At 71.0% G+C, this 49,126-nt stretch carries 40 protein-coding genes (1 of these 40 running past the window's edge); 6 read left to right on the forward strand and 34 right to left on the reverse strand.

The features are described 5' to 3' along the window. The 21 genes from dnaE to DEI98_RS13260 all read right to left on the reverse strand — a co-directional run. Positions 1-2,416 carry the 5' portion of a DNA polymerase III subunit alpha gene (gene dnaE / locus DEI98_RS13160; RefSeq protein ID WP_375334817.1) on the reverse strand. Its footprint begins 1,064 nt before the window's first position, so only the first 2,416 of its 3,480 coding nucleotides appear in the window; it begins with the start codon at positions 2,414-2,416; the stop codon falls past the left edge of the window. A gap of 769 nt (positions 2,417-3,185) precedes the next feature. Further along, positions 3,186-4,115: an RluA family pseudouridine synthase gene (locus DEI98_RS13165; RefSeq protein ID WP_111100986.1), complete on the reverse strand. Its 930-nt coding sequence runs from the start codon at positions 4,113-4,115 to the stop codon at positions 3,186-3,188. Continuing rightward, on the reverse strand, positions 4,112-4,798 hold the full coding sequence (lspA, locus tag DEI98_RS13170) for a signal peptidase II (protein WP_228513405.1): 687 nt from the start codon (positions 4,796-4,798) through the stop codon (positions 4,112-4,114). The genes DEI98_RS13165 and lspA overlap by 4 nt, the downstream gene beginning before the upstream one ends. A gap of 2 nt (positions 4,799-4,800) precedes the next feature. Beyond that, a complete protein-coding gene (locus tag DEI98_RS13175) occupies positions 4,801-5,481 on the reverse strand; it encodes a DivIVA domain-containing protein (protein ID WP_071405424.1) in 681 nt (226 codons plus the stop codon). Between the two features lie 185 nt (positions 5,482-5,666). Beyond that, positions 5,667-5,963, reverse strand: coding sequence for a YggT family protein (locus DEI98_RS13180; protein WP_084741074.1), 297 nt, complete (start codon positions 5,961-5,963; stop codon positions 5,667-5,669). A gap of 68 nt (positions 5,964-6,031) precedes the next feature. Then, a complete protein-coding gene (locus DEI98_RS13185; RefSeq protein ID WP_111100987.1) occupies positions 6,032-6,616 on the reverse strand; it encodes a cell division protein SepF in 585 nt (194 codons plus the stop codon). Positions 6,617-6,657: 41 nt separating this feature from the next. After that, on the reverse strand, positions 6,658-7,380 hold the full coding sequence (locus DEI98_RS13190; RefSeq protein WP_111100988.1) for a YggS family pyridoxal phosphate-dependent enzyme: 723 nt from the start codon (positions 7,378-7,380) through the stop codon (positions 6,658-6,660). Between the two features lie 7 nt (positions 7,381-7,387). Continuing rightward, entirely contained in the window at positions 7,388-8,548 is a 1,161-nt protein-coding gene (ftsZ, locus tag DEI98_RS13195) for a cell division protein FtsZ (protein ID WP_027465251.1), read from the reverse strand. A 146-nt stretch (positions 8,549-8,694) separates the two neighbouring features. Next, on the reverse strand, positions 8,695-10,083 hold the full coding sequence (locus DEI98_RS13200; RefSeq protein ID WP_111100989.1) for an FtsQ-type POTRA domain-containing protein: 1,389 nt from the start codon (positions 10,081-10,083) through the stop codon (positions 8,695-8,697). Next, the gene (gene murC, locus DEI98_RS13205; protein WP_111100990.1) at positions 10,080-11,501 is read right to left on the reverse strand and encodes a UDP-N-acetylmuramate--L-alanine ligase; all 1,422 of its coding nucleotides are present in this window, start codon (positions 11,499-11,501) and stop codon (positions 10,080-10,082) included. Before murC ends, DEI98_RS13200 begins: the two co-directional genes overlap by 4 nt. Beyond that, a complete protein-coding gene (murG, locus tag DEI98_RS13210) occupies positions 11,498-12,595 on the reverse strand; it encodes an undecaprenyldiphospho-muramoylpentapeptide beta-N-acetylglucosaminyltransferase (protein ID WP_111100991.1) in 1,098 nt (365 codons plus the stop codon). Before murG ends, murC begins: the two co-directional genes overlap by 4 nt. Then, entirely contained in the window at positions 12,592-13,857 is a 1,266-nt protein-coding gene (gene ftsW, locus DEI98_RS13215) for a putative lipid II flippase FtsW (RefSeq protein ID WP_071405418.1), read from the reverse strand. The genes murG and ftsW overlap by 4 nt, the downstream gene beginning before the upstream one ends. Continuing rightward, positions 13,820-15,355: a UDP-N-acetylmuramoyl-L-alanine--D-glutamate ligase gene (gene murD / locus DEI98_RS13220; protein WP_111100992.1), complete on the reverse strand. Its 1,536-nt coding sequence runs from the start codon at positions 15,353-15,355 to the stop codon at positions 13,820-13,822. The genes ftsW and murD overlap by 38 nt, the downstream gene beginning before the upstream one ends. A 4-nt stretch (positions 15,356-15,359) precedes the next feature. Further along, a complete protein-coding gene (gene mraY, locus DEI98_RS13225; protein ID WP_071405416.1) occupies positions 15,360-16,463 on the reverse strand; it encodes a phospho-N-acetylmuramoyl-pentapeptide-transferase in 1,104 nt (367 codons plus the stop codon). Then, complete coding sequence (gene murF / locus DEI98_RS13230; RefSeq protein WP_111100993.1) at positions 16,460-17,968, reverse strand: UDP-N-acetylmuramoyl-tripeptide--D-alanyl-D-alanine ligase; 1,509 nt, start codon at positions 17,966-17,968, stop codon at positions 16,460-16,462. Before murF ends, mraY begins: the two co-directional genes overlap by 4 nt. Beyond that, on the reverse strand, positions 17,965-19,611 hold the full coding sequence (locus tag DEI98_RS13235; protein WP_071405414.1) for a Mur ligase family protein: 1,647 nt from the start codon (positions 19,609-19,611) through the stop codon (positions 17,965-17,967). Before DEI98_RS13235 ends, murF begins: the two co-directional genes overlap by 4 nt. A 14-nt stretch (positions 19,612-19,625) precedes the next feature. Further along, a complete protein-coding gene (locus DEI98_RS13240) occupies positions 19,626-21,395 on the reverse strand; it encodes a penicillin-binding protein 2 (protein ID WP_111100994.1) in 1,770 nt (589 codons plus the stop codon). Between the two features lie 49 nt (positions 21,396-21,444). Beyond that, the gene (locus tag DEI98_RS13245; protein ID WP_071405413.1) at positions 21,445-22,158 is read right to left on the reverse strand and encodes a hypothetical protein; all 714 of its coding nucleotides are present in this window, start codon (positions 22,156-22,158) and stop codon (positions 21,445-21,447) included. A gap of 1 nt (position 22,159) precedes the next feature. Continuing rightward, positions 22,160-23,125 (reverse strand): 16S rRNA (cytosine(1402)-N(4))-methyltransferase RsmH, encoded by a 966-nt coding sequence (rsmH, locus tag DEI98_RS13250; RefSeq protein WP_071405412.1) that lies wholly within the window; start codon positions 23,123-23,125, stop codon positions 22,160-22,162. A 106-nt stretch (positions 23,126-23,231) separates the two neighbouring features. Further along, positions 23,232-23,663 (reverse strand): division/cell wall cluster transcriptional repressor MraZ, encoded by a 432-nt coding sequence (mraZ, locus tag DEI98_RS13255; protein ID WP_111100995.1) that lies wholly within the window; start codon positions 23,661-23,663, stop codon positions 23,232-23,234. Positions 23,664-24,604: 941 nt separating this feature from the next. Further along, positions 24,605-25,000, reverse strand: coding sequence for a DUF3040 domain-containing protein (locus tag DEI98_RS13260; RefSeq protein WP_110864614.1), 396 nt, complete (start codon positions 24,998-25,000; stop codon positions 24,605-24,607). Positions 25,001-25,096: 96 nt separating this feature from the next. On the opposite strand from DEI98_RS13260, the gene DEI98_RS13265 reads away from it, so the two are divergent. After that, positions 25,097-26,215 carry a polyprenyl synthetase family protein gene (locus tag DEI98_RS13265; RefSeq protein WP_071405410.1) on the forward strand — a complete coding sequence of 373 codons (1,119 nt, stop codon included), beginning with the start codon at positions 25,097-25,099 and terminating at the stop codon, positions 26,213-26,215. A gap of 71 nt (positions 26,216-26,286) precedes the next feature. On the opposite strand, the gene DEI98_RS13270 is transcribed toward DEI98_RS13265, so the two are convergent. Then, complete coding sequence (locus DEI98_RS13270; protein ID WP_181438042.1) at positions 26,287-26,643, reverse strand: Rv2175c family DNA-binding protein; 357 nt, start codon at positions 26,641-26,643, stop codon at positions 26,287-26,289. Positions 26,644-26,815: 172 nt separating this feature from the next. On the opposite strand from DEI98_RS13270, the gene DEI98_RS13275 reads away from it, so the two are divergent. Continuing rightward, complete coding sequence (locus tag DEI98_RS13275) at positions 26,816-28,087, forward strand: LysM peptidoglycan-binding domain-containing protein (protein ID WP_258370863.1); 1,272 nt, start codon at positions 26,816-26,818, stop codon at positions 28,085-28,087. 82 nt (positions 28,088-28,169) lie between these two features. After that, complete coding sequence (gene pknB, locus DEI98_RS13280) at positions 28,170-30,245, forward strand: Stk1 family PASTA domain-containing Ser/Thr kinase (protein WP_111101004.1); 2,076 nt, start codon at positions 28,170-28,172, stop codon at positions 30,243-30,245. Between the two features lie 155 nt (positions 30,246-30,400). On the opposite strand, the gene DEI98_RS13285 is transcribed toward pknB, so the two are convergent. The 3 genes from DEI98_RS13285 to DEI98_RS13295 all read right to left on the reverse strand — a co-directional run bounded on the left by DEI98_RS13285 (position 30,401) and on the right by DEI98_RS13295 (position 33,669). Further along, positions 30,401-31,786: a class II 3-deoxy-7-phosphoheptulonate synthase gene (locus DEI98_RS13285; RefSeq protein ID WP_110864693.1), complete on the reverse strand. Its 1,386-nt coding sequence runs from the start codon at positions 31,784-31,786 to the stop codon at positions 30,401-30,403. A 104-nt stretch (positions 31,787-31,890) separates the two neighbouring features. After that, positions 31,891-32,616, reverse strand: coding sequence for a 1-acyl-sn-glycerol-3-phosphate acyltransferase (locus DEI98_RS13290; protein WP_071405408.1), 726 nt, complete (start codon positions 32,614-32,616; stop codon positions 31,891-31,893). Positions 32,617-32,715: 99 nt separating this feature from the next. Next, positions 32,716-33,669: an ROK family glucokinase gene (locus DEI98_RS13295; RefSeq protein ID WP_017886608.1), complete on the reverse strand. Its 954-nt coding sequence runs from the start codon at positions 33,667-33,669 to the stop codon at positions 32,716-32,718. Between the two features lie 121 nt (positions 33,670-33,790). Here DEI98_RS13295 and DEI98_RS13300 point away from each other — a divergent pair, with 121 nt between their 5' ends. Then, positions 33,791-35,728 carry a long-chain fatty acid--CoA ligase gene (locus tag DEI98_RS13300; protein ID WP_111100996.1) on the forward strand — a complete coding sequence of 646 codons (1,938 nt, stop codon included), beginning with the start codon at positions 33,791-33,793 and terminating at the stop codon, positions 35,726-35,728. A 780-nt stretch (positions 35,729-36,508) separates the two neighbouring features. On the opposite strand, the gene DEI98_RS18925 is transcribed toward DEI98_RS13300, so the two are convergent. The 3 genes from DEI98_RS18925 to DEI98_RS13310 form a co-directional block, all read right to left on the reverse strand. Beyond that, positions 36,509-36,640: a hypothetical protein gene (locus DEI98_RS18925; protein ID WP_258366694.1), complete on the reverse strand. Its 132-nt coding sequence runs from the start codon at positions 36,638-36,640 to the stop codon at positions 36,509-36,511. 141 nt (positions 36,641-36,781) lie between these two features. Continuing rightward, positions 36,782-37,285: a peptide deformylase gene (locus DEI98_RS13305; RefSeq protein ID WP_071405406.1), complete on the reverse strand. Its 504-nt coding sequence runs from the start codon at positions 37,283-37,285 to the stop codon at positions 36,782-36,784. A 1-nt stretch (position 37,286) separates the two neighbouring features. Continuing rightward, entirely contained in the window at positions 37,287-40,697 is a 3,411-nt protein-coding gene (locus DEI98_RS13310; RefSeq protein WP_111100997.1) for a pyruvate carboxylase, read from the reverse strand. A 60-nt stretch (positions 40,698-40,757) separates the two neighbouring features. On the opposite strand from DEI98_RS13310, the gene DEI98_RS13315 reads away from it, so the two are divergent. Next, positions 40,758-41,570, forward strand: a complete 813-nt coding sequence (locus DEI98_RS13315) for a ParA family protein (RefSeq protein ID WP_027465232.1) — start codon at positions 40,758-40,760, stop codon at positions 41,568-41,570. Positions 41,571-42,110: 540 nt separating this feature from the next. Here the strand turns inward: DEI98_RS13315 and DEI98_RS13320 are convergent. The 5 genes from DEI98_RS13320 to DEI98_RS13340 all read right to left on the reverse strand — a co-directional run bounded on the left by DEI98_RS13320 (position 42,111) and on the right by DEI98_RS13340 (position 46,260). Continuing rightward, complete coding sequence (locus tag DEI98_RS13320; RefSeq protein ID WP_027465231.1) at positions 42,111-42,671, reverse strand: MerR family transcriptional regulator; 561 nt, start codon at positions 42,669-42,671, stop codon at positions 42,111-42,113. A 184-nt stretch (positions 42,672-42,855) separates the two neighbouring features. After that, positions 42,856-43,560: a MerR family transcriptional regulator gene (locus DEI98_RS13325; RefSeq protein WP_111095397.1), complete on the reverse strand. Its 705-nt coding sequence runs from the start codon at positions 43,558-43,560 to the stop codon at positions 42,856-42,858. Further along, a complete protein-coding gene (locus tag DEI98_RS13330) occupies positions 43,560-44,039 on the reverse strand; it encodes an FHA domain-containing protein (RefSeq protein ID WP_051596676.1) in 480 nt (159 codons plus the stop codon). Before DEI98_RS13330 ends, DEI98_RS13325 begins: the two co-directional genes overlap by 1 nt. A 158-nt stretch (positions 44,040-44,197) precedes the next feature. Continuing rightward, positions 44,198-45,229, reverse strand: a complete 1,032-nt coding sequence (locus DEI98_RS13335; protein WP_258370865.1) for an iron ABC transporter permease — start codon at positions 45,227-45,229, stop codon at positions 44,198-44,200. Continuing rightward, on the reverse strand, positions 45,226-46,260 hold the full coding sequence (locus tag DEI98_RS13340) for an iron ABC transporter permease (RefSeq protein ID WP_110864611.1): 1,035 nt from the start codon (positions 46,258-46,260) through the stop codon (positions 45,226-45,228). The genes DEI98_RS13335 and DEI98_RS13340 overlap by 4 nt, the downstream gene beginning before the upstream one ends. A 159-nt stretch (positions 46,261-46,419) precedes the next feature. On the opposite strand from DEI98_RS13340, the gene DEI98_RS13345 reads away from it, so the two are divergent. Continuing rightward, positions 46,420-47,916: a S1C family serine protease gene (locus DEI98_RS13345; protein ID WP_258370866.1), complete on the forward strand. Its 1,497-nt coding sequence runs from the start codon at positions 46,420-46,422 to the stop codon at positions 47,914-47,916. A gap of 18 nt (positions 47,917-47,934) precedes the next feature. Here DEI98_RS13345 and DEI98_RS13350 read toward each other — a convergent pair whose 3' ends face one another. Beyond that, positions 47,935-49,092, reverse strand: coding sequence for a hypothetical protein (locus DEI98_RS13350; RefSeq protein ID WP_111100998.1), 1,158 nt, complete (start codon positions 49,090-49,092; stop codon positions 47,935-47,937). Positions 49,093-49,126 lie beyond the last annotated feature (34 nt).

Here is a 49,126-nt window from a genome sequence, read left to right on the forward strand (position 1 = left end):
GGCGGCACTCGTTCAGGTAGAGCGCGAGCTTGTCGCGGGCGTCGCCGACGCTCGTCAGCAGCGCCGCCATGTACTCAGCCGGGTAGTGCGCCTTGAGGTACGCGGTCCAGAAGGACACCACACCGTAGGCCGCCGAGTGCGCCTTGTTGAACGCGTAGTCGGAGAAGGGCAGCAGGATGTCCCACAGCGTCTTGATCGCCGCGTCGGAGTACCCGTTGTCCTTCATGCCCTGCTGGAAGCCCGCGTACTGCTTGTCGAGCTCGGACTTCTTCTTCTTGCCCATCGCGCGGCGGAGGATGTCCGCTTGGCCGAGGGAGAACCCGGCGACCTTCTGCGCGATGGCCATGACCTGCTCCTGGTAGATGATCAGGCCGTAGGTCGTGCCGATGATGTCCTTGAGGGGCTCTTCGAGCTCCGGGTGGATCGGCGTGATCGGCTGCTCGCCGTTCTTGCGGAGCGCGTAGTTCGTGTGCGAGTTCGCACCCATGGGCCCCGGGCGGTACAGGGCGATGAGCGCGGAGATGTCCTCGAAGTTGTCGGGCTTCATCAGCCGCAGCAGGCCGCGCATCGGCCCACCGTCGAGCTGGAACACGCCGAGCGTGTCCCCGCGCTGCAGGAGCGCGTACGCCTCGGGGTCCTCGAGGCCCATGTTCTCGAGGTCGAGCTCGGTCCCACGGTTCGTCTTGATGTTGTCGAGGGCGTCACTGATGATCGTGAGGTTGCGGAGCCCCAGGAAGTCCATCTTGATCAGGCCGAGCGACTCCGCTGCCGGGTAGTCGAACTGCGTGACGATCTGGCCGTCCTGCTCCCGCTTCATGATCGGGATGATGTCGATGAGCGGATCGCTCGACATGATGACGCCGGCAGCGTGCACGCCCCACTGGCGCTTCAGCCCCTCGAGCCCGAGGGCGGTGTCGAAGACCGTCTTCGCCTCGGGGTCGGTCTCGACCACGGTACGGACGTCGACGGCTTCCTTGTAGCGCGGGTGGTCCTTGTCGAAGATCCCGGTGAGCGGGATGTCCTTGCCCATCACGGGCGGCGGCATGGCCTTGGTGAGCTTCTCGCCCATGCCGAACGGGAACCCGAGGACGCGCGAGGAGTCCTTGAGCGCCTGCTTCGCCTTGATCGTGCCGTACGTGACGATCTGCGCGACGCGCTCCGACCCGTACTTCTCGGTGACGTACTTGATCGCCTCACCGCGGCGCCGGTCGTCGAAGTCGACGTCGAAGTCGGGCATCGAGACGCGGTCCGGGTTGAGGAAGCGCTCGAAGATCAGGCCGTGCCGGATCGGGTCGAGGTCGGTGATGCGCATCGCGTACGCCACCATCGAGCCGGCGCCGGAGCCACGACCCGGACCGACGCGGATGCCGTTGTTCTTGGACCAGTTGATGAAGTCCGCGACCACCAGGAAGTAGCCCGGGAACCCCATCTGGTTGATGATGCCGACCTCGTAGTCGGCTCGGTCCTGCACCTCTTTCGAGATGCCGTCCGGGTACCGGTAGTCCAGCCCCTTCGCCACCTCTTTCTCGAACCAGGAGTGCTCGGTCTCGCCCTCGGGCACCGGGAACTTCGGCATGTAGTTGGCCGAGGTGTCGAACTCGACGTTGCAGCGTTCCGCGATGAGCAGCGTGTTGTCGCAGGCCTCGAGGTTGTCGCGGAAGACGTGCCGCATCTGCGCCGGGGTCTTCAGGTAGAACTCGTCGGCGTCGAACTTGAAGCGGTTCGGGTCGTTCAGCGTCGAACCGGACTGCACGCAGAGCAGTGCCGCGTGGGACTTGGCGTCGTGGGCGTGCGTGTAGTGCAGGTCGTTGGTGCCGACCAGCGGGATGTCGAGGTCCTTCGCCAGGCGGATCAGGTCGCTCATGATCCGGCGTTCGATCTCGAGGCCGTGGTCCATGACCTCGGCGAAGTAGTTCTCCTTGCCGAAGATGTCGCGGTAGTCGGCGGCGGCCTGCACCGCTTCGTCGTACTGGCCGAGACGCAGACGCGTCTGGATCTCCCCCGAGGGGCAGCCCGTCGTGGCGATGATGCCCTCGTGGTACTCCTGCAGGAGCTCGATGTCCATGCGGGGCTTGAAGTAGTAGCCCTCGAGCGACGCCTTGGACGACAACCGGAACAGGTTGTGCATGCCCGTGGTGTTCTCGGCGAACATCGTCATGTGCGTGTACGAGCCGGCGCCGGACACGTCGTCGCCCCCGCCGTCACCCCAGCGCACACGGGTCTTGTCCGAGCGGTGCGTGCGGGGCGTGATGTACGCCTCGGTCCCGATGATCGGTTTGACGCCACCGGCCTTGGCGGCCTTCCAGAACTCGAAGGCGCCGAACATGTTGCCGTGGTCGGTCACCGCCACGGCGGGCATCCCCTGCGCGGCGGTCTCCGCCACGAGGTCGGAGAGCCTGGCGGCACCGTCGAGCATCGAGTACTCGCTGTGCACGTGCAGGTGGACGAAGGAGTCGGAATCCGACACGGAACCTCCGGTTCGTACGGTGTGCTGCGGGGTGGGAACAGCCTAACCGCGGCCGCCCACATTCCCGCGCGCGTCGGGGCGGACTGGAGGCACGGGGCGGGGCCGCACCGCGCCTCCAGTCCAACAGCGGGTCGCGACACGCTCGGGGCGCGCCGCCGAGCGGGCCGGACACGCCGCAGGCGCGCCGCCGCGGGGAGAGAAAGCGTCACCTGAAGGCTCCGCAGCCGACAGTTCGTGCCCCCTCGGCGCAAGCGGCCGGGCGCGCCGGGACACGCGCGGGGCGCGCCGCCGAGCGGGCAGGACACGCCGCACGCCAGCCGCCGCGGGTGCGGAACGCGTCGCCTGGCGGCGCCCCAGCCGACAGTTCGTGACCCCTCGGCGCAACGGCCCGGGCACGGCGGACGGGAGGCGCGTGGCGGGGCCACACCGCGCCTCCAGACCGGCACCGGGTCGCGACACGCGCGGGGCGCCCCGCCGAGGGAGCAGGACACGCCGCAGGCAGGCCGCCGCGGGCGCAGAAAGCGTCGCCTGGCGGCGCCGCAGTCGACAGTTCGTGACCACTCAGCGCAAGCGCCCGGGCGCGGCGGTCTGGACCCGCGGGCCGCCCCGCCGAGACGGCAGGACACGCCGCACACGGGCCGCCGCGGGCGCAGAAAGCGTCGCCTGGCGGCGCCGCAGCCGACAGTTCGCGACCCCTCGGCGCAAGCGCCCGTGCGCGTCAGAGCGACGCGCTCCGGATCTGCTCCAGCGCTGCCTGCAGGTCGTGCGGGTACTGCGCCTCGAACGACACCCACTCGCCCGTGCGGGGGTGGTCGAAGCCCAGCCGGACGGCATCGAGCCACTGGCGCGTCAGCCCGAGCTCGGCCGCCAGCACCGGGTCGGCGCCGTACATCGTGTCCCCGACGAGCGGGTGGCGCGTGGCAGCCATGTGCACCCGGATCTGGTGGGTGCGCCCGGTCTCCAGGTGCACCTCGAGCAGAGTTGCAGCGCGGAAGGCCTCGAGCGTCTCGTAGTGGGTGACGCTGGGCTTGCCCTCCGACGTGACCGCGAACTTCCAGTCGCTCGACGGGTGCCGGCCGATGGGGGCGTCGATCGTGCCCGAGGTCGGGTCGGGGTGGCCCTGCGCGAGTGCGTGGTAGACCTTCTCGACCGTGCGCTCCTTGAAGGCCCGCTTCAGGTGCGTGTACGCCAGCTCGGTCTTCGCGACGACCATCAGGCCCGAGGTCCCGACGTCGAGGCGGTGCACGATCCCGGCACGTTCGGCGGCGCCGGAGGTCGCGATGGTGAACCCGGCGGCGGCGAGGCCCCCGGGCACGGTCGGACCGTCCCACCCCGGCGAGGGGTGCGCGGCGACGCCGACCGGCTTGTCCACGACGACGATGTCCTCGTCGTCGTGCACGATCGTCATGCCCGGCACGGCCGCCGGCACGATGCGCGGCGGCTCCTTCGGGGTCCACTCGACCTCGAGCCACGAGTCGGCGTGCAGCCGGTCCGACTTGTCGACGGGGACGCCGTCAACGCGGACGCCACCGGCTGCGACGACGTCGGCCGCGAACGACCGGCTGAAGCCGAGGAGCTTCGCGATGGCGGCGTCGACGCGCTCACCGGCGAGCCCGTCGGGCACGGGAAGAGAACGCGATTCGCTCACGTGGCGTCGTGGCCCAGCGTGTCGCGACGGTCGCGGTCGTCCGGCCTGGAGGCACGGGTCGGCTCGTCGAGAGCGGCGTCGGTCGACGAGAACGCGGCCCCACCGTCGAGCGGCTCCGCCGCGTCGACCGGCTGCGCCGCGTCGAGCTGCGCCTGGCGCTTGGCCGAGAGCGTGCGGGTGCCGTCGAGGTTCACGCCGAGGATCACCAGCAGCACGAAGACCACCATGCTGATGCAGATGAAGGAGTCGGCGACGTTGTAGATCGCCGGCATCATCCACGGCGTCGAGATGAAGTCGACGACGTGGCCCCGACCGAAGCCGGGCTCACGGAAGAGCCGGTCGAGCAGGTTGCCCAGCGCGCCGCCGAGCAGCATGCCGAGCACGATGGCCCACCACATCGACCGGATGCGACGCGAGTACACGATGATCGCGACGACGACCGCGGCCGAGATGACCGAGAACACCCAGGTCATGTTCACCGCGAACGAGAACGCGGCCCCCGGGTTCCGGACGTACAGGAACTGCAACGCCCCGCCGAGGACCGGGACGGGGGTGCCGTACGGCAGGTTCGCGACGACCAGCGTCTTGGCGACCTGGTCGAACGCCACCACCACGACAGCGGCGAAGGCCAGTGCCGCGATCGCGCGGACACTGACCTTCGCTCGTGATGCTGGTCGCGACAACGTCAGTTGCCGAAGCCCTGCGCCGAAGCCGGCGCCGGGGTGAGACCGGACTGCTCGCCCGAGGTGTCGAGCTCGGAGAGCTGACCCTGGATGTAGCTCTTGAGCTGCGCACGGTAGTCGCGCTCGAAGGTCCGGAGCTCGTCGATCTTGCCCTCGAGCTGGCGCTGCTCCTGCTCGAGCACCGCGACACGCTGACGGTTCGTGTTCTCGGTGTCGGCGATGATCTGGCGCTGCTTCGCCTCGGCCTCGGAGACCAGGCGAGCCGCCTGGGCCGTGCCCTCGGCGATGAGCGCGTCGCGCTTCTCGATGCCCTCGCGGACGTGCTCCTCGTGGAGACGACGCGCCAGGGTCAGGAGGTTCGTGGTGCCCTCGGTGTCCTCGTCGGCGGGGACCGTCGTGGCCGGAGCCGCCGCGGCGACCGGAGCGGGCTCCGGTGCTGCCTCGACCGGGGCCGGGGTGGGCTCCGGCTCGGCTGCGGGAGCGGGCTGCTCGGCCTGCGCCGGCTGCGGGGCCGACTCGGCCGCCTGCAGGCGCTGGCGGAGCTCGTCGTTCTCCGCGGTCAGGCGACGGAGCTCGACCACGACCTCGTCGAGGAAGTCGTCGACCTCGTCCTGGTCGTAGCCCTCGCGGAACTTCGTCGGCTGGAACCGCTTGTTGACTACGTCTTCCGGCGTCAAAGCCATTGCCGTCACCTCAATAGAACTGCTGAACGTGTGGAACCGCGTGCGGTGCGACCGAATCTACCAGCCGTACCGTGCGGTGCGGATGCGCCACCGGAGCGGGCATCGATCCCGACCACCGTACACCGACGATGGGGCGGAACCGTGACCTGCGCCGGGCGTGGCGCGTGTCGCGGACGGGAGTCCGCTCAGATACCGCGTGCCAGAGCGGCGACCACGAACCGGGCGATGATGACGACGAGCATCACGATCGTCCAGCCGAAGTCGAGCGCCACCGGCCCGAGGCGGAGCGGCGGGAGGACCCGTCGCACCGCTCGGATGGGCGGATCCGTGACCGTGTAGACGAACTCGGACACCACGAGCATGCCCCCTCGCGGCCGCCAGGAACGGTTGAAGCTCTGCACGAGGTCGAGCGCGAAGCGCCCCCACATCACGAAGAAGTACAGGAGCAACGCGAGGGAGATGATCCCTAGGATCACGGACACGATGGGGCTCGCTCGTCTCGGGCGAGCGTCGTCAGACGACGCTCAGGGGCGGGTGTGCCGGGTACGGCTCAGGACTGGGCGAAGAAGTTCGCCTCGATGTCGGACTCTACCTCAGCGGGCTCACCGCTCACTGCGACGTGGGCCGGCGACAGGAGGAAGACCTTGTTCGTGACGCGCTCGATCTTGCCGAACAGGCCGAGCGACAGCCCGGAGGCGAAGTCGATCATGCGTCGGGCGTCACCCTCGGTCATCTGCGAGAGGTTGATGATGACGGGGATGCCGTCGCGGAAGCTCTCGGCGATGGACTGGGCGTCCTTGTACTCGCGCGGGTGGACGGTGAGGATCTCGTTCATTTCCTGGACCGGGGTCGCCTTCTGTGCGGTCGTGTGCGAGCGGCGGAGCGGAGTGACCTGGGCGCCGCGCTGGTGGGTGTGCGTCTTGGTGGGAGCCGGCGCCGCTGCGGGAGCGGCCGCCGGGGCTGCTGCCGCCGCGGGGGCTTCCTGCGGTTCGGCGGGCGCCGGAGCAGCCGCTGCGGCCTGGCGAGCAGGGGCTGCCTGCTGGCGCGCGGGCTCGGCCTGCTGCTCGTCCTCGTAGTCGATTTCCTCATCGGCGAGGCCGAGGTAGACCATCGTCTTCTTCAGCGGGTTGGCCATGGTTCCTCCGGGGTTCGTGCTCGTGGTGCCCTGCAACGAGGCTAGGGTGCGGGCGGCCGGTTTCCCGTGATTGCGGTGCCGATCCGCAGGTGTGTCGCGCCCTCGAGGATCCCCTCGGCGTAGTCCCCGCTCATGCCGGCCGAGATGTCGGTGGCACCGGGCTCCAGTGACACGACCCGTTCGGAGATCGAGCGGAGTCGGGCGAAGGCGGCTCGGGGCTCCTCGTCGAGGGGCGCGACCGCCATGACACCCCGCAGCCGGATCGTCCCGCTGGCCAGCACGCGCGACACCATGGCCTCGACATCGTCCGGCTGCACCCCGCCACGGCCAAGGTCGTCGGTGAGGTTCACCTGCACGAACCCGTCGATGACCCGGGGTTCCGGCTCGGCCTCGGTCGGGGCGAACGCGTCGACGACGGAGCCACGGTCGAGCGACTGCACGACGTGGGCGTACCGACGGGCCTGCCGGGCCTTCTTCGACTGCAGCTGCCCGACGAAGTGCCAGGTCAGGCCGAGGTCCGCCAGTTCGGCGGCCTTCGCCTGCGCCTCCTGGTGGCGGTTCTCCCCCACGTCCGTCACGCCGAGTGCGGCGAGCTCGCGCACGAGCGACGCCGGGTGGTACTTCGTGACGACGACGAGCGTCAGCTCGTCGGGTGACCGCCCTGCGACTCGCGCCGCGTCGGCGATGCCGCTCCTGACGGACGCAACGCGCGCCTCCAGTCCGTCGTCGTGAGACGAGACCTGGAGGCGCGTGTCGGCTACCAAGGGTGGGTTACTTCAGGAAGTCGGGGACGTCGAGCTCGTCGTCGTCGTCGAACGCCGGGTCGGCGGCGCGCTGCACCGGCGGCTGGTGTTCCTGCGAGGCCCAGGAGGGGCTCGACGTGGTGGAGTCCTCGATCGCGCCGGTCGAGGCGGCGACGGGCGCCGCTGCGCTCGACTCCGGGTCGACGTAGCTCGAGCGACGTTCCTTCTGCTGCTGGGCCGGCTCGCCGCCGTCGAAGCCCGCGGCGATGACGGTCACGCGGACCTCGTCGCCCAGGGTGTCGTCGATGACCGCACCGAAGATGATGTTCGCCTCGGGGTGCACGGCTTCCTGCACCAGACGTGCGGCGTCGTTGATCTCGAAGATGCCGAGGTTCGAGCCACCCTGGATCGACAGCAGCACGCCGTGCGCACCGTCGATGGAGGCCTCGAGCAGCGGCGACGCGACGGCGAGTTCGGCCGCCTTGATCGCACGGTCGGCGCCGCGGGACGAGCCGATGCCCATGAGCGCGGAACCCGCACCCTGCATGACGCTCTTGACGTCGGCGAAGTCGAGGTTGATCAGGCCCGGGGTCGTGATGAGGTCGGTGATGCCCTGCACACCGGCGAGGAGCACCTGGTCGGCTGTGGCGAACGCCTCGACCATGGAGATGCCGCGGTCGCTGATCTCGAGCAGGCGGTCGTTCGGGACGACGATGAGCGTGTCCACCTCGTCCTTGAGGCCCGCGACGCCGTTCTCGGCCTGGGACTGGCGGCGCTTGCCCTCGAAGCTGAAGGGCTTCGTGACGACACCGATGGTCAGTGCGCCGATGGACTTCGCGATGCGCGCGACGACCGGTGCGCCACCGGTGCCGGTGCCGCCGCCCTCGCCCGCGGTGACGAACACCATGTCGGCGCCGGCCAGGGCCTCTTCGATCTCCTCGGCGTGGTCCTCGGCGGCACGACGGCCGACCTCGGGGTCCGCGCCGGCGCCGAGGCCGCGGGTGATCTCGCGGCCGACGTCGAGCTTGACGTCGGCGTCGCTGAGCAGCAGTGCCTGGGCGTCGGTGTTGATCGCGATGAACTCGACCCCACGGAGACCGAGCTCGATCATGCGGTTGACGGCGTTGACGCCGCCGCCGCCGACACCGACGACCTTGATGACGGCGAGGTAGTTGTGGTTCGTGGTCACGTCAGTCAGGCCTCCGGTAGAACCCTCAACCTCTACTTGAAGTTCAGGGGCAATGCTGGTAGATGTGGTGCTGGCTCCGACGCTACGGGTGCGTTCGGCGCAGTGTCGCCCCGCCACGCCGCGTGTCGCCGATCAGGTCCGGCAATTCAGTCCTCGGCGCGGATGACGCCGTTGTCCGGCGCCGAGACGTCGTACTCGACGACGACGCCGGGGTTCCGCGCAGCGTGGTCCTTGACCAGTGCGGCGAGCAGTTCGGCCTTCGCATCTGAGTCGTCCGGGCTCCCCCACACGACGGTCGAGCCGTCCTTGAGGGTCAGGGTGACGTCGTCGGCCGTCGACCCGGCGACGCGCGTCACCTGGGACCGGACCGTCGAGGGCAGCGCCAGCACGACCTCGGTCATGGTGCGGAAGCTCGAGGACCCCAGGCGCGCTCGGGCGATGTCGGCGAGCGGCATCGTCGCCGGGCGCTTCGGCGACGACTGCACGACGATGCCCGCGGGGTCGACGAGGTCGAAGGTGCTGCCGGAGCGCACCGCGACCACCGGCGTGCGCTCGGTCACCGTGACGACGAGCGTGTGCGGCGGCGCCTCTTCGGTCACGTAGCTCTCGATGAGCGGGAACCCGGCGACGTCCCGCTTGATCGCGTCGAAGTCGAGCCGGGCCAGGGGCGTTCCGATCTGGTCGGACAGCGCCTGGCGCAGCGCGGACTCGTCGACGCGGTTGGTGCCCTTGACCTCGATGGTGCGGAGCGCCATCAGCGGGGAGAACACCGCGACGAGGATCGAGACCCCGAGCACCAGGACGACGCTCGCCGCCGTGATCCACGCGGCGCGGCGGTGCCGGCTGCGCCGGGTGAACCGGCGGACCTCGGCACGCTCGAGCAGTCGGCGGCGCCGCTTCGCGATGCGCGCCTCGCGGGCGGTCTCGGCAGCGCGCACCCGCGCCCCGATGGGCGCCTCGGCGTGCTGGTCGGTCCGGGAGGCACTGCCTGCGTCGAGCACGTCGGTCACGGTCGCGTCGCGGTCGCGTGCACTGCCCGCCGCGCCCCCGGACGGTCGTCGCGCCCCGTCTCCTCGGGGCGCGTTGCCCGCGTCGGGGCGCGGATCGCGGTGGTCCTCGTCCGGTGTGTACTCGCGCAGGCGGTCGGCGACCGCCCCGAAGCCGGCGCCGACGCGACGGCCGGCCGCGCCCGCGAGGGCGCCGACGCGGTCGCGCGTCGAGTCGGCGGCATCGGTGGTCGGATCCGCGCCCGCGGACGGTCGTCGCGCCCCGATGCTCGAGGGCGCATCGACCGCTGGGGGGCGCGATCCGGAGGGACCGGGTGCCGGAGCGATGGCCGGGGTGGTGGAGGCCGGGGCCTCGTCGACCGGGGCGTCCGGGGCGGACGCGGGACGGGCCTCCCGGTCGTCGGCGACGCGTCCGCGGAACGGCAGCCGCGGCTTCGAGGGACCACGACGCTGCCGGGGCGCTTCCGCGGCCTCGGCCGGGGCGTCCCTGCGGGCGTCCCCCTCGTCGAACCCCTCGGGGCGCTTCACCGGGACGACGCTCCGTCGGTGCCCAGGGCGCCGAGCACCTGCGGGATGATCCGGTACACGTCGCCGCAGCTGAGCGTCATGATGATGTCGCCGTCACGGGCGACCGCGGCCGCGCGGGCCGCCGCCTCGTCCCAGTCGGGCAGGAACTCGACGCGCGACTGGTCGGCGAAGCGCTCCTGCACCAGGGCACCGGTCACGCCGGGCTCCGGGTCCTCGCGGGCGCCGTAGACGTCGAGCACGACCGTGTGGTCGGCGAGCTCCTCGTACACCTTGGCGAAGTCGCCGGCCATCAGGCGGGTGCGCGAGTACAGGTGCGGCTGGTGGATCGCGATGATGCGACCGTCACCGACGACGTTGCGGGCGGCCTTGAGCGCCGCGGCGACCTCGGTCGGGTGGTGCGCGTAGTCGTCGTAGACCGAGACGCCGCGCTCGACACCGTGCAGCTCGAAGCGGCGCTGGGTGCCACCGAACGCCTCGAGCCCGCGGACCGCGTCGGCCGGGGCGACGCCGAGGCCGGTCAGGACCGCGAAGGCGCCGACGGCGTTGATCGCGTTGTGGCGGCCGGGCACGCGGAGGGTCAGGTGGTACGCCTCGCCACCGGCGCGGAAGTCGACCTCGACGCCGGCCGACTCGGTGATGCCCTCGATGCGTACGTCCGCGTCGACGGCCTCGCCGAACGTGACGATCTCGGGGGCGTCCGGGCGCTGGCGGATGCCGGCCGTGACCGTCTTCGCGCCGGCGTCGTCGCTCGAGATGACGACGCGCTCGCTCGCCTTCGCGGCGAACTCGACGAAGGCCTCGGTGAAGGCCTCCACGCTGCCGTAGTGGTCCAGGTGGTCGGCGTCGACGTTGGTGATCAGTGCCACAGCGACGTCGTAGAGCAGGAACGAGCCGTCGGACTCGTCGGCCTCGACCACGAACAGGTCGCTCGAACCCGGGGCCGAGCTGGTGCCGAGGGACTGGATGACGCCGCCGTTGACGAAGCTCGGGTCGAGGCCGAGCTCGACCATCGCGGTGACGATCATGCCGGTCGAGGTGGTCTTGCCGTGCGCACCGGCGACCGCGACCAGACGGTGCTCGGCGATCAGGGCGGCGAGGGCCTGCGAGCGGTGCAGCACCGGCAGACCGCGGCGCTGCGCCTCGAGGAGTTCGGGGTTGTCGGGCCAGAGGGCGCTCGTGACGACGATGGTGTCGGCCTGGCCGACGTTCGCGGCGTCGTGACCGATGTGCACGGTCGCGCCGTGGTCGCGCATCGTGCCGGTCGTCTCCGTCTCGCGGGAGTCGCTGCCCGTGACGCGGTGCCCAGCGGCGAGGAACATCCGTGCGATCCCGCTCATCCCCGCGCCGCCGATGCCGACGAAGTGCACCGTGCCCAGGTCGTCCGGGATCGGCTGGGTCAGGTCCGGCTTGATGGTCATCGTTCCTCCGTGGTGCTGGGGGCCTGCTTCGCGGCGTCGAGGACCAGGTCGGTCATCCGGTCGGCGCCGTCGCGGTGGCCGACGCTGCCCGCCCGCACGGTCATGTCCGCGATGCGGGAGCGGTCCTGCAGGACGCTCAGCAGCTGGAACGTCACCCAGTCCTGGTCGAATTCCCCGTCGGCCACCAGGACGGCTCCCCCGGCGTCGACGACGTCCTTCGCGTTGTGGCGCTGCTCACCGTTGCCCACCGGGTACGGCACGAGCACGCTCGGCAGCCCGACGGCGGTCAGCTCGCACACCATGCCGGCGCCGGACCGCGACACGACGAAGTCGCTCGCCGCGTACGCCAGGTCCATCCGGTCGCAGTAGGGCAGCACGTGGTAGCCGTCGAGGTCGCTCGGGCCGATGTCCGACGCGGCGCCCACGACGTGCAGGACCTGCCAGCCGGCTCCGACGATCGCGGGGGCGGACTTGTTGATCGTCCGGTTGATGCTCCGTGCGCCCGAGGAGCCACCGGTCACGAGCAGCACGGGCCGGTCGGGGTCGAGCCCGAACTCGGCGAGCCCCTCGGCCCGGACGGCACGGCGGTCGAGCGACTCGATCTCGCGACGGAGCGGCATGCCGACGACGCGGCCGTGACGCAGGCGGGTGTTCGAGAAGGTGAGGCCGACGTGCTCGGTGAGGAACGCGGCGAGGCGGTTCGCGAGCCCGGGCTTCGCGTTCTGCTCGTGCACGACGATCGGGGTGCCGGTGCGGCGGGCGGCGATGTACGCCGGAGCGGCCGCGTAGCCACCGACACCGAGGACCACCTCGATCTCGTGGTCGCGGATGATCTGCTCGGTCCGCTTGACCGCCGCCGCGAACCGCTGCGGGAAGCGCAGGGCCGCGCCGTTCAGCTTCCGCGGGAACGGCAGGCGCGGGATCGTCAGCAGCTCGTAGCCGCGCATCGGCACGAGACGGGACTCCAGGCCCTCGGCGGTGCCCAGCACGAGCACCTCGGCGCCGGGCTCCCGCTCGGTCAGCCGGTCGGCGACCGCGAGCAGGGGGTTGACGTGGCCGGCGGTGCCGCCGCCGGCGAAGAGGTACTTGCTCACCGCAGTGGTCCGTTCGTGGAGGTCCGGCCGAGTGGGGCGTTCGTCAGGCCGGGGTCGTTCTTACCGGGCAGGTCACGGGCGAAGGAGAGCACGACGCCGATCGCCACCAGGGTCATGATGAGGGCCGAACCACCGGCCGAGATGAGTGGCAGGGGCACACCGAGGACGGGCAGCAGGCCGAGGACGACCGCGATGTTGATGAGCGCCTGGCCGATGATCCACGCGAGGATGCCACCGGTGACCGTCTTCACGAAGGGGTCGCGGGACTGCCGGATGATCTTGATCATGCCGACGGCGAGCACCACGAACAGGCTGAGCACCACGACGGCGCCGATCAGGCCGAGCTCCTCGCCGATGATCGCGAAGATGTAGTCGTTGTCCGCCTCGGGCAGCCACGACCACTTCGCCTTCGAGTTGCCGAGGCCGACGCCGAACACACCGCCGGACGCGAGCGCCCACATGCCGTGCACGGGCTGCCAGCAGATGTCCTGGTACTGGCTGGTGTCGGTGCACCCCGACAGCCAGGCGCTGATGCGGGTCGAGCGCGAGGCCGAGGCCATCGTCACGAAGGGCAGCATCACGGCGAACGCTCCGAGGCCGACGAGCAGGTGCCGGGCCCGGACGCCGCCGATGTACAGCGCGCCGAACACCAGGATGAGCATGACCATCGCGGTGCCCTGGTCACCACCGAGGACGACGAGCCCGAGCGACAGCATCGAGGCGATCCCGATCGGGATGAACACCTCTTTCCAGTCGTCGAGCTTGTCCCGCTTGACGTAGATGATGGCGCCGATGCCGAGCACCAGGCCGAGCTTCACGACCTCGGACGGCTGCGCGGTGAACGACCCGAGCTCGATCCAGTTCCGGTTGCCCTGGATGTCGATGCCGAGCGGGGTGAACACGAGCAGCTGCAGGACGAGCGCCGCACCGAGCAGCCGCATCGCCCACTTGCGCCAGATCCGGGTCGGGACCCGGCTGGCGATGAGCATGAGCGGCACGCCGAGCACGGCGTACAGGCCCTGGCGGGACGCGGCCCCGAAGAAGTCGTGGGTCGCCGCGTACTCCTCGACGCTCGACGAGGACAGCACCATCACGACGCCGAAGACGACGAGGAACAGCGTGACGCCGAGGATCGTGTAGAAGGTGCTGGACTCCGCGACGAAGACGTTCTTGACGGCGACGATCGCGCCGTTCGTCCGTCGTGGGGTCGTCGCGGTCCGGCCGTTACGGCTGTTCGGAAGATCCGTCGGTGTCGTCGCCATCGACTTCTCCTCCCAGGTGCTCGTTGACCGCGGCCGCGAAACGCTGCCCCCGGTCGGCGTAGGAGCCGAACTGGTCGAACGACGCCGCCGCCGGGGCGAGGAGGACGGTGTCGCCCGGCCTCGCGACCGAAGCGGCATGCCGGACCGCCTCGCGCATGACCTGATCAGTGTCCGTCGTCTCCACCTGGAGCACCGGGACCGTGGACGCGTGTCGCGCGAATGCCTCGAGGACCGGGGTCCGGTCGGAGCCGATGACCACGACGGCGCGGACGCCGGGGCCGAAGCGCTCGACCAGCCCGTCGACGTCGACGCCCTTGAACAGACCGCCGACGATCCACACCACGGTGTCGAACGACGCGAGCGACGCGGTGGCGGCGTGCGGGTTCGTGGCCTTGGAGTCGTCGACCCAGGTGATGCCGTCCGCCTGGGCGACGAGCTCGGTGCGGTGGTGGTCGGCGCGGAACGCCCGGACGGCCGACTGGATGGCGCTCGGCTGGACGGTGCCGGCACGGGCCAGGGCAGCGGCGGCCAGGACGTTCATGGTCATGTGCGGGCTGGCCAGCCCGGCGGCCTCGAGGTCGGCGATGGTCGACAGCTCGAGCGCGCTGTTGCGGCGGTCCTCGTTGAATGCCCGGTCGCACAGGACGTCCTCGACGATGCCGACGTCACCGGGAGCGGGGACGCCGGGGGTGAAGCCGACCGCACGGCAGCCCTCCACCACGTCGGCCTCCTGCACCATCTGCCGGGTGGCCTCGTCCGAGGTGTTGTAGACGCACGCCATCACGGTGCGCTCGTAGACCTTGGCCTTCGCCGCGCGGTAGGCCTCGGCGGAGCCGTGCCACTCCAGGTGGTCGTCGGCGATGTTCAGGCAGGCGCTCGCGAGCGGCACCACGGCGCCCTCACCGGACGTCGCCGCGTAGTGCAGCTGGTGGCTCGAGAGCTCGACGACGAGCACGTCGTAGCCGATCGGGTCACGGACGACGTCGAGCACCGGCACGCCGATGTTCCCGCACGCGACGGCGCGCAGGCCGCCTGCCTCGTACATCGCGGTCGTGAGCTGTGTCGTCGTCGTCTTGCCGTTCGTGCCCGTGATCGTGATCCAGGGGGCCGCGACCGGGCCGCGGACGACCTTGTCGCGCACGCGCCAGGCGAGCTCGATGTCGCCCCAGACGGTGCTGTTCGTCACCGACCACTGCACGGTGGCGTTGTGCGGGGGCAGCCCCGGCGACACGATGACGACGTCGGGTGCCTGCTGCACGAGGGCGTCCGGCACGGTGTCGAGCGGCGCCTGCAGGAACCGGGCACCGATCACGTCGAGCAGCTCGACGCTGTCGGCGGGGGCGTCGGACGAGTAGACCGTCACCTCGCTGCCGAGCTCCACGAGCGTGTCGGCGACCGAGAAGCCGGTGGCACCGAGGCCGAGGACGGCGACGTTGAGTCCCTTCCACCCCTCGGAGTACCAGCTGTCGAGGGACTGGAGGCGGGACGGCGAGGACACCGGGTCAACCAACGCGTGCGATCCATTCGAGGTAGAAGAGTCCGACCCCCGCCGCGACGAAGAGCCCGGCGATGATCCAGAAGCGGACGACGACGGTCACCTCGGCCCACCCCTTCAGTTCGAAGTGGTGGTGCAGCGGACTCATCAGGAAGATGCGCTTGCCGTGGGTGATCTTGAAGTAGGCCCGCTGCAGGATGACGGAGCCGGTGACGATGAAGAACAGGCCACCGATGAGGATGAGCAGCAGCTCGGTGCGGCTGAGGATCGCGAGGCCGGCCAGGGCACCGCCGAGGCCGAGCGACCCGGTGTCACCGAGGAAGATCTGCGCCGGCGAGGTGTTGTACCAGAGGAACCCGATGAGCCCACCGCAGACCGCGGCCGCGACCACGGCGAGGTCGAGCGGGTTCGAGACGGTGTAGCAGGCGTGTGCGGTGTTCGAGTCGAGCCGTGCCCCGCCGCAGATCTGGTTCGACTGCCAGAAGCCGATGATGACGTACGAGCCGATCGCCAGGATGCTCGACCCGGTGGCCAGGCCGTCGAGCCCGTCGGCCACGTTCACGCCGTTCGACGTGGACACCGTCAGCAGGACGATCCAGGCGAGGAACAGCACGGTGCCGATGACGGTGCCGAGCGCCATGAAGTCGAGCCACGGCACGTCGCGGATCGCCGAGATCATCGTGGACGCCGGCGGCTTGCCGTTCGACGTGGGCACGACCAGGGCGATCGTCGCGAAGATGACGCCGACGATGACCTGGCCGAGGATCTTGGCCCAGCCGCCGAGCCCGAGGCTCCGCTGACGGCGCACCTTGAGGAAGTCGTCGATGAAGCCGACGAACCCGAGCCCGACCATCAGGAACAGCACGAGCAGCCCGGACAGCGTGATCGAGTCGCCTCCGATCAGGTGGCCGACGAAGTAGCCGATCACCGCACCGATGATCAGCACGATGCCACCCATGGTGGCGGTCCCGCGCTTGGTGTGGTGGGACTGCGGACCGTCGTCACGGATGAACTGCCCCCACCCGAGACGGTGGAAGAGCTTGATGAAGGACGGGGTGAGCAGCAACGTGAACACCAGCGACGTGGCGCCGGCGATGAGGAGCGCGATCATTCGGTGACACCTCCGAGGCGGTCGCCGAGGAATCGCAGTTCGGCAGACTTCGAGGACTTGACGAGGACGACGTCGCCGGGGCGGAGCATCTCCTGCATGGCACGGACGGCGTCGTCGACGTCCTCGATGTACACGGACTCGCCGTCCCACGATCCCTCGAGGGTGGCGGCCTGGTGGACGGGCATCGCGCCGCGGCCGACGACCACGAGCTGTCCGATACCGAGGCGGACGACGAGCCGACCGATGCGGTCGTGCTCCTCGACGGAGTACTCACCGAGCTCGGCCATCTCACCGAGCACGGCGACGGTCCGCTCCCCCGGGCGCACGATCTGCGCCAGGGTCCGCAGCGCCGCCGCGGTGGAGTCGGGCGACGCGTTGTACGCGTCGTTGATGACGGTGACGCCCTCGGGGCCGCCCTGGAGCAGCTCCATGCGCCAGCGCTCGGCGCGCGTCATCGACGCGAGCGCCGCGGCGCCGTCGGCGAGCGGGACGCCCCACAGGTGGGCCACGGTGAGCGCGGCGGACGCGTTCATGGCGTGGTGCTCACCCAGGATCGCGAGGCGCACGTCGACGTGATCCGGGCCTCCAGACAGGGTCGCGTCCGTCGGACGGTCGCCTTCGGGGCGGCGGGGAGGCGCGGTGAGGGTGAAGCGGGTGCCGCTGCGGTCCGTCTCGATGCCGGTGATGCGGTAGTCGGCCTCGGCCGACGTGCCGAAGCCCACCACCCGCGCGGCCGTCAGGTCGCGCATCGACGCGACGCGGTCGTCGTCGACGTTGAGCAGCGCCGTGGCGGTCTCGGGCAGGTCGGTGACCATCTCGGACTTCGCGCGCTGCGTCGCCTCGATGCCGCCGAACTCGCCGGCGTGCGCGAGGCCCACCTTGAGGACGACGCCGAGGTCGGGCTCGGTGATCGAGACGAGCTTGGCGATGTGACCGACGCCGCTCGCGCCCATCTCGACCACCAGGTACCGGGTGTCGTACGTCACTCGGAGCATCGAGATCGGTGCGCCGACGTGGTTGTTGAACGAGCCCTCGGGCGCGACGGTCGCGCCGTGCTGCTCGAGGATCGTGCGGAGCATGTTCTTCGTGCTCGTCTTGCCGTTCGAGCCGGTGATGCCGACGACCCGCAGGGGTGCCGGGCGACCGTCGGCGTCGACGCGGTCCGCGGTGCTCATCCGGACGCGCGTGACGACCTCGTGCGCGAGCGCGGCGAGGGCTGCGTACCCGTCGGCGACGACGATCTGCGGCGCGGTGGTGTCCACGCGCTCGGGTGTGATCACCAGGGCGGCACCGGCGTCGACCGCTGCGGGCACGAAGCGTCGACCGTCGGTGACCTCACCGGGCAGGGCGAAGAAGACGCTGCCGGGGCGGACCAGGCGCGAGTCGGTCTCGACCGAGCCCTCGACGACCAGGTCGCCGGGCTCGGCGACGTCGGTCGCCTGCGCGCCACCGATCAGCTCGCCGCCGACCGCGGTGGCGATCTCGGCGAGGGTCATGGCGATCATCGGACGTCCTCCGCCGGACCGGAGTTCGGCTCCCAGCCGGCCTCGCGCAGGGCCACGCGGGCCTCGTCGCGGGCGGAGTACGGCGTGCGGACGCCCTGGATGTCGCGGTAGTCCTGGTGACCCGGGCCGGCCCAGAGGATCGAGTCTCCCTCGCCGACCAGGCTCACGGCCGTGCGGATGGCGGCCTCGGGCGGGCTGACCTCGTGGATCTCGTGGTCGGGGTACGCCGCACGTGCGGCGTCGACCAGGGTCTTCCGGATCGACGCGGCGTCCTCGAAGCGGGGGTGGTGGTCGGTGACGACGAGGATGTCGCTGCCGGCCGCGGCCACGCGGGCCATGTCGCCGCGCTTCGTGGTGTCGCGGTCGCCGTCGGCGCCGAACAGCATGAGGACCTTGCCGGAGGTGAACTGCCGGACCGCGGCGAGGGTGTTCTCGAAGGCGTCGGCGCTGTGGCCGAAGTCGACGTAGACGCTCGGGCCGTGCTCGCCGGAGACACGCTCGGTGCGGCCGGGCAGGTAGCACTCGATGGCGGAGACGCGGTGGGTCTCGCCGTCACGCTCGCTCGCGTCGTCCTCGTCGGGGTAGCGGCGGTGGTTGCTCTCCAGCGCGTGCGCGATGGCACCCAGCTCGAAGCCGCCCTCGACGAGCATGACGATCGCGAGTGCCGCGTTCGCCGCCATGTGCCATCCGATCAGCGGCACACGGGTGGTCAGTTCGCGGCCCTCGGGGCCGGTCAGACGGAACTCGGTGTAGGCGGCGTGCGCCTCGACGATGTCGACGTGCCACTCAGCCTCGACGTCGGGGTGCACGGTGATCGTGGTGACCGGGATGCGGGAGTCCTGCACCACGCGGTGGCCCCAGTCGGTGTCCAGCGAGACGACGCCGCGGCGGGCGTGCTCGGGCTGGAACAGCGGGAGCTTCGCCTGGTAGTACTCCTCCATGTCGGCGTAGTCGTCGAGGTGGTCGTGCGACAGGTTCGTGAAGGCCGCGACGTCGAAGACGATGCCGTCGACGCGGTGCCGGCTGAGGGCCTGGGCGCTGACCTCGACGGCGACCGCGCGGACCTCGCTCTCGCGCATGCGGGCGAGGAGCGCGTGCATCTCGCTGGCCTCGGGCGTGGTCAGGCGGCTCGTCACGCTGAGCGAACCGATGTGGCGCTCGGCGGTCGAGCTCAGGCCGGTGACCAGGCCGAGCTGCTTGAGGATGCCCTCGAGGATGTAGGACGTGCTCGTCTTGCCGTTCGTGCCGGTGACGGCGAACAGCTGCGGCAGGTCGGTGGCCTCGTCGGGGTGCGTGCGGTAGACCCACGCCGCGACGTCGCCGAGGGCGGCGCGGGGGTCGTCGACGACGAGCACCGGCAGCCCGGACGGCTCGACCAGTGCGACGCCGTCCTGGTCGGTCAGGACGGCGACGGCGCCGCGCTCGGCGGCCTCCGTCGCGAACTGTGCGCCGTGCCGGTTCGCACCGTGCACGCCGACGAACAGGTCACCCGGCTGCACCTCGGTGGCGCTCAGGGTGACACCGGTGGTCTCGATGCTGTCGACCGAGCCGACGACTCGCAGACCGAACGCGTTGGCGAGTTCGGAGACGGCCCTCGGGGTCGGGTGTTCGGGTCGGAGGACCGGGGGGATCCGTGCGGACAAGTGTTCCTTCTTCCTCACCACGTGGACGGGTAGAGCTTCGCCTCGGACGCGGAGGGGGCTACTCGGTACTTCTCGAGCACCTGGGACATGAGTGTGCGGAACGCCGGAGCCGCTCCGCTGGACCACTTGTTGGTCTGCGGCTTCGTGAACGTCACCGTGACAACATACTGGGGGTCTTCGGCGGGTGCCATTCCGGCCACCGACGTGATGCGCTGACCGCCGTAGCCCTGCGACCCCTCGGCCACCTCGGCGGTCCCCGTCTTCGCGGCGATGTTGTAGCCGGAGATCGGCTTCATGCCCACCAGCGTGCCACCCGTGACGACGCTCTGCAGCATGCCGGTGACCTGCGTGGCGGCGGCTGCGGAGACGACCCGCTGCTTCTGCACGTCGGGCGCGTCGATCGTCTTGCCGTCGGCCGTGGTGCAGCCCTTGACGAAGTGCAGCGGGATCCGGACACCGTCGTTCGCGATCGTCTGGAACACGCTCGCGACCTGCACGGCCGTCGTCGAGATGCCCTGACCGAACATCGAGTTGATGTTCGTCTGCTGGTCCCAGTTCGGGCTCGTGCCGTAGTCCATCGAGGGCTGGCCCGGGTAGTCGATGGCCGTCTCCGGCTCGAACAGCCCGAACTTCTTCATGTAGTCGAAGCGCTGCTGGGCGGTCAGCCGTGCGCCGAGCTCGGTGATGCCGACGTTCGACGAGTTCTGCAGGATGCCGGTGAGCGTGAGGTTCTCGGTGGGGTGGAACTCCGAGTCGTGGATCGTGCCGCCCCAGGGGAACGTGCGCGAGTAGGGCACGACCGCCTGGTCGGTGGGGTTCGACTTGCCCTGGTCGAGCAGTGCCGCGGCGATGGCGGCCTTGATCGTGGAGCCCGGCTCGTACGACGCCGTCAGCGCACGGGAACCGAAGGCGCCCTTGTCGGTCGTGGCGTCGACGTCGTTCGGGTCCACCGTCGGGTAGTCGGCGACCGCGAGCAACTCGCCCGTCTTGACGCTCGTGACCGTCGCCGTCGCGGACTCCGCCTGCAGGGTCTTGGCGGCGGACGCGATGGTCTGCTGCGCCATGTACTGCAGGTCGCTGTCGATCGTGGTCTCGAGCGTGCCGCCGTCCTTGGCCTTCTTCGTGGTGACGGTGCTGCCCGGGAGCTGCACGCCGTCCTCGCCGCGCTCGTAGGTCTCGGACCCGTTGGTGCCCGCGAGGCACTGGTTGTAGGAGTACTCCAGGCCGGCCTGGGCACCGTCGGTGCCCATGAAGCCGGTCAGGTTGCCCGTGGTCGCACCCGTCGGGTACACCCGCGCCGCCTGCGGCTCCGGGTACAGCCAGGGGATGCCGAGTGCCCGCACGGCCTCGTAGTGCTGCACGTCGAGGCCCTTGACCAGGTAGGCGAAGTCCGACTTCGGGTTCGCGGCGACGTTCTTCCGCATGGTCGCGACGTCGCCCCCGGAGGCCTTCGCCAGCGCGCTGAGGGCGGTGCCGACGCTGACGTCCTTGATGCGGGTGCCGCCGAGCTTGCCCTTGAACTGCTTGACCAGACGCGGCGAGGTCGTGATGTTGTACCGGGTGACGCTGTCGGCGAGTTCGGTGCCGTTGCGGTCCACGATCGACCCCCGGGTGCCGTAGATCGTCACGGGGATGCTGCGCTTCTGGGCCGACGCCTTGTTCAGCTCGGACGCCTGGACGACCTGGATGTCGACGAGCCGCACCACGAACACCCCGACGAGGGCGATCACGGCGAGCATCACGATGCTGTAGCGCAGGCGTCGGTTGCGGATCGTCTTCGTCACGCGGTGTGGTCCTTCCCGGGCGGTGCTGAGGGTGCGGCGGACCCGCCGGTCACCGGGTGGAGGGCGCCTGGAGCGGGTTCGCGTCGGACTCTACGGACGACTTCGCCGTCCCCTGGTCCGACGCGCTGGCGCCGCTCGTCTTCTCAGACGTGGCGGTGCTGTCGGTCGATCCCGTTGTGCCCGTGGTGCCCGACGACTCCTTCGTGCTCGACGTGCCCGACGTGTCCGTCGTGCTCGTCGTGCCCGTCTCCTTGCTGGTGGAGGTGTCCCCCGGCTTCGTGGCCAGCGGGACGTCGTTCAGCAGCGAGTTCGGCACCTGGTTCTCGGTGGACGCCGTGGCCTCGTCGGGCTTCGCCGGCGTCGGCGTGCCGTACACCCGACCGGTCTTCGGGTCGAGGTACACGGGCGTCGAGTTGGCGATCATGCCGAGCGACTGCGCGTTGCGGGCCAGGTTCTGCGGCGAGTCGAGGACCCGGAGCTGCTCGGACAGCGACTGCTGCGTGCGGGACAGGTTCGTCTGCTCGGCCGACAGCGAGTTGAGCGTGTAGGCGCCCTGGCTGAGCACCATGCTGATGCCGAGCTGGGCCAGCAGCAGGATCCCGAGCGCGGCGACGGCCACCACGGCGTACCCGATGCGGGGGCGTGCCCGGCGCTGGGCCGCGGTCGGGGTGACCTCGACCAGCTCGGGGCGGTGCTGACGGTCGGGGCGCGGGGCCCGCGACGGGACGACCGCAGGGTCGACGAGTGCGAGGTTCGTGCTCATGTCAGTTCCGGATCCGCTCGGCCGCGCGCAGGCGCACGGGGGTTGCTCGGGGGTTTGCGGCGCGTTCGGCCTCGTCGGCCAGCTCGGCGCCCTTGACGATCAGGGAGAAGGTGGGGGCGTGCTCGGGCAGCTCCACCGGCAGGCCGGCGGGGGCGCTCGACTTCGTGCGCTCCACCAGGGCCCGCTTGACGATGCGGTCCTCGAGGGACTGGTACGACTCGACGACGATCCGGCCGCCGACCGCGATGGCGTCCAGCGCCGCCGGGATCGCCCGCTCGAGCACGCTCAGTTCGGCGTTGACCTCGATGCGGAGTGCCTGGAAGACGCGCTTGGCCGGGTGCCCCTGACGCTGGATGGCGACCGGGGTCGCGTCGTGGAGCACCTGGACCAGGTCGCCGGACATCTCGAACGGCTTCGTCGCCCGCCGCTCGACGATCGCTCGGGCGTAGCGGCCGGCGAGCTTCTCCTCGCCGTAGCGCTGGAAGATGCGGCGGAGTTCGCCCTCGTCGTAGGTGGCCAGGACGTCGGCGGCGGTCTGCCCCTCGGTCCGGTCCATGCGCATGTCGAGCGGGGCGTCCTGGCTGTACGCGAACCCGCGCTCGGCCCGGTCGAGCTGCAGTGAGCTCACGCCGAGGTCGAACAGCACGCCGTCGACCTTCGTGAAGCCCTCGCCCTCGATCGCGTCGACGATGCCGTCGTACACGGTGTGCACGAGGCGGACACGGTCGCCGAAACGGGCCAGGCGCTCCCCCGCGATGCCGAGTGCGTCGGTGTCGCGGTCGAGTCCGATGAGCGTGAGCTCCGGGAACCGCTCGAGCAGGCCCTCGGAGTGGCCGCCCATGCCGAGCGTGGCGTCGACGACGACCTTGCCCGGGCCCTCGAGCGTCGGCGTGAAGAGGTCGACGATGCGCTGGAGCATCACCGGCGTGTGCGGGAAGCGTGGCGTCTCGTTGTCGTTGTCGGCCATGTGCAGCCCCTCGTCTCCTGGGCCGTGGGTCCGGATCCCCATCCATGCGACCTGACACCGGGGAAGTGGCGTCAGGGCTTCACGGCTGGGAGTCCCGATCCGCGGATCAGAAGATCCCCGGGATCACCTCCTCGTCGTTGTCGGCGAATGCCTCTTCGGCTTCGGCGTAGTAGGCCTCCCACGCGGGGGTGGACCAGATCTCGGCACGGTCACCGCTGCCGATGACCGTGAGGTCCCGCTCGAGCCCCGCGTACTCGCGGAGGTTCTGCGGGATCGTCACGCGGTTCTGCTTGTCGGGCTGTTCGGCGCTGGCCCCCGAGAGGAACAGACGCATGTAGTCCCTGGTGCGCTTCGACGTCATCGGGGCGGTCCGGATGCGCTCGTGGAGTTCATCGAACGTCCGGGCGCTGAAGACCACGACGCAGCGTTCCTGGCCGCGGGTCATCACGAGCCCGCCGGACAGTTCGTCCCGGAACTTGGCGGGGAGGATCACGCGACCCTTCTCGTCGAGCTTCGGGGCATGAGTACCGAGCAGCACGTCGGGCCTCCCCTCCGCTCCACCGGACCGTTGCGAGCCCCACTTTACTCCACTCCCCTCCCCTCGACCAGGAATCCGCTCCCTTTTCCGCCCGCGACACCCCTACTGGGGGCATCGAAGCCGGAATGCACCCCACAGGGATGACCGCGGATGCCCGGATCCATGCGGTTCGCGAGGGCCGGAGCAGGCGTGGAGGAAAGTGGAGGACTTTCGCAGCCGGTGGCGCGCCCCGGGGCGCGCCGCGGGCCCACGACGCCGAGTGGGCGCGAACCGTCGCTCGCGCAGCCCCCATCCGACAGTTCGTGCGACCTCGGCGGCCAGCACGCGGCATGTCGTGACCACTCGCGCACGCACCCGCGGCGGTCCACCCCGGCCTCCCCGGCCTCCCCGGCCTGGAGGCCCGTCCCACCTCGGCCGCGGCGCTCACGCGGGCGCACGGTCGGCTCCACCACGCCCGGCCGCCGGTCAGCGCACGGTCACGACGTACCTCCGCCGCGACGCCGAGTGGTCACGAACTGTCGCTCGCGCAGCCCCCTGCCGACAGTTCGTGCGACCTCGGCATCCACCGCGCGGCACGTCGTGACCACTCGCGCACGCACCCGCGGCGATCCACCCCGGCCACCCCGGCCTGGAGGCCCGTCCCACCTCGGCCGCGGCGCTCACGCGGGCGCACGGGCGGCTCCACCACGCCCGGCCGCCGGTCAGCGCGTGGTCACGACGTACCTCCGCCGCGACGCCGAGTGGTATAGAACTGTCGCTCGCGCGGGCCCCAGCCGACAGTTCGTGCGACCTCGGCGGCCAGCACGCGGCATGTCGTGACCACTCGCGCCGGCACGACCCCGGCCCGCCCGACCCACAGGCCACCGGGAACACGAAACGGGGCCGACCCGAAGGCCGACCCCGTGGAGGAGTGTGGAGGGAGTCCTGGCGACCCCCGTCAGCTACTGACTCTGGTCGTTGCGCTTGTCCCAGCGCTCGTTCATCCGGTCCATGAAGGACCCGCCACCACCGGCGGACGGACGCGCCGACCCACCGGACGCGGGCTTGCCCGGCCGAGCGGGCTTCGCCTTCGGGGCACGCATGCCCGGGCGCAGTGCGAACAGGACACCGGCGAGCATCACGACGAAGCCGAGGATGCCGAGCAGCGGTGCCTTGATCACGAGGCCGACGATGACGATGGCGACCCCGGCGAGTGCGCCGAGGACACCGAGCGTGATGGCTGTGTACGTCGGACGACCCTGTCGACGTGTGACACGCGCCACGAAATCGGAATCGTTCTGGTAGAGGCTGCGCTCCATCTCTTCGAGAAGGCGCTGCTCCTGTTCCGAGAGCGGCATCTTGGTTCCCTCTGTTCCTGGGATCGACGCGGGGTTGAAAAACGCGGGTTGAGTGGACCGATTCTATGCCTCGACCACTCCACTAGGGTAGGGATCGTGGCTGAGAGTACGCGATTAGTGGACCTCGTATCGGCGCGTATCGACCGGGCACTCGACGAGCAGCGTGAACGGCTCCTCGCGATCAGCCCCGACCTCGCGCCGTTCGACCGGTACGCCCGAGACCTGTTGTCCGGCGGCAAGCGCTTCCGGGCGCTGTTCTGCTACTGGGGATGGCAGTCGGTGGCGGGCCGTTCGGGCTCGTTCGACCCGCTGGCCGAAGGGTCCCGGCAGACCACCGCCGAGGCCGTCGTCACGGTCGCCGCAGCGCTCGAGGTCTTCCACGCCGCAGCTCTGGTGCACGACGACATCATGGACCGCTCGGACACCCGTCGTGGGCGTCCGGCCGCGCACCGCCGCTTCGAGTCCCTGCACGAGGAGTCCGGCTTCGTCGGCGACCGCGGGCAGTACGGCACCAACTCCGCGCTGCTCCTCGGCGACCTGCTGCTCTCGCTGAGCGACTCGGTCTTCGACGAGGGCCTCGCGCTCCTCGACCCGGTGCGGGCCCGCATCGTCCGCCAGGAGTTCCACGCGATGCGCCTCGACGTCACGGCGGGGCAGTACCTCGACGTGCACGAGGAGACCGCCTGGCCCGTCATCGACGAGTCCGAGCACCTGCTCCGCGCCCAGCGCGTCATCGTCTTCAAGTCGGCGAAGTACTCGATCGAGGCCCCGCTGGTCATCGGCGCCCTGGTCGCCGGCGCGAGCGACTCCCAGCTCGAGGGCCTCCGCGCCTTCGGACTCCCCCTCGGCGTGGCGTACCAGCTCCGCGACGACATGCTCGGGGTCTTCGGTGACCCCGAGGTCACCGGCAAGCCGGCCGGCGACGACCTGCGCGAGGGCAAGCGCACCGTCCTCATCGCCTCGGCGCGCAAGACGCTGGCGAGCGGCCCGCGGCAGCTCCTGGACGAGCTCCTCGGCGACCCCGACCTCGACGAGGAGCAGGTGCAGATGCTCCGTGCGACCCTCACCGAGTCCGGTGCCGTCGCCGCTGTGGAGCGGTCGATCGAGCGGCACGTCCAGCGCGCCAAGGCGGCACTGGACGCCTCGCCGCTGACACCGTCGGCACGCGAGCAGCTCGCGTCGCTGGCCGACACGGTCAGCCGCCGGTCGTCCTAGACGCACCCCGCAGGACAGACGGGAGGCCCGGTGCCAGCTGGCACCGGGCCTCCTGTCTGTCCGGAACGCGTCTAGAGCAGCGACTGGGCGATGCGACGCACCTCGGCCTTGCGACCGGCGCGCAGCGCCGCGATCGGCGTGGTGCCCATCGCGTCGTCGACGGTGAGCATCCAGCGCACGGCCTCGTCGTCGGTGAAGCCGTTGTCACCGAGCACGATCAGCGTGCCGCGGAGTTCGGGCATGGGCTCGCCGTCCTCGAGGAACTCGACGGGCACGCGCAGCACACCGCTGACGCGGGCTGCGAGCAGGGTCTTCTGCTCGAAGAGTCGGTGGATCCGTCCGGGGCTGGTGCTGAACATGTCCACCAGCTCGGGGACGGTCAGCCAGCGTTCGGAGAGGGACAGGTCGTCGACGGGTGCGGCACTCACACGCCCATGGTGCCAGAGTGACCGCCGGAGTGAATCCGCCTCGTTCGTCACATTCGTCACATCCACCCCATCTGACTCTCTGGTTGACTTGAGAATCAGGCCATGCCAGCGTTGTGGCACCTGTGAGTGCGCGCATGCGTGCGCACGGCTCAGTCGAGATCAGGAGAAACCCGTGGACCACGCTGCAGACGAAGTCGCCCGGCGCGCACGATCCGCCCGGTTCGCCACCATGCCCATCGTCCTCGCGGGCACCATCGCCGTGACCGCAGGCCTCACCGGCCCGGTCGCGCACGCCGAGCCCCGGCACGACGACGCCGACGCGAACCACAAGCGCCACGTCGACCAGGACCGCGCCGTGACCGACCGCCCGGTGTTCGGCACCGCCGTTGCCCGGCCGTCGCAGACCGTCGTGCGGACCGTCGCCGCGACCACGAAGGCCCCCACCACATACACCGTCCACCACGGCGACACGGTCTCGGGCATCGCCGCCCGCTTCGGCCTGTCGGCGCAGGAGATCCTCGTGCGCAACGGCCTCGGCTGGAACACGATCATCCACCCCGGGCAGACCCTCCACCTGGCATCGACCCCCGCCGTCACCACCGCGGCGGTGCGGACCTCCGGGTCGACCGGCGGCTCCGGCTCGGACACCTCGAGCTACCACGTGAAGCAGGGCGACACCGTCTCCGCCATCGCGTCCCGCGTCGGCGTGTCGACCACGGCGCTCCTCAGCGCGAACCAGCTGTCGCAGCGCAGCGTCATCTACCCCGGGCAGACGCTGCGGGTGCCGCACGGTTCGTCGTCGACACCGTCGGTGTCGACCGCCTCGGCCCCGTCGACCAAGTCGAGCGTGCAGATCAGCGCCGGTGACACCGTGGCCTCGATCGCCGCCGCGCACCACGTCTCGGTCAAGTCGCTCCTGTCGGCGAACGGCCTGTCGTACACGAGCACGATCTACGCCGGCAAGACGCTCGTCATCCCGTCCTCGAACGCCACCGCCGCGCCCGCGGTCGCTGCCAGCGCCGCGGTGAGCGGTGCCGTCGGCCTGGGCGCCGAGCAGCGCCAGAACGCGGCCACCATCGTCGCCGTCGGTCGATCGCTCGGCGTCCCGGACCGCGGCATCGTCGTGGCCCTCGCCGCCGCGATGCAGGAGTCGAGCCTCCGGAACCTGCCGCACGGCGACCGCGACTCGGTCGGCCTGTTCCAGCAGCGGCCGAGCCAGGGCTGGGGCAGCGCGGCGAAGCTGCAGGACCCGGCGCACGCCACCGCGCTGTTCTTCGGCGGGCGGAACAACCCGAACGCCGGCAAGACCCGCGGGCTGCTCGACGTGCCCGGCTGGTCCTCGATGAGCATCACCGACGCGGCCCAGGCCGTGCAGCTCTCCGCCTACCCGAAGGCCTACGCCACGTGGGCGAGCGCCGCCGAGGGCTGGCTGGCGACCCTCTGAGCCTCATCCGGAAGATCGAGATTGGGTCACGGCCGGTGCGCCGGTGCGTCCGAGTGCGGTCTCGATTCGTAGAATGCCGCCGATGACCACCAACGCCGCCACGGACCCGATGATCGGTCGCATGATCGATCAGCGGTACCGCGTCCGCTCCCGCATCGCGCGCGGGGGCATGGCGACCGTCTACCTCGCGACCGACGTGCGCCTCGAGCGACGCGTCGCGATCAAGATCATGCACGGGCACCTGGCCGACGACCAGGCGTTCCGTGAGCGCTTCATCCAGGAGGCCCGTTCGGCCGCCCGGCTGTCGCACCCGAACCTGGTGGGCGTCTACGACCAGGGCGCCGAGGGCGAGATCGCCTACATCGTCATGGAGTACATCCCCGGCATCACGCTGCGGGACCTGCTGCAGGAGCACCACGCCCTGACGCCCGAGCAGGCGACGGACGTCCTGCGCGCCGTGCTGGCCGGCCTCGCCTCGGCCCACCGCGCCGGGATCGTGCACCGCGACCTGAAGCCCGAGAACGTCCTGCTCGCCGACGACGGCCGCATCAAGCTCGGCGACTTCGGCCTGGCCCGGGCCACGACCGCGAACACGGCGACCGGCGCGGCACTGCTCGGCACCATCGCCTACCTGTCCCCCGAGCTCGTGACCCGCGGCGCCGCCGACTCGCGCAGCGACATCTACGCGCTCGGCATCATGCTCTACGAGATGCTCACCGGCGAGCAGCCCTACAAGGGCGAGCAGCCGATGCAGATCGCATACCAGCACGCCAACGACTCCGTGCCGGCACCGAGTGCCGCCGTGTCCGGGGTGCCGCCGGAGCTCGACGAGCTGGTCGCCTGGTCGACCGCTCGCGACCCCGAGGACCGCCCCCGCGACGCCCGCGAGATGCTCGACCACATGTCGGGCAACCAGCAGCGTGCGACCGGCCAGTACCGCACGGCCGTGCTCCGCCCCGAGAACGGGACCGCGATCCTGCCCTCCGGTGGTGCCGGCACGCTCGGCGCCGCAGCGGCCGCCGCCTCGGTCGGGGCTGCAGGAGTCGCAGGTGCGGACGAGACCGCCATCATCGACCGGTCCGGCGACCGGGACACCGGCGACCGCGGTCGAGCGCCCGCCCGTGCGCGTGGCAACGCCCCGGGCCCCCGTCGCACCGGGGCCCAGCCGGGCGTGCTCTCCCCCGCCGGACAGCGGCTCGCCGACCAGTCGGCGAAGCGTCGGAAGCGCGGCTGGATCCTGCTGTCCGTGGTCGTCGTGCTCGCGCTGATCGGAGCCGGCTTCGGCTGGTACTTCGGCCCGGGGCCGGGTGGCAACGTGCGGATCCCGGAAGTCACGGGCAAGTCGGTCTCGCAGGCCCGGCAGCTGCTCGAAGCACAGGGCCTGCAGGCGGCGTCGAAGACCGGGACACGGTTCGACGCCGTCGTCGCGAAGGGGCAGGTCTCCACGACGAAGCCGGCCGCGGAGCGCGAGGTGCAGAAGGGCACGGCGGTGCAGATCGTCGTGTCGAACGGCCCCCGGATGATCCCGCTGCCGGCGATCGTCGGCCAGCCGCTCTCCACCGTGACGGCCGCGCTCGACGACGACTTCGAGCTGCAGGACGACCGGTACGAGTTCTCCGCCGATGCCCCGAAGGACACCGTGGTCGCGGCGACCGGTCGGGCGTCCGGCGGCAAGGCCCTCGACCTCACGACGGTGCAGGCCTACGGCGAGACCGGGCCGGTCACCCTGACCGTCTCGCTCGGGCCGGTTCCCGACGTGGTCGGCAAGACGGTCGACGAGGCCTCCGCCGCACTCGACGAGGTCGGCCTGATCCTCGGCGCCCGCACCGAGGAGTACAGCGACAGCGTGCCCTCCGGCCAGATCGTCTCCGCCGCCGTGCAGGACTCCCCCGCCGTACGCGGGTCGCCGGTGGACGTCGTCGTGTCGAAGGGGCCGACGCCGATCACCGTGCCGGACCTCGGAGCGGAGCGGCCCACGATCAACGAGGCGACGAAGACCCTCGAGGACCTCGGCCTCAAGGTGTCCGTGCCCGACTGCACGAACATCCTCTGCGGCTTCTACGACTGGAAGTCGAAGCTGCCCGTCACCGGCACCGACCCGGGCGCCGGCGCCACCGTCTACCGCGGCGACACGATCACCCTGTCCTACGACCAGTAGGTGCGGACACCGCACCCTCGGCCCTGGACGCGACCCCAGGACGGACGGGAGGCCCGTGGCGGCGCCGTCACGGGCCTCCCGTCCGACACGCGAAAGCGACAGAACCCCGCGAACATGCCGCGGGGTTCTGTCGCTCTGACGAAACGGTTCCTGCGTTACGAGCGGTCGGGCTGGTGCGCGCCGAGTTCCTCGGCCACCAGGAAGGCGAGCTCGAGGGACTGCATGTGGTTGAGGCGCGGGTCGCACAGCGACTCGTAGCGGGTGGCGAGGGTGGCCTCGTCGATGTGCTCCGAGCCGCCGAGGCACTCGGTGACGTCGTCACCGGTGAGCTCGACGTGCATGCCCCCCGGGTACGTCCCGACCTGGCGGTGCGCCTCGAAGAAGCCGAGGACCTCGTCCACGACGTCGTCGAACCGGCGGGTCTTGTAGCCCGTCGGCGTGGTCAGGCCGTTGCCGTGCATCGGGTCGGTGACCCACAGCGGGTTGGCGTCCATGCCCTTGATCGCCTCGAGCAGCTTGGGCAGCTCGTCGCGGATCTTGCCGGCGCCCATCCGCGTGATGAAGGTCAGGCGACCCGGCTCACGGTTGGGGTCGAGCTTGTCGACGAGCGCCTTCATGTCGTCGACGCTCGTCGTCGGGCCGAGCTTCACACCGATCGGGTTGCGCACCCGCGACAGGAAGTCCACGTGGGCGCCGTCGATGTCGCGCGTACGCTCACCGATCCAGATGAAGTGCCCGGACGTGTCGTACGCCAGGCCGGAGCGCGAGTCGATGCGGGTCATCGGGCGCTCGTAGTCCATCAGCAGCCCCTCGTGCGAGGCGTAGAACTCGACGTGCTTGAGCGCCTCGAAGTCGGCACCGCAGGCGTCCATGAAGCGGATCGCGCGGTCGATCTCCTTGGCGAGGTGCTCGTAGCGGGCGTTCGCGGGGTTCGAGGCGAAGCCCTTGTTCCAGGAGTGCACCTGGCGCAGGTCGGCGAAGCCCCCCTGGGTGAAGGCCCGGACGAGGTTCAGCGTGGAAGCAGCGGTGTGGTACCCCTGCACCAGGCGGCGCGGGTCGGCCGTCCGGCTCTCCGGCGTGAAGTCGTAGCCGTTCACGATGTCGCCGCGGTAGGCGGGCAGCGTGACGTCGCCGCGGGTCTCGAAGTCGCTCGAGCGGGGCTTGGCGAACTGCCCGGCCATGCGCCCCATCTTGATCACGGGCATCGAGGCACCGTAGGTCAGCACGACGGCCATCTGCAGGATCGTCTTGACCCGGTCGCGGATGGAGTCGGCGGTGGCACCGGCGAAGGTCTCGGCGCAGTCACCGCCCTGCAGCAGGAACGCCTTGCCCTGGGCGGCGGCGGCGAGCCGCTCACGCAGCTTGTCGACCTCGCCCGCGAACACGAGCGGCGGGAGCGTGGCGATCTCGGCCGAGGCGGCCTCGGCCGCGGCGGCGTCCGGCCAGGTCGGCTGCTGCTTGATCGGGAGCGTCCGCCAATAGTCGAGCCCCTCGATGACGTCCGGATCCTGCAGGGCGACGAAGTCGGTCGACTCGGGCAAGGGCGTTACCTCGGTGTTCTGTGCGGGCGGCCCGACGACGCTGACCGGCACCGGGCCGCGCGTCGTCGATGGGCGTCCTGGCGGGGTGCCGGGACCATCAGAGCCTAACGTGCAGGCGTCGACTTCCGTTCCCGCATGACGGCCTCGCGCGCGGAGCTCGCCCGCTCCTTCACGCTGGTCGCGTAGACGTCCACGTACTCCTGACGGCTCAGGCCGGCGAGCTCGTGCATGACCTCGTCCGTGACGCTGCGCAGGATGAAGCGGTCGGTCTCGAACCCCTGGAACCGCGAGAAGTCGAGCGGCTTGCCGAACACGACCCCGACGCGCTTGATCTTCGGGAACCGCTGCCCGATCTGCTGCACCTCGCGCGTGCCGACCATGGCCACGGGGACGACGAGCACGCGCCCCTCGAGGATCATCCGAGCGATGCCGGTGCGGCCGCGGTAGAGCTTGCCGTCGGGGCTGCGGGTGCCCTCGGGGTAGATGCCGAGCTGCTCACCGCGCGCCAGGACCTGCAGGCCGGTGCGGAGCGATGCCTCGGACGCCTTGCCGCCGGAGCGGTCGATCGGCAGCTGGCCGATGGCGTTGAAGAACGTCTTCGTCGCCCAGCCCTTCAGGCCACGGCCGGTGAAGTAGTCGCTCTTCGCCAGGAACGAGAGTCGACGGTCGAGCACCGCCGGCAGGATCACCGAGTCGATGAACGAGATGTGGTTCGAGGCGAAGATGACCGGGCCCGAGGTCGGGACGTGCTCACGCCCGACGACCCACGGCCGGAACAGGGTGAGGATGAGCGGGCCGAGCACGAAGTTCTTCAGCAGCCAGTAGGTCATCGACGACTCCAGGTGGTGAGAAGGTCCGGGTGGTGCACGGCCCGGGGTGGGCGGTCGTTCGTGTGTGCGTGTGCGCGTGTGCGCGTGTGCGCGCCGACCCTACGCCGTGCGGGCGTGGATGCGGGCGAGGTCGGCGGCACCGACGACGCCGGCGTCGTTGACGAGTTCGGCGATCACGAAGTCCGGCTCGGGGTGGTACCCGCGGGCCGGCAGGTTGTTGAGGTACGCCTGCTTGATCGGGTCGAGCAGCCGGTCCCCCGCGCTGGCGACGCCGCCGCCGAACACGAAGAGCTGCGGGTCGAGCACCGCGGACAGCGACGCGCACGCCTCGCCGAGGTGTCGACCGAGCCGACGGAGGGCCGCGAGGGCACCCGGGTCGTCGGCCAGGATCAGGTCGCCGACGATCTTGCCGTCGAGCTGGCCGCCGTTGTCGGCGCGGGCGTCGGCCAGGGCCGAACCGATGCCACCGGCGTCGGCGACGTCGTTCGCCATGCGCTGCAGGGCGCGGCCCGAGCCGTACTGCTCGATGCAGCCGCGGGCGCCGCAGCCGCAGGGCAGCCCGTTCGGGACGATGCGCAGGTGGCCGATCTCGCCGCCGGTGCCGAAGCCCCCGCGGAACAGGCGGTCCTCGGTCACGATGGCGCCGCCGACGCCCGTGCCGATGGTGAGCATGGTCATGTCGGACACGAGTCGACCGGCGCCGAACCGGAACTCGGCCCAGCCGGCGGCGTTCGCGTCGTTGTCCACCGTGATGTGGAGGTCGCCGAGGCGCTGCTGCAGCTTCTGCCGGAGCGGTTCGTTCCGCCACCGGATGTTCGGCGTGTAGTAGACGATCGACTGCGAGGCGTCGATGAACCCGGGGGCAGCGACACCCACGGCGCCGACCTGGTGGAGCGAGCTGAGTCGCTCGACCATCGAGACGACGTCGTCGAGCATGGCGTTCGGGTCCGCAGCGTTGGTGGCCACGCGGTCCTCGGCGACGATCTCGCCCAGTTCCGTCACGACCGCACCCGCGATCTTGGTGCCCCCGATGTCGATTCCGATGGCGTGCACGAGCAACGAGCCTACCGGTTCGCCGCGAAGTCACGGAACGCCCGGTGACGCGTCCTATGCTGGCGGTGTCGCCTCGGTGTTGAGGCGCACTCGAGTCGAACCGGCAGACAAGGGAGTCACCGTGAACGATCAGCGTCCTGCACGCAGCAGCGCCTCCACCGACACGTCCACCGTTGGCAGCGCCGCCACCGGGACCACGCCGTCGGCCGGGAGGCACGCCACACCGCCCAGCGCCGGTCCCGTCGCCCCGGACCACGGCTCGGCAGCGCGGCTCCTCGGCGACCGCGTCCGGCTGACGCCCGACCGTCCGATCCTGGCCCAGCGCCACGGCGACACCTGGACCACCTTCACCGCGGCGGAGACGCTCGCCCGGGTGCGCGGCATCGCGAAGGGCTTCGTCGCCGCCGGGCTCGAACCGGGCGCGCACGTCGCGATCCTGTCCCGCACCCGTCTGGAGTGGACCCTGGTCGACTTCGCCGTGTGGACAGCCGGCCTGGTGTCCGTGCCCGTGTACGAGACGAGCTCCCCCGACCAGGTGCGCTGGATCCTGTCCGACTCCGAGTCGGTCGCGATCATCGTGGAGCAAGAGGAACACGCGCGCCGCGTCGCCTCCATCGCACCCGACCTGCCGTCCCTGGGCCAGCACTGGACGATCGACGGCGGCGGCCTCGACGACCTGACCCGGCTCGGCGAGGACGTCACCGACGACGAACTCGACGCCCGGACCGCGAACGTGCACGGCCACGACGACGCCACGATCATCTACACCTCGGGCAGCACCGGTCGACCGAAGGGCTGCGTCCTGCGGCACGACAACTTCACCGCCACGGTGGAGGGCGCGAGCGAAGCCATGCCCGAGGTCGTCGCCGACGGCGCCTCGACCCTGCTGTTCATCCCGCTCGCCCACGTCTTCGCCCGGTTCATCGCCGCGATGTCGGTGTCCGCCGGCGTCCTCGTCGGCCACGAGCCGGACACCAAGGACCTGATGCGGGCGGTGTCGACCTTCAAGCCGACGTTCCTGCTCGCAGTCCCCCGGGTGTTCGAGAAGATCTACAACTCCGCCGAGCAGAAGGCCGACCTCGGCGGCAAGGGCAGGATCTTCCGCGCGGCGGCCGACACCGCGGTCGCCCACTCCGAGGCCCTCGCAGCCGGCAGGGTGCCGTTCCTGCTCGGGCTGAAGTTCAAGCTGTTCGACCGGCTCGTGTACGCCAAGCTCCGCGACGCCCTCGGCGGCCGCGTCGAGTACGCCGTCAGCGGTTCGGCACCCCTCTCCCCGCGGCTGTCGCACTTCTTCCGATCGATCGGGGTGCTCATCCTCGAGGGCTACGGCCTGACCGAGACCACCGCTCCCGCCACCGTCAACCGTGCCCGGGAACTCCGCATCGGGACGGTCGGGCGGGCGCTGCCCGGCATTGAGGTCCGGATCGCCGACGACGGCGAGATCCTGATCCGCGGCGTCGACGTCTTCGACCGGTACTGGCGGAACGACGAGGCGACCGAGCACGCATTCGCCGACGGCTGGTTCCGCACCGGCGACCTCGGCCGGATCGACGCCGACGGGGTCCTCACGGTCACCGGACGCGCCAAGGAGCTCATCGTCACCGCGAGCGGGAAGAACGTCGCGCCGGCACCGCTCGAGGACGGCATCCGCGAGCACCCGCTCATCGGCCAGGTCGTGGTCGTCGGCGAGGGCAAGCCGTTCGTCGCAGCACTCGTGACGCTCGACCGCGAGATGCTCCCCGGCTGGTGCGAGTCCCGCGGCATCACCCCGGCGCTGAGCGGGCACGAGGCCGCCTACGACGAGCGCGTGCTCTCCGCCGTCCAGGAGGCCATCGACGCCGCCAACGGCCGGGTCTCCCGCGCCGAGTCGGTCCGGTCGTTCACGATCCTCGACACGGACCTGACCGAGGCCTCCGGGCACCTCACGCCGAAGCTCACGATCAAGCGGTCGGTGATCCTCAAGGACTTCGCCGCGGACATCGACCACATCTACTCCGGGTCGAAGGTGCAGACGACGACGACCCCGGTGATCGAGGGTCGGCGCCGCAACCGCGCGTAGCGCCCGCCGGGCGTACCTGGTCGTTCCGGGCGTACCGGGTCGGTTCTTCCGACCAGGTACGCCCGATTGCGTAAGGTGCGCGTGGTCGTGGACGCGACGACCTGGAGGCCCGGCGCCGGTCCGCCGGACTGGCGCCGGGCCTCCAGGCGGTCGCCGCGCGTGCGGCTGGCAGCTTTCGGGCGTACCTGGTCTTTTCGGGCGTACCTGGTCGATTCTTCTGACCAGGTACACCCGATTCCGCCAGGTACACGCGCGGCCGCCCCGCTGAGCGACCGGCCCCGGGCGTACCGGGTCGATTCGGGCGTACCGGGTCGATTCTTCTGACCAGGTACACCCGATTCCGCCAGGTACACGCGCGGCCGCCCCGCTGAGCGACCAGCCCCGGGCGTACCGGGTCGATTCGGGCGTACCGGGTCGATTCTTCCGGCCAGGTACACCCGATTCCGCCAGGTACACGCGCGGCCGCCCCGCTGAGCGACCAGCCCCGGGCGTACCTGGTCGTTCCGGGCGTACCGGGTCGATTCTTCCGACCAGGTACGCCCGATTCCGCCAGGTACGCGCGCGGCCGCCCCGCCGAACGACCAGCCCCGGGCGTACCGGGTCGATTCGGGCGGACCGGGTCGATTCGGGCGTACCGGGTCGATTCTTCCGACCAGGTACGCCCGATTCCGCCAGGTACGCGCGGGTGTGGACGCAACGGCCTGGAGGCCCGGATCACGTCCGTCGGACGTGATCCGGGCCTCCAGGCCGTTCAGCGGGCGCCGGGGGCGCCTGCGGGGCTCAGGCCTCTTGCGACTGCTCCGTCGCGGGGGCGTCGAGGACGGCGGTCGAACCGGTCGTGACGGTGGTCTCGGCTGGTCGACGGTTGGTGCGGGTGCGGTGCGAGCTGAGCTCGTCGTTCTGACTGGTCATGCGGGAGTCCTGGGGGATGGGATGGTCGTCGGTGGGAGGCCGACAGCAGCACGGTACCCCCTCGTCAGGACAAAGCGACAATCCCCCGTGGGGGTGTCACACCACTGTTCACAGCCGGCGAACGCGGGACTGTGCAAGCGCTCAGTGGAACCAGTCCTGCGCACGGATGTCGCGCAGTGCCTGACGGCGGACCTCGGGGTCGAGCGTCATCACGTAGACGGTGCCGTCGAGGTGGTCGCACTCGTGTTGGAGCGCCTCGGCCATCAGGCCGGTGCCCTCGAGGACGACCTCGTCGCCGTCGACGTCGACACCCCGCACCTTCGCGTACGGGGAGCGACGCGTCGGGTAGCCGAGCCCCGGGACGGAGAGGCAGCCTTCCTCCATGAGCTCGGGCTCGCCGGAGACCTCGACGATCTCGGGGTTGAGGACGTAGCCGACCTCACCGTCCACGTTGTACGAGAACGCACGGAGTCCGACGCCGATCTGGGGCGCGGCCACCCCGGCCCGTCCGGGTTCCTTGACGGTGTCGATGAGGTCCTGCACGAGGTCACGGACCCCGGCGCTCCCGAGCAGTTCGGGGCGGATCGGGTCGGCCGGCGAGCGGAGGACGGGGTCGCCGAACAGGCGGATGGGACGAACGGTCAATTTACTGCAGCACCACCAGGAGGTCGCCGGCGTCCACCTGCTGGGTCACCGGGATCGCGAGTCGGCCCACGGTGCCCGACACGGGCGCCGTGATGGCCGCTTCCATCTTCATCGCCTCGATGCTCGCCACCGGCGTACCGGCCTCGACGACGTCACCGACGGCGACCTTGAGCGTCACCACACCGGAGAACGGCGCGGCCACGTGCTTGGGGTCGGACGCGTCGGCCTTCTCGGCCGCCTTCGTCTCGACCTCGACCGAACGGTCGCGGACGGCGACCGGGCGGAGCTGCCCGTTCATCGTCGCCATGACGGTGCGGATGCCCTTGGCGTCCACCTCGCCGATCGCCTCGAGCCCGACGAACAGGTCGACGCCCTTGCCGAGCGGGACGCTGTGCTCCTGTCCGGGGCGCAGCCCGTACAGGTAGTCGACGGTCGGCACGACGGACAGGTCGCCGTACTGCTCCCGCACGCGCTGGAACTGCTGCGTCGGCTGCGGGAAGAGCAGGCGGTTGAGCGCCTGCTGGCGCGCGGGTCCGGGGGTCTCGAGGTGCGCACGTTCGTCCGCGGGCACCGGGGTGATCTCGAGTCGGACGTCGCGCCCGGCCAGGACCTTCGAGCGGAACGGCTCGGGCCAGCCGCCGGGCAGGTCGCCCAGTTCGCCGGCCATGAACCCGACCACGGAGTCCGGGATGTCGTACTTGTCGGGGTTCTGCTCGAAGTCGACCGGGTCGGCACCGACCGCGGCGAGCTGCAGCGCGAGGTCACCGACGACCTTCGACGACGGCGTGACCTTGGTGGGGCGTCCGAGGATCCGGTTCGCCTCGGCGTACCAGTCCTCGACCTGCTCGAACCGGTCACCGAGGCCGAGGGCGATCGCCTGCTGCCGGAGGTTCGACAGCTGGCCGCCGGGGATCTCGTGCTTGTAGACACGCCCGGTCGGACCGGCGAGCCCGGACTCGAACGGGGCGTACACGCGACGGACCGACTCCCAGTACGGCTCGAGGTCACCGACGGCGTCGAGCGACAGGCCGGTGTCGCGCTCGGTGTGGGCCAGGGCGGCGACCAGGGCGGACATGCTCGGCTGGCTGGTCGTGCCGGCCATGGGTGCCGCGGCCACGTCGACGGCGTCCGCCCCGGCGCGCGAGGCGGCGAGCAGGGTCGCGAGCTGGCCGCCGGCGGTGTCGTGGGTGTGCACGTGCACCGGCTGGTCGAAGCGCTCGCGCAGCGCGGTGACGAGCTTCTCGGCCGCACCGGCACGGAGGAGCCCCGCCATGTCCTTGATGCCGATGACGTGCGCGCCGGCCTCGACCATCTGCTCCGCCAGGCGGAGGTAGTAGTCGAGCGTGTAGAGGTCCTCGGCGGGGTCGAGGAGGTCGGCGGTGTAGCAGAGCGCCGCCTCGGCGACGGCCGTGCCGGTCGCGAGCACGGCCTCCAGGGCTGGACGCAGCTGGCTCACGTCGTTGAGCGCGTCGAACACGCGGAAGACGTCGACGCCGGAACGGGCGGCCTCGTCGACGAAGGCGTCGGTGACCTCGGTCGGGTACGGCGTGTACCCGACGGTGTTCCGGCCGCGCAGCAGCATCTGGATCGGGATGTTCGGCATCGCTTCGCGCAGCGAGGACAGGCGCTCCCAAGGGTCCTCACCGAGGAACCGGAGTGCCACGTCGTACGTGGCACCTCCCCAGGCCTCGACGCTGAGCAGCTGCGGGGTGAGCCGCGCGACGTGCGGTGCGACGGCGACGAGGTCCTTCGTGCGGACCCGGGTCGCGAGGAGCGACTGGTGGGCGTCCCGCATCGTCGTCTCGGTCACCGCGAGGGCCGTCTGGGCGCGCAGGGCCTTCGACCACTCGGCCGGACCCATCGCCAGAAGGCGGTCGCGCTGCCCCTCGGGCACCGGCACCGTCAGGTCGGTGGCCGGGAGCTTGTCGGCCGGGTCGGTGACCAGCGGCGACCGCTCCCCGTTCGGCTTGTTCACCGTGACGTCGGCGAGCCAGGTGAGCACCTTCGTGCCGCGGTCCTTCGAGACGTGGCCGCCGAAGAGCTGCGGGCGTTCCTCGATGAACTTCGTCGAGACGTCGCCGCGGGCGAAGTCCGGGTCCTCGAGCACGGCCTGCAGGAACGGGATGTTCGTGCTGACGCCGCGGATGCGGAACTCGGCGAGGGCGCGCTTGGCACGGGACACCGCCGCCGGGAAGTCCCGACCGCGGCACGTCATCTTCGCGAGCATCGAGTCGAAGTGCGGGCTGATCTGTGCGCCGGTGGCGACCGTGCCGCCGTCGAGCCGGACGCCGGCACCGCCGGGGCTGCGGTAGGTGCTGATCCGGCCGGTGTCCGGACGGAAGCCCTGCGTCGGGTCCTCGGTCGTGATGCGGGTCTGCAGCGCGGCGCCGTGCACGGCGACGGTGTCCTGCGACAGGCCGAGGTCGGCGAGGGTCTCCCCCGCCGCGATGCGCATCTGCGACTGCACCAGGTCGACGTCGGTGACCTCTTCGGTGACCGTGTGCTCGACCTGGATGCGCGGGTTCATCTCGATGAAGACGTGCTGCCCCTCGCGCTCGCCCTCGGTGTCGAGCAGGAACTCCACGGTGCCGGCGTTGACGTACCCGATCGACCGGGCAAAGGCCACGGCGTCACGGTGCAGTGCCTGTGCGATCGCGGGGTCGAGGTTCGGCGCCGGCGCGATCTCGACGACCTTCTGGTTGCGCCGCTGCACCGAGCAGTCCCGTTCGAACAGGTGGATCGTGCCCGCGTCGGTGCCGGTCGCGTCGGCGAGGATCTGCACCTCGATGTGGCGCGGACGGATGACGGCCTGCTCGAGGAACATCGTCGGGTCGCCGAACGCACTGTCGGCCTCGCGCATGGCGGCTTCGAGGGCGTCGCGCAGCTCGGGCTTCGTCTCCACCCGGCGCATGCCACGTCCACCACCACCGGCGACGGCCTTGGCGAAGACCGGGAACCCGATCGCGTCCGCGCCGGCGATCAGTTCGTCGATGTCGCGGCTCGCCGGGGTGCTCGCGAGGACCGGGACGCCGGCCGCGATCGCGTGCTCCTTCGCGGTGACCTTGTTGCCGGCCATCTCGAGCACGTGCTCGCCCGGACCGATGAAGGTGATGCCGTTCGCGGCTGCTGCCGCGGCGAGCTCGGGGTTCTCGGAGAGGAACCCGTACCCCGGGTAGATCGCGTCGGCCCCCGACTCGCGGGCGACGCGGATGATCTCGGAGACGTCCAGGTACGCCCGGACCGGGTGGCCCCGCTCCCCGATCAGGTAGGCCTCGTCGGCCTTGAGCCGGTGCAGGGAGTTCCGGTCTTCGTACGGGTAGACGGCCACCGTACGGGCCCCCAACTCGTAGGCGGCACGGAACGCGCGGATGGCGATCTCGCCACGGTTCGCAACGAGGATCTTCGTGAACACGACGTCCCTTTCAGCCCGGGTTGAGGTGAGACAACCCTAGTGGCGGTAACGTTGCTCAACGTGCATGTACTCAGCGTGAGCTCCCTCAAGGGTGGTGTCGGCAAGACGACGGTGACGCTCGGCCTGACCTCGGCCGCGTTCGCCAAGGGACTGCGCACGCTGGTGGTGGATCTGGACCCGCAGTCCGACGTCTCCACGGGCCTCGACATCAACCTCGCCGGCCACCTCAACGTCGCCGACGTCCTCGAGAACCCGAAGGAGAAGATCGTCCGTCAGGCGATCGCCCCCTCGGGCTGGACGAAGGGGTCGCAGGGCAAGATCGACGTCATGGTCGGGTCGCCCTCCGCCATCAACTTCGACGGGCCGCACCCGTCGATCCGCGACATCTGGAAGCTCGAAGAGGCCCTGGCCAACGTCGAGCAGGACTACGAGCTCGTCCTCATCGACTGTGCGCCGTCGCTGAACGCCCTGACCCGCACCGCGTGGGCCGCGTCCGACCGCGTCACCGTCGTCACCGAGCCCGGCCTGTTCTCCGTCGCCGCCGCCGACCGTGCGCTGCGCGCCATCGAGGAGATCCGCCGCGGCCTCTCCCCACGCCTGCAGCCCCTCGGCATCATCGTGAACCGTGCCCGGGTGCAGTCGCTCGAGCACCAGTTCCGCATCAAGGAGCTCCGGGACATGTTCGGCCCGCTCGTGCTCTCCCCGCAGCTGCCGGAGCGCACGTCGCTGCAGCAGGCGCAGGGTGCCGCGAAGCCGCTGCACGTTTGGCCCGGCGAGTCCGCGCAGGAGATGGCGAAGAACTTCGACCAGCTGCTCGAGCGCATCATGCGCACCGGCAAGATCGGTCCGTACGCCGAGGGTGGCGCCGCGTAGGTCGGTGCTCGTGCGGTCGCGTGTTCGCGGTCGCGGTCGCGGTCGCGGTCGCGTGACATGCCGCTCACATCCGCCGAGCGGTCACCAACTGTCGGCAGGCGGCGTCGCAGGCGACAGTTCGTGACACCTCGGCGCCGCGCACACGACGGTTCGTGACCGCGCGCCGCCTGCCGGGAGGCCCACCCCGGCCCCGACAGACACGCCCGACCCCGGCTCGCCCAGCGGCTACAACACACCGCTCACGTCCACCGAGCGGTCACCAACTGTCGGCAGGCAGCGTCGCATCCGACAGTTCGTGACACCTCAGCGACGCACACACGGCGGTTCATGACCACGCGCCGACTGCCGGGAGGCCCACCCCGACCCCGACAGACACGCCCGGCCCCGGCTCGCCGAGCGGTCACAACACACCGCTCACGTCCGCCGAGCGGTCACCAACTGTCGGCTAGCAGCCCCGCAGGCGACAGTTCGTGACACCTCGGCGACGCACACACGACGGTTCGTGACCACGCGGCCCCGATCCGCTGGACGAGAACCTCGTCAGGAAGCGCGGGAAGCGCGACGAGCGGCGAGCTCGTCGGAGGGGTCGGCCGCGGCGGTGGCGTCGAGCTCGACCAGGGAGCTCTCGACCTCACGCAAGACCTTGCCGACCGCGATGCCGAAGACACCCTGGCCGCGGGACACGAGGTCGATGACCTCGTCGTCGGAGGTGCACAGGTACACCGAGGCGCCGTCGGACATCAGCGTGGTCTGCGCCAGGTCGGAGACGCCGGACTCACGGAGCTGGTTGACCGCGGTGCGGATCTGCTGCAGCGAGATGCCGGTGTCGAGCAGGCGCTTCACGAGCTTGAGCACGAGGATGTCGCGGAACCCGTACAGGCGCTGCGATCCGGAGCCGGCGGCCCCACGGATCGTCGGCTGCACGAGTTCGGTGCGGGCCCAGTAGTCGAGCTGGCGGTACGAGATGCCGGCTGCCCGTGCGGCGACGGTGCCACGGTAGCCGTTCTGCTCGTCGTGCTCGGGCAGACCATCGGTGAAGAGCAGCCCGAGGTCGTACCGGGTCACATCAGACTCGGTGCCAGGGGTGTCGTTCCCACTCATGAGCTTGCCTTCCACGACGATCGAGCTCCCACCCGAAGCTTCAACGACGGGTTGAGAGTTGTTCCGAGGTCCACGGTAGCGACTCCGACCGCTCCCGCGCGGGACATCCGACCCGGCGCGTCCGGCGTGTCGAGGATACGCCTCGGCCACTGACACACAAGCCCTGTCGGAGCACCGGACGGCGTCATGCGTCGAGACGACCGATGGCCTGGCGGATGAGGTTCGACCGGATGATCTCGAGGTGCCCGGCGATCTCGCGCGCGAGCTCCGTGGCCTTCGCGCGAGAGGTGGCGTCGCCCCGGCGGGAGACCGGCATGAGGGCGGACTCGATGAGACCCACCTCGCGCTCGGCGGTGCTGCGCAGCGTGCGGAGGTGTCGCGGCTCGATACCCGTGCGCTGCAGTTCGACCAGGGCCTTCAGCACGGAGACGCCGTCGTCACCGTAGGTGTCGGTGGCCGGCAGCAGCGAAGCCGAGACCGCGTCGGCGAGGAGCATCGGGGAGGCTCCGGCTGCCCGGACCGTCTCGTCGCGGGTGTACCGGCGTTCGCGACCGAGGATCGACGGCTTCGGCGCGTCGCCTCCGCCAGGCAGGACGGGTTCGCGTCCGGCATCGAGGTCGGCGAGGTACTCCTTGATGACCTTGAGCGGCAGGTAGTGGTCACGCTGCAGTCCGAGGATCACCCGGAGCCGCTCGAGGTCGCCAGCGGAGAACTTGCGGTACCCACTGGCCGTGCGGATCGGGGTGACGAGCTCGCGCTCTTCGAGGAACCGCAGCTTGGAGCTCGACAGGTCCGGGAACTCGGGCTTGAGGCGAGCGAGGACCTGCCCGATGGTGAGCAGGTCCGGTGCCGCGGACCCCGCCCGGGCCGCAGCGGACCGTGCGGCCACTACGCGTTCGCCAGGCGCGCCAGGTCGACCCGAGATGCGTAGAACGTCAGGCGGAACTTGCCGACCTGGACCTCGGCCCCGTCGGTGAGCAGCGCTTCGTCGATGCGGACACCGTCGAAGTACGTGCCGTTCAGCGAACCGTTGTCCTTGACGCTGAAGCTCGTGCCGTGGCGCAGGAACTGCGCGTGCTTGCGCGACACGGTGACGTCGTCGAGGAAGATGTCGGCGTCGGGGTGTCGACCGGCCGTCGTGACGTCGGAGTCGAGGAGGAACCGCGCACCCACGTTGGGGCCGCGACGGACCACGAGCAACGCCGACCCGGAGGGCAGTGCGTTGACGGCTTCACGTTCTTCGGTCGAGACACCGGACTCGGCGGTGAGCGCCGCTCCCATGTCCATGCTGAAGGTCAGCGTGGTGTCGACCAGCCGCTGCTCCGGGGTCTTCTGACCGCCCGGCTGCGGGACCACTGGATCTGGCATCGGTGGACCTCCTCCTCTTGGCCCACCAGCGTATCGGAAACGACGGCCCGAGCGGCAGCCCCGATCTGGGACTGTGGAGGGACTTCCGCGATCCGCGAACGCACGAGCCGCGTCTGCGACCCGTGGGACCCGACGTCATCGACTCGTGCGACCCGGCGTCACCGTCCCCGCGCGAGCAACCAGAGCAGGTACGGCGCCCCCACGACGCCCGTCACGACGCCCACCGGCAGCGCGGTGCCGGGGAAGGCGAACTGTGCCAGGAGGTCGCTGCCGAGCGTGATCGCGGCTCCGACGGCAGCGGCCGGCGCGAGTGCCACCCGTCCACCGCCGACCAGGCGTCGGGCGATCGGCGCGGCCATCAGCGCCACGAACGAGACCGGCCCCGCGGTGGCGACGGCTGCGGCGGTCAGGCACACGGCGGTGAGGAGCAGGAGCACCTTCGCCCGGTCCGGCCGGAGTCCGAGTGCGGCGGCGACCTCGTCCCCGAGGCTCAGCACCTGCAGACGGGCGGACTGCAGCAGCGCGAGCACGCCGAGCACGACGAACGCGACGCCGAGCACCCCGACCAGGTCGCGGTCGACGGCGTTCAGGCTGCCGGAGAGCCAGAGCAGCGCGGTGCCGGCCTGGGTGACGGTGCCGCTCGTGAGCATCCAGCCGGTGATGCTCAGGCAGATCGCCGCGACGCCGATCCCGACGAGGATCACCCGGTTGCCGGTGATCCCTCGTCGCCAGGCGAGCCCGGCGATGACGATCGAGACCACCACGGCGCCGACGAGCACGACCGAGAAGAGCGTGCCACCGCTGGCACCGAACAGCACGATCGCGGTGAGTCCGGCGGCGCTGGCCCCCGAGGTGATCCCGATGACGTCGGGGCTCGCGATCGGGTTCCGCACGACGCTCTGCACGATCGCGCCGGCGACGCCGAGACTGGCGCCGACGAGGACGGCACCGAGCACCCGCGGCCCGCGGAGCTGCCCGATCACGAAGTCCGAGATCCGGTCCCCCTGGCCGAACAGGGAGGCGAGCACCTGGCCCGGGGTGAGCGGGATCGAACCGGCGCCGAGCCCGACCAGGACGAGCACCACGACGACCACGAGCACGGCGACGAGCACCGCGACCTCACGACGCAGGCCGGCCGAGCGGCGCAGACCGCCGGACCGCGGGCGGCCGGAGCCGAACAACTGCCTCACAGTCCCCGCACCGCCCTCGACCGCACGAGCGCGATGAACACCGGCGCGCCGATCAACGCCGTGACGATGCCGACCTGCAGCTCCCCCGGGTACGCCACGACGCGGCCGATGACGTCGGCGACGAGCAGCAGTGCGGGGGCGACGATCGCCGACAGCAGGATGGTCCAGCGGTGGTCCGGGCCGCTCAGCCGGCGGACGGCGTGCGGCACGGCGAGCCCGACGAAGGCGATCGGCCCGGCGGCGGCCACCGCGGAGCCGGCCAGCAGCACCGCGACCAGACCGCCGACGGCGCGGACGAGCACGACCCGCTGCCCGAGCGACGCCGCGAGTTCGTCCCCGAGCGCGAGGGTGTTGAGCGACCGACCGAGACCGAACGCGATCACCAGCCCGACGAGCACCGGCGCCGTGATGATCCCCGCCGTGCCGAGGTCCTTGCCGGCGAGGGCACCGACCTGCCAGAACCGCAGCTGGTCGAGCAGGCTCTGGTCGGTCACGAGCACCGCGGTGGTGACCGACGACAGCGCTGCGGCGACCACAGCTCCGGCGAGGGCGAGCCCGACAGGAGAGAGGCCGCGTCGGGCGACGGTCGCGATCCCGTACACGAGCACGGCGGCGAGGGCGGCCCCGACGAACGCGAACGGCAGGTAGGCAGCCGTGCCGCTCACGCCGAAGACCGCGATCCCGGCCACCACGGCCAGGGTCGCTCCGGAGTTGATGCCGAGGACGCTCGGGTCGGCGAGCGGGTTCCGCGTCACGCCCTGCATGACCGCCCCGGCCACCCCGAGCGCGGCCCCGGCGAGCAGTCCGACGACGGTGCGGGGCACGCGGTTGCCGAGCACGATGAGCCCGATCTCGTCGCTCCGCCCGGGATGCATCACCGTGTCGAGGACGGTGCCGAGCGGGATCGGCCGCGAGCCGTACGCGATCGACAGCGCACACGCCACGGCGAGGACGACGACCGCCAGCACGGTCGCACCGACGAGTCGGGGGACGGAGCTGGGAGCCGGGGGCGTGGACGTCGACGGAGGCATGGAAGTAAGGCCACCCTAACGCCGGAGCCCCACTCGGCGTCCCCCGAGCAAGCCCGGAGCGTGCGCAGGGTTCGTTCATAGGCTCGTCATGGGGAAGCGCCCTGTACTGGTCTCCATCGACGCCCGACCGGGTCGTCGAGGGACGACCGGAGAGCACCGATGAACGAGACCCCGAACCCCGCAGCCGCCGACCACGACGAGGACGGCACCCCCGCCGCGCAGCAGCAGGCTCCCGGGATGCACTGGGAGGCGCCGCACGCCGACCCGGCCTCCCTGCGCCCGGCGTACGCGTTCGACGGCTCGGGTCCCTACCTCTACGGTCCGGACGGCTCCGGCCCCTACGCCTACACGCCGGACGGCCGCGGCCCGTACCTGATCGGCAGCCCCGCCCTCGCCGGCGCGAACCACGCCTGGGCGTACTCGGCGGCGACCGCGAACCACTCCGGTACGACGAAGCGCCCGCGTCGGCTGGGACTGATGATCGGCTCCGGCATCGCTGCACTCGCCATCGTCGGTGCGGCCGGTGGCACCGCCCTCGGCCTGTCGTCGCAGGGGACGACCACGACGTCGAGCCAGTCGCAGGGCACCACCACATTGCCCGACACCGGATCCGGCACCGACGGGACCGGCGGCACCGGCAGCAGCGACGGGACGAACGGCTTCACGGTGCCCGGCGACGGCAGCGGCAGCGGCACCAGCGGCGACGGCAGCGCCGGCACCGGCACGACCCAGTCCCCCGCCACCGCGGCGACGGCCGCCGACAAGAAGGGCGTCGTGACCATCAACACCGTCCTGAACTACGACGAGTCGTCACAGGCGGCCGGCACCGGCATGGTCCTGACCTCCGACGGCACGATCCTGACGAACAACCACGTGATCCAGGGCGCGACGAGCATCACCGTCACCGACGAGACCACCGGCAAGGAGTACAAGGCCGACGTGGTCGGGGCCGACGCCACCAACGACGTCGCCGTCCTGAAGCTCGAGAACGCCTCGGGGCTGTCCACGGTCACGCTCGACGACGACGGCGAGCCGAGCACCGGTGACACCGTCAAGGACGTCGGCAACGCGGAGGGCACCGGCAACCTCGTCGCCGCCGAGGGCACCGTCACCGCGACCGACCAGGACATCCAGGTGCAGAGCGAGTCCGGCACCGGCACCGAGTCCCTGACCGGCCTGATCGAGATCTCGGCGGACATCGTCTCCGGCGACTCCGGCGGACCGGTGCTCGACAGCGAGGGCGAGGTCGTCGGCATGGCCACGGCAGCGTCCTCCGGCACGGCCGACGTCACCGGCTACGCCATCCCGATCACCACCGCGAAGACGATCGCCGAGAAGATCCTCGCCGGGGAGTCCTCGAGCACGATCACCATCGGGCTGCCCGCGTTCCTCGGGGTCGAGGTCAGCAACACCTCCGGCACCACGGGCGGCGTCGCCGTCGCCGGCACGGTCGAGGGCTCCGGCGCCGCGAGCGCCGGCCTGACCGCCGGGGACACGATCACGAGCATCGACGGCACCGCGGTCACGAGCTCGGACCAGCTGACCAAGGTCGTCCAGTCGCACTCGGTGGGCGACAAGGTGAGCGTCCGGTACACCGACAGCACCGGCGCCGCGAAGACGGTCACGATCACCCTGACCGCCGGCCCCGCCGCGTAGCGGGAGAACCGGGCGCGCTCAGCCCAGCAGCGCCCGCACCACCGACCGGTAGACGTTGGCCGGGGAGTCCGTCCGGAAGGCGGTCTCCCCGGCCTTCGTCGCGCCCACCCGCGCGAACCCGTGCCCCTCGGCCCGCACGATCGTGATCGGCTTCGGCTTGCCCGGTCGACGCAGGTACGAGACGGTCCACGGCGCGGCCCAGAACCGCGCGAGGCGCGGGTCCGCCTCGGCGAGGGCCTCCGGCAGGTCCGGTGCGTCCGGACCGCCGGCCAGCTTGCGGCCGAGCAGGTGCCCTGGGAGCGACCCCGTGCGGAACGGGAAGGTCCACGTCGGACCGATGCCGAGCCTCCCGGCCAGCAGCGCGACGGCCCGGTCGGGCGTGACGGACGCGACCACGGCACCCGCCGCGTCGGTCCCGTCGACGACGGTCTGCGACCAGGCCTGGAGGCGCGGCTCGCCCCCGTCGGGCAGGTGCTGTTCCAGCGTGACCGGCTGGGCATCGCCCTGCCAGGGTTCGAGGAGGGTCTGGGTCGACTCCGGCAGCGTGCCGAGCCGGCCGACGAGGCCCGCCTCGATGAGTTCGCGGCCCGCCGCGGTGCGGAGGAGCGTGGGGTTCCACCGGCGTCCGGCGAGGCTCTGCAGGGTGCCGATCGCGTCCGTGCTGAGGCGGGGGCCGTCGAGCGACGGTGCCGGGGCGGGGGCCGGCAGGGGTTCGAGGTCACGCTCGGGGCGGACCGGGACCGTCTCGGTGGCGCGGACGCTCTCGAGGACGGCGAGCACGAGGTCGTCGGTCTCGAGCAGCCGGGCGAGCGGGCGTTCGATCGTCAGGTCGACGCGGTGCCGACCGGTGACGAAGAGCAGGTGGGTGCCGGCGACGTCGCCGTGCTCGTCGGGCCGGACGTACTCGACCAGCCGGGCCGGGGCGCCGGCGGTGGTCCACGGGTCGCAGCCGACGAGCAGCAGGCCCTCGACGGAGCCGGGCAGCCGTTCGAGCAGCCCGGTGTTCTCGTCGCCGATCGCGCGGTCACTGGGGCGGGATCGGACAGTGAGGACGACGTCGTCGCCGGTGACGCGCAGGTCCGCCTGGGCTGAGTCCTCGCGGCGCCAGGAGTCCGGGCGGCGGAGGGTGAGGCGGGCGGTGCGGTCCTCGGTGCCGAGCGGGACGGGGACTGCCATGGGATGAGGGTATGTCGGGAGCGGGGCGCGGGGG

Origin of the sequence: Curtobacterium sp. MCLR17_034 (genome assembly GCF_003234485.1) — a bacterium.
In the GTDB taxonomy this organism is placed as follows: domain Bacteria; phylum Actinomycetota; class Actinomycetes; order Actinomycetales; family Microbacteriaceae; genus Curtobacterium; species Curtobacterium flaccumfaciens.

Bases quoted from the DNA above. Each gene is read 5' to 3' on its own strand.
- DEI98_RS13175 (WP_071405424.1), bottom strand. From the start codon at position 5,481: ATGGCTTTGACGCCGGAAGACGTAGTCAACAAGCGGTTCCAGCCGACG.
- DEI98_RS13185 (WP_111100987.1), bottom strand. From the start codon at position 6,616: ATGGCCAACCCGCTGAAGAAGACGATGGTCTACCTCGGCCTCGCCGAT.
- murC (WP_111100990.1), bottom strand. From the start codon at position 11,501: ATGACCATCAAGCCGGACCTGACCCAGCCGATCCCGGACGACCTGGGC.
- ftsW (WP_071405418.1), bottom strand. From the start codon at position 13,857: ATGGCGACGACACCGACGGATCTTCCGAACAGCCGTAACGGCCGGACC.
- mraY (WP_071405416.1), bottom strand. From the start codon at position 16,463: ATGATCGCGCTCCTCATCGCCGGCGCCACGTCGCTGGTGTTCACGTTG.
- murF (WP_111100993.1), bottom strand. From the start codon at position 17,968: ATGATCGCCATGACCCTCGCCGAGATCGCCACCGCGGTCGGCGGCGAG.
- DEI98_RS13245 (WP_071405413.1), bottom strand. From the start codon at position 22,158: ATGAGCACGAACCTCGCACTCGTCGACCCTGCGGTCGTCCCGTCGCGG.
- rsmH (WP_071405412.1), bottom strand. From the start codon at position 23,125: ATGGCCGACAACGACAACGAGACGCCACGCTTCCCGCACACGCCGGTG.
- DEI98_RS13260 (WP_110864614.1), bottom strand. From the start codon at position 25,000: ATGCCGCTCTCGGAACAGGAGCAGCGCCTTCTCGAAGAGATGGAGCGC.
- pknB (WP_111101004.1), top strand. From the start codon at position 28,170: ATGACCACCAACGCCGCCACGGACCCGATGATCGGTCGCATGATCGAT.
- DEI98_RS13290 (WP_071405408.1), bottom strand. From the start codon at position 32,616: ATGACCTACTGGCTGCTGAAGAACTTCGTGCTCGGCCCGCTCATCCTC.
- DEI98_RS18925 (WP_258366694.1), bottom strand. From the start codon at position 36,640: ATGACCAGTCAGAACGACGAGCTCAGCTCGCACCGCACCCGCACCAAC.
- DEI98_RS13320 (WP_027465231.1), bottom strand. From the start codon at position 42,671: ATGAGTGGGAACGACACCCCTGGCACCGAGTCTGATGTGACCCGGTAC.
- DEI98_RS13330 (WP_051596676.1), bottom strand. From the start codon at position 44,039: ATGCCAGATCCAGTGGTCCCGCAGCCGGGCGGTCAGAAGACCCCGGAG.
- DEI98_RS13340 (WP_110864611.1), bottom strand. From the start codon at position 46,260: ATGCCTCCGTCGACGTCCACGCCCCCGGCTCCCAGCTCCGTCCCCCGA.
- DEI98_RS13345 (WP_258370866.1), top strand. From the start codon at position 46,420: ATGAACGAGACCCCGAACCCCGCAGCCGCCGACCACGACGAGGACGGC.
- DEI98_RS13350 (WP_111100998.1), bottom strand. From the start codon at position 49,092: ATGGCAGTCCCCGTCCCGCTCGGCACCGAGGACCGCACCGCCCGCCTC.